The following is a 57,671-nucleotide window of genomic DNA, read 5'->3' on the forward strand; positions in this document are numbered from 1 at the left end:
AGATTTCCCATAGCATTAGCTAGTAAGATCCCTGAAAGATGATCAGGTTGATAGGTTCGAGGTGGAAGCATGGTGACATGTGGAGCTGACGAATACTAATCGATCGAGGACTTAACCAAAAGAAACAAGTGAAAGCGACTGTTCATGTGCGACAAGCACATAGGAGCTGTAGCTGGACAGCGTAAGAACGGTGATTACTCACTCTTCATCAATCTTTATCTAGTTTTGAGGGTAAAATTTAAAAAAACTCTTGAAAAATATATTAAAAGCTGTATAATAATACTTGTCTTTGAAAAAAGTCTGGTGGCAATAGCAAAGAGGTCACACCCGTTCCCATACCGAACACGGAAGTTAAGCTCTTTAGCGCCGATGGTAGTTGGGGGCTTCCCCCTGTGAGAGTAGGACGTCGCCAGGCATAATGTTCCGCAGTAGCTCAGTGGTAGAGCTATCGGCTGTTAACCGATCGGTCGCAGGTTCGAATCCTGCCTGCGGAGCCAATTGGAGAGCTGTCCGAGAGGTCGAAGGAGCACGATTGGAAATCGTGTAGACGGTTACCGCTGTCTCAAGGGTTCGAATCCCTTGCTCTCCGCCATCGAGTATTATGGCCCGTTGGTCAAGCGGTTAAGACACCGCCCTTTCACGGCGGTAACACGGGTTCGAATCCCGTACGGGTCACCATTATACGGAGGATTAGCTCAGCTGGGAGAGCATCTGCCTTACAAGCAGAGGGTCGGCGGTTCGATCCCGTCATCCTCCACCATTAATGTTTAACTTTCAAATATCGCTTAAAATATTTGAAAAATGAAATTACATAGTTATTAATTTTCACGCTATTATCGTCGCGGGGTGGAGCAGTCTGGTAGCTCGTCGGGCTCATAACCCGAAGGTCGCAGGTTCAAATCCTGCCCCCGCAATACATTGGTCCGGTAGTTCAGTTGGTTAGAATGCCTGCCTGTCACGCAGGAGGTCGCGGGTTCGAGTCCCGTCCGGACCGCCATAATATAATTAGATTCACAAAAGTCATGATTAAATGGCTCGGTAGCTCAGTTGGTAGAGCAATGGACTGAAAATCCATGTGTCGGCGGTTCGATTCCGTCCCGAGCCACCATTTAAAAATCATGCCGGTGTAGCTCAACTGGTAGAGCAACTGACTTGTAATCAGTAGGTTGGGGGTTCAAGTCCTCTTGCCGGCACCAGATCATTTGTGGAGGGGTAGCGAAGTGGCTAAACGCGGCGGACTGTAAATCCGCTCCCTCAGGGTTCGGCGGTTCGAATCCGTCCCCCTCCACCATTTATAGGGGCATAGTTTAACGGTAGAACGAAGGTCTCCAAAACCTTTGGTGTGGGTTCGATTCCTACTGCCCCTGCCAATTAAATAATGGCGGCTGTGGCGAAGTGGTTAACGCATCGGATTGTGGTTCCGACATTCGTGGGTTCGATTCCCATCAGCCGCCCCATTTTATTCACATAAGTAAATAGATGGCATATACTATTATTGGGCTATAGCCAAGCGGTAAGGCAACGGACTTTGACTCCGTCATGCGTTGGTTCGAATCCAGCTAGCCCAGCTTGCGGAAGTAGTTCAGTGGTAGAACACCACCTTGCCAAGGTGGGGGTCGCGGGTTCAAATCCCGTCTTCCGCTCCAATTTAAATGGCGGCATAGCCAAGTGGTAAGGCAGAGGTCTGCAAAACCTTTATCACCGGTTCAAATCCGGTTGCCGCCTCCATTTTGACTGTATGGCAAAATGAGCAGACAAATAAGATTTTAAATGTACTTTAGCATTAAAAATCGATATACATACTTATAACCAACAATACACATAGAATGTATTGTTTTTTTATGTTCGATTTGAGCAATTTAGTCATATCGACATAAAAAGTCCTCTTTCTTATCGATATGTAGTTTAGGTATTGTGGAGAAAACTTAAAGTAACAAGATAAATTACGTTTACATTTTAATTTACAGGTTAAATCACACAGTAAAAAGCACGCAAACAAGCTCAGAGTTTACTGCTCTGAGCTTAAGGTTAATTTCATTAAAATCTCCGATAATTGAATAGTATTGTTAATTATCTTTAATCATCGTTATGAACTCTGCAAAGTCAGTTGTGAACTTGTCCTTCTTTATGAATCCTAGTTTCTCGTATAAATTAATAGCTCTGTCGTTAAATGTTGCAACTGATAGTCTTATAGGGATCCCCGGGGAGTTTTCTTTTATGTGGTTCATTATATATGTACAAAATTCATACCCGTATCCTTTTCCTACATAATATGGGTCCATTCCAAGACCCATATCTACATACTTATCATTATATACACCATGTTTATGTCCAACCGGGATTTGAGCTGACTCCCCTATACATAAGTAACCAAAGATTTTATTATTTTTGTCAATGATAGCTTGATAAGAACCATCAAGCAGTTCATTTATTCCTTCTTCAGTTATATCATTATTATAAAAATCATATGGTTTTTCATATCTCCAACTTAGGATAGTTTTAGCTGAATTAATATCCATTTTCTTAATTGTTAAGTTCATAGTACCCCTCATTTCTACGGTTTATGTTGCACTAAAGCTATCAATACTGTTCTTTACAAAAAAGGTCAATTTCTTGTATTTAATTATTAACAACTACTTCTATAGTATGATATTTCCCTATCAAGAAATATAACTTGTTGAATCAATATTTTCTGTTTAAGAGATTATACGTAAGAAGATTATTCTAATAATACAGGAAACGTGCCATCAAGGCCTGTCAAATAAGTTGAAGAGGGAGGAGAAAAAGAACATTGTTGAGGCGTTCATATTGCTGTTAACAAGATTACTTGTTGGAATAGGGAAATACATACGAGGGGGAGGAAACTCTACTATGGTGAGTCGAAATGACACGAATATGATTCGTTTAAGTACAAAGTTCTGGTGGGAAGCTATTCCCGCACTTGTTGCCGTTAAAAGTGTTGTTTTCGTTAGCTGGAGGGGTAGCTTGAATATCAAATAACGAATTGTTAAATGCCTTGTTGAACCTAATTGTGTTATTTGTTGCAAATTCCATCACATTGATACCTGAAAGATTGTTATTACGTGTTAAGTTTGAGTCAATAACATTATCATCAGAAGAGATTAATATTCCAGTCTCACTGTTTCTGCATGACATGTTTTCAATAATCATATTATTGCTATTGACGTCAAGACCTCTTAAACCATTGAGGAATGTATTCCTAAAGGCAATACTGTTGTTTCCTAAAAAGCAGCCGGTTAAACCAGATTCCTTGAACAAGTTATGGATTAATATGTTATTTATACCGCCGTTAAAACCTCGATCATTATTTGTCATTTTACAATTCATAATACAATTGTTTCTGCTAGCTAATATACCGACATCTGCATTATTTGCTACCTTACAGTTTAATATGAGATTGTTTACTCCCAAAATAATAAGACCTCTCAATGTATTAAATCTCGATTCGATTTCTTTTACAACATTATTTTCATAAGTAAACTCAATTAGAACACCAGAATCCAAAAATCCCTGAACCGTAAATCCTTGTAATACTGTACGATTAGCCTTTACAACCACACCAATATTACCTTGGGCAGGTTGACCTGAAATAATCGTCCGACCTATCCCGCAACCAAAGATTTTTAAGTTTTCTACTGTAACCTCAAACCCATCAAACGTCCCCACCAATAGTTTAATACTATCGCCAGGGGCAGAGTCATCAATGGCAGCTTGTACGGTTGGAAAATCATCTGTAGGCACGATTCGTAATGTCACAATATTTACCTCCCCTTAAAATCACAGTTAGTAGATTATATGAATGAAACACAAGCACTGCTTGTACTATATGAATAAATGTGCTGTTGACTAATCGTTGATCTTTCTCTTTTGTATTACATTAGTGTCGGTGTGGTGAAAGAACCGCTTTGATTTGCGGTAACGCCTACCAATTGAATAGTGAATTTCTTCATTTTTAGTTCTATCACTACTTCGAATAGTTTCGATAGTGCTATTTGTTGGAACTAGGCAAATATAAATAGAATATTACTCTTTCATAAATACTCTTCTTATATTGCTGATTAGAATAAAACAGGGGTTATGTGTGTATAAAAAATTCGTGAAAGTGAGAGCGAAATGAGAGAAAAGCTATCGAAAATGATAAACCTATGAAAAGCCGATGATCCAAAGTATTTGTCTATGTCAATTTGTTTGGTTGGTGTGCGAAATGCAAACTCACCATTTAAAGGCACGTGTAAAGTTGTAAATTGTCAACCGAAACTATACTTTTTTTCTATAAGAACATCATGACGGAAATGTATACATCTAAACGAGGGGATGCGAATGAGTCAATTTAAAATGGTGAAAATGCATTGGGTATGGACGGAAGTCGCTGAAGAAAAGAAGCCTAATCGTTAAGCGGGTGAGCCTTTTTGGGAAATGTACCGTAAAACCGTACCGGCAACGTGGCTCGCAAAAGGATACGTAAAGGAGTTGGAAGAATGAGCGGATCTAACCACGCAATTAACTGTATTTTCGCCAAATCGTTGAAAACTCGCAGACTCAGCTGAGTGTAGCCGTAATTGCTCGAGTTATATCGCCATGTTCGGCGTTGAAAGGGACGTAATGATGGCGAAGATTTTACACTCGAATTGATGGCGCTATTTGATTACGGCGTTTTGAAGGAGTTTCCTACGGGTGAGACAGCGGCAAGTCAATTCGAGTTTTAAAAAGACCCAGCAAGATGCTAATTACAAAGGCCGCCTGGGTCACTGTTATCACACTCGTTCCCTTTGAAGTTGTTGTCGTCTGCATCTTGAATGTCGTCAAACGTATTACCGAACGCGATGTTAAAAAAAACACTATTTTCATTAGAACTAGCAGATAGGCTAATTCCAAGATCACTATTGTCGTTAAGCACATTTCTTTTAACGAGATTAGAATCTGAATCATTAGTAATGTTCATCCCAAACGCATTTTGATTCAAAATATTTTCTTTTATTATATTAAAGTCAGAATCAAATACGGTTATGCCAAAATCATCATTATCATTAGAGGTATTTCCTTTAATTAAGTTATGGTTTGCATTATTTAACGAAATACCAGAATCACCGGATCCTCCTACGGCTTGAACTCGAAAATTTTTCACTAGAACACCTGTAGTATCTAAAACTGTAATCGCGTTTGCTTCATCCCCCATTACAAACGGTTGTGTTTTCCCAATCCCAACGAGTTTAATGTTTTCTGTACTAATAGAAACGTTTTCCTCATAAGGGTTACCATCCTCTTTCGCTTTTACTAAAATAATATCACCAGGCTCAGCAATAGCAACTGCACCTGATATCGTGCCTTCTTCATCTGGCACAACGATTGTTTTTTCGTTAAAGATTACGATACCTATTACGGTGAGGATAGCTAAAAAGAAGAGCGTGGTGAAAACAATAGCAACCAGAAAAAAGCTGTTTCGTTGTGATGTCCTCATATTATCATCCCACTTTCGAATAAATGACACTTTTACACTGTATGAAGGAACCGAAAGTATTATGAAAGGAGGTAATAACATGAAAGACGGCGACACAGTTAACAATTCGCAACTAGGTTTAACGGGAAAATTAGTCGTTAGTGATGATAAAAAAGCGATTCACTCATTAGATACGGATGAAAATCGTTGGCACATACGTGCACATTCAGTTGCAGATCTAAGACAGGCAGGCTGGCGAAAAATATAATTAAATGCATATTTTTGATGAAAACATGCGAAAAACGGAAATGAATCGCTATATTTGCACGAATCTAAGCGAGAAGTATTATATTGGTAAAATACCCCTCGACACATTTCGGCTGTAATTGTGTAAAAATTTGAAATAATAGGGGGGGAAGGCGAATAAACATGCACGAACTACAAATCGATATTGAATCGGAATTACGTGAGTTCGATTGGTTACGACCGACATGGACAGACGGCAAGTTATTCACAGCAAGCTCGTTTCGTTATAATCGTACGCCGAGCTCTTTCATAACACTCGAGCTCTATGGCAATTATCCTGCTGGTGTATGGCACGACAGTAGTGTGTATGACGAGGAGTGGTCTAGTGGCAGTTGCTCGTCGGTGAGGTAAGCGAGCATGCCATTGACGTTCCAATTTGCAACGGGTTTAGCTTCGTAGTTGTTCGCCATTTACACGTCCACTCCTTCGTTTAATTATTCACTTAGACAAATACATTCGACATTCAATTTGACCGCTCTACGCCTTGTATAACAAGCCTCGGCGCCACTTGTAAGACACGTATGAAGTCCGGGTTATGGCGTGTTGTCTTTCGGTGACTAGGTTGGTTCATAGCGCGTTGAGGGTTCGTGTCTCTTCGAGCGTCTTTCTCCTGGCGCTCCCACTGATTTTGGTAGGTCACCGTCAAAAGAGTTGACAGTTGTTTAAGAGCTATTCTATCGTGGCGTAAGGGTGCGCGTATTGAATAAGGGACTAATGGAAAACACACCAACACGACGGTCAATATTTACGGTCATGAGCGGTTTCGCTGAGTTTGAGTGGGGCCTTATAGTGGAGCACACAGGAAGAGAAGGCGATTGCAAAACAACGCGACGATTTTCGTGAAGGAAAAAAGTATTCGAAGAAACAGATAAAACATGCGTTAGGGTTGCATGATGCACATTCGTATAAACAAGTGGAAGAAATGACTGGAATCAGCAAATCGACGTTAATTCGAGCGAAACGAAAGAAGTTGACGGAGTAAAGTTCTCGCCCCTCAAGCCACTCCGCCGCGCCCAGGCGGTCTGACGCCGACAACTAGCGCGCAATTTTTCGAACTCAGGGCGTAAATGTGCTATTGAGTTAAGGAGTGATTATAGTGGATAAAGACCAAGAATTCATAAAAATATTGGAAAAATGTAAAGAAACAATCAACAAATATGCCCCAGACCACCTAGATGAAAAACCACGATTTATAGCTATGACAAGAGACATTGATGACCTTTATATGTCGCTAAACTAGGAAAGGTATATACTCATTTTTTCTACATTCAAATTGTAAAAATGGTTGATCGAAACGATCCGGAAGAGTTGATTGATGATGTAATGAAAGTCAATAAATTTTATGTTAAACATTATAGAGAGCATAGGGGAATTGTAGTGGATAGAGATAAGGAATTTTTGAAGCTATTAACAAAGTGTAAAGAAACCCTACAAAAATATATGCCTGATCACCCTGATCAAAAGCGGAGATATGAGTTAATGATAAAGAGCATCAAGGGTCTATCGTATACTGCCAAGCAAGGAAAAGTTTATACGAAACTACGATTTGTTCAAGTTACCTATATGATTAATAGGAACGACCCTGAGGAATTAATTGATGCGGTAGTAAATTTAGATAAATTCTACGCTGATAATTATCGAAAAATATAACCGTCATATGGCGGTCTTTTTTTCCTTCGTCAAGCACACTTAAAATCCGAGCATAAAATTTTCACTTTGACCCCTGAGCGTATTGAATCGCTGCTTTATATGCTAACAGTGGGTCGGTGAATTCTGCTGCAACGGTACAGCCATCGCATGAACCTAACGGCTTGTATTTATCGCCTTGTTTTATTACGTCTGCAATCACTTTATATTTGTCGGGTACATAGAGAAATGATACTTTTTCGTTCACAGTACGACCTTCTAATGAACATGTTTTTTTCCGACGGTTAATTATTTCAATTATAATACATCGATAGATTTATTGGCTATTTTACTAGTCTAAAGATACGATGACTTACCTTCGGGAATTTTAGCGAGTTGAATGAAAAGTGAAAAGCTCCAGGTAGTAATCTGCTTTTTCGATACGGAAAACGGCACAAATAGTGCGCTGTTGATTTCGCTTATTTTACGGTCGGAAATTTTTTTTTACGAAAAGTATTGACGGGATATTGTTACGGTGATATATTATTTAGTGTTCGCACTATTCAGGTGCGTCACTATACAAATCGTACGCGGTGCATGAGCCTCCGAAGTACTGATATTATGCCGGTGTGGCGGAATTGGCAGACGCGCACGACTCAAAATCGTGTTCCTTCTGGAGTGTCGGTTCGACCCCGACCACCGGTACTTTAATAAAATTTGCGGGTGTAGTTTAGTGGTAAAACCTCAGCCTTCCAAGCTGATGATGTGAGTTCGATTCTCATCACCCGCTCCATAAAATTATAGAGTGTGTCTTCAAATGTCACGATACTATTAATTTTTTTCCTAACGTTTTTACTTGTTAATGCATGAATTTTATGTTACGATAGTTATATTCATGCGGGTGTAGTTTAGTGGTAAAACCTCAGCCTTCCAAGCTGATGATGAGGGTTCGATTCCCTTCACCCGCTCCATACATATTAATTTAACGTATTATTTTTCGCTCTTGCTGAAATGATGCGTTTTTTTGTATGGTCTTTTCCTGGTCGCGATATTATGCCTATTTTCATCAATCGTGATTGCTACAAACTTTATCTTAATTACAATTAATATAAATCTGGTCTTCGTTGTCGGATTTTTTATAGTCTATCTCCTTTGGTTAGAAAGGATAGATGAGAGGTAAGATTGGATCCTCGATGTTTTCATCTGAAATATTTGAGAGCCCAAAAAAAGATGCGAGCTATTCGCATCCTTCACATGATAGAAGATAAGAGTGGGAATTACCGCCATGGATATTTGTAAACATCTTCTCAAGAGAATGTGTAAGCTGTTTTCCTCTATCGTTGGAGATGGATGGAGGGAGGTAAACAATTTGAAGTGCATGTGTAGTATCCGTGTTGACTGCTGTTCGTTCTGAATCAACAAATGGACTACCGAAAGCACCTAGTTTATCTTTTGTAATGATCATGTTTTCTAATGAATTTTCACGGCGGTTTAGTCCTATAAAGGTATCATTCTTCGTACCGATTTCGATGGTTACAGAGTGATTAATCTTTTCCAAGTCATAAAGACCGATGGGTGTCTCATATTGCAGTGAAAAAAAATTGTTTAAATCCACAGCAGAATGTACAGTATTTAAATAATTTTGTTTGTAAATTCGTCTATACATTGCCTCTACAGACGGACGATAACGGCTTGGGTTGGTCCCAATTGTTTTAAACAGATTTCTCCACTCAGATATGCCTGACCTTTGTTCAAGTGGTTTCGTATCAACGTCAAAGTATATAGATTCTTGAAATAATTGTAAGCGTCCCTTTAGCATCATAGGTGACTCACTTACGGTTATGTTATGATACTCAATAATTCCGAACTTTAGAGGGGCTTTCATGCATAGGGTTTGATTTAAAGTAATTTCCAATGTTTCCACCTGCCATTTCTAATAAGGGTAGTTTATCATAGTGAAAGAAAAAATTTAAATGAATAGATTTGTTGTGGGTAATTCAAGAGTATTACATCTTAGTGAAAGGAGGTTGCATCGATGAATTATCAGCTTTTAAAAGAAGAGATTATTGAGTTTTGCAAACATAATGGGATCGATAAAATTGGCTTTACAACCGCCGATCCATTTACAGAAATGAAAAATCGTTTAATTCGCCAGGAAGAGTTGGGTTATCAATCTGGCTTTGAAGAAAAAGATATTGAAAAGAGAGTAAATCCATCCTTAATATTTGAAGAGCCTAAATCTATTATTAGCATTGCCTTAACTTACCCTTCTAAAATGAAAAATGCGCCTCAGAGTAAAAAAGGTGAGAGACGAGGAATCTTTTGCCGAGCGTCTTGGGGGAAGGACTATCATGATGTTTTAAAGGACAGATTAGCAAAGTTAGAAACGTTTATCTCTTCGAAGGTTCCTAATGCAAGGATGCGTTCAATGGTAGATACAGGTGAACTAGTTGATAGAGCGGTAGCAGAAAGAGCAGGAATCGGCTGGAGTGGGAAAAATTGCTCAATCATCACGCCGGAATTTGGTTCATACGTATATTTAGGTGACATGATAACGAATTTACCCTTTGAACCTGATGCGCCAATCGAAGACGGCTGTGGTACGTGTAATAAATGTGTCGATGTATGTCCTACAGGTGCTTTAATTCAAGGAGGTCAATTAGATTCAAAGCGCTGTATTGCATTTTTAACTCAGACAAAAGATTTTTTGCCTGAAGAGTATCGAAGTAAAATTGGTAATCGTCTGTACGGCTGTGACACTTGTCAAACAGTATGTCCAGTGAATAAAGGAAAGGACTTTCATTTTCATCCTGAAATGGAGCCGGACCCTGAAATAGCAAAACCATTATTAAAACCACTTCTGACGATTTCAAATAAGGAATTTAAAGAAAAATATGGGCCAGTATCGGGTTCTTGGAGAGGAAAGAAGCCAATACAACGGAACGCTATTTTAGCACTTGCTCATTTTAAGGATGAAACGGCAGTTGAAGATTTAATTGGTTTATTAAACAAAGATGTGAGACCTGTTATTAGGGGGACGGCTGCCTGGGCATTAGGGAAGATTGGTGGAGAGCAAGCATTTCTTGCATTAAAGCATTCGCTTGAGAAAGAAACGGATCAAGATGTGATAGTTGAAATTAAAAAAGGGTTGGATTTTTTTAATGAAGCATAGAAATTCTTAGGCGGTACTGTAGAAACGAAAAAATTCATACGAACAAAAATGTGTTATGATAATTTGAAGGTTTTATTTTATCCTATTTAAAGAGTGTCTGAAAAACATAAGAGGGGTTGAATAGGTTGGATTTAGTTGTCGTTCTTTCATTTATTGGTGTGGCGGTATTATTAACATTAATGCCAGGACCGGATATATTATTTGTTATTGCTCAAAGCATTTCACAAAATAAAAAAGCAGGTATTGCAACAGCTCTAGGACTATGTACAGGCTTGATTGTGCATATAAGCGCTGCTACCTTAGGTATTTCAGCGATTATTTATCAGTCCTCGCTTGCATTTGCAATCGTGAAGTATGCTGGTGCTGCCTATTTATTGTATTTAGCTTGGATGTCTTTCCGTGAAAAAGAAAGTGATCAAATGATGGGGAACCAAAAAGTATTGGCCTATCGATCTCTATACAAAAAGGGAATTTTAATGAATATCTTAAACCCAAAAGTGTCGCTATTTTTCTTAGCGTTGTTTCCTCAATTTGTAGACGAGTCGGTTGGGTCTGTATCACTTCAAATACTGTTATTAGGAATCGTCTTTTTAATTCAAGCTCTGGTGATTTTTACTATTGTAAGTATCTTTTCAGAAAAGGTAGGCAATGTATTAACAAATTCTTCTTTTATTTCAAAACGAATGAATGCAATAAAAGGCAGTCTCCTTGCTATCATTGCTTTACAAATTGCCTTTTCTGAGAAATAAGCATTCTAACAAACTAAAAAATAGGGTTAAATGTCCATTCACCGTTTGTTGGCGGGACATAATAAAGAGAGTACTATTTTGAAAATTTTTTCACTCAACTCTTTACCCTTCTCATTTTATGTTTATATTTATAGAGAATTTTAAAAAAGTTAAAAGACTTAGCCATTGCTAAGTCTTTTGTTTTTTTCTCTTCTGTTACTACATAAAATGTATGGAGGAGGCGAGAGCATGAGGGATATTGTCATAAAACAGATTGAATCGCGAATAGCGGAAATGGTAAAACCAAATGGAAATTTCCGTGAAGAACGTTTAGCTAGAAAACAACAATCACTTCGCCAAAGAAATGCTGAAATTTTAAAGGTTAAAGTGAACGGGAAGGTAGACAATATAACAAATAGAGGCCAGAATACCATTATTACTTATCACCTTCACTTTCAAAACTTAATAAAACAAAAGCAGTTTATATATTTAGAAGAGGAAGTGGAAAGACGATACAGTGTTTTAGACCATAATGAGGTAGTGAAGGATGAAGAGGTCTATAAAGAAGGTCACCAAGGTGATGATGATACTAGGTTGATTGTAGAAGAAAATGATGATCAAAGAGTGACCTATCGATATGATCGCTTAAAGGCTGTTCAATATGCAGAACTTTGGTGGGATGATTATAATCCAGCCTATAAAAAGTTCGAGGTGGACTGTACGAATTTTATTTCACAATGCCTTCACGCTGGGGGAGCTCCAATGAGAGGGCATGGCAACCGAAGTAAGGGGTGGTGGATGGGAGGGAATAATTGGAGCTACAGCTGGAGCGTAGCAAATTCACTTCGCTGGTATCTCCCTTCCTCAACAGTTGGCTTACGTGCAAAAGAAGTAAATGAACCAGAAGAATTGCAGCTTGGTGATGTTATTTGTTATGACTTTGAAGGAGATGGAAGAACCAATCATAATACAATTGTGACGGCGAAGGATGTGTACGGTTCCCCGCTCGTCAATGCGCATACGTACAATAGTCGTATGCGATTTTGGAATTATGAAGACTCTACTGCATATACACCGAACATACAATATAAGTTTTTTTCGATTGTAGACGATGAATAGACCATGTTTGTGAGAAAGCTACTGAAAAAACAGTAGCTTTTTTTGTTTTTTGAAATGAATTTTACATAGCTCGAAATGATTCTTGAGTACTTGTTGTACGATCATGAAATTATGAAAGAATTAATAGTACTTGTTGCTAGAAAGGTAAGAGTACGTTTTGACTTCCTCAGTATAAATATCTTTTTAGCTTGACTTATGACTGACACATAAACATTTTATAGTAAACGTGTAAGGAAAATAGCAAGAAAAAATTTAAGGAGGAATAAACATGATTAAAAAAGTAGGTTTATTTGCTTTAGCAGGAGCTATTACATTTGGTGGAGTAAGCGCAGGAAGTGCCTATGCGAATTTTGATGGTGAGAAAGAGGGTTTTAAACAATTTCTAAACGAAGAACGTTTTGCTGAGAAATGGAGCCAACTCTCAGATGAAGAAAAAGAAACAAAGGTAAAAGCTAAAGCTGAGGAGCTAGGGATTGAAGTGGAAGGGAAATCCATCGAAGAGTTAAAGGAGCTTCTAAATGAACAGCGTCAACAAAGGCTCTTTGATCGTGCTGAAAAAGCTGGTATTGATACAGAAGGAAAAACGGTTGATGAAGTAAAGGCTTTATTAAAAGAACAAGCCCCTAAGCATAAAGGGAAGAAAATGAATAAAGAAGACTTTATAGCAAAGTGGAATGAATTCTCAGATGAAGAAAAAGAAGCGAAAATAAAAGAGCGTGCAGAAGAGTTAGGAATAGACGTTGAAGGAAAGTCTACAGAAGAAATTAGAGAGTTAGTCACAGCGGAGCGTCAGCAAAGATTATTTGACCGTGCTGAAAAAGAAGGCGTTGATACAGAAGGAAAAACAGTAGAAGAAGTTAAGGAATTACTTAAAGAAGCAATTAAAAGTAGCAAAGAAAGCTAAAGATTCTAACATGTGAAGGGGCATACCACCTATAAATTGGGTGGGTGCCTTTTTTATTGGCTTTTTTTATAGTGGAATAGTAGAGATGAAAAAAATGTTCTCTCTAGATGTAAGGAATTTTTTGTTTATTAAGAGTTCTTGAAAAAAAGCGTTGAATGGAATATAATGGCTTAATATTTAGATTTAATAGGGGGAGCGAAGATGAAACAAGACGAGGCAGTAAAAAGCATTTCACAAAGTTTAATAGACGACCCTATGGTTCAAGCCATTTTTTTAAAGGGGTCGATGGGAAGAGGAGAAAATGATGAATACTCCGATGTTGACCTCTATTGTTTAGTAGATGAAAACGATGAAAAGGAGTTTCTCGCTAACCGGTTAAGACATTTAGAAGCATACAGGAATATATTATTTTCTGATGATATTTTTATTATTGCACCACAAATAATTGTGGTATATGATAACCTACTCCATGTTGATTTTTTTACTGTTACACCAAAAAGCTTTAAGGAAAAAGATTTTTTTCAAGTAATATATGATCCGAAAGGTTTGCTAACTCCATTTCAACTCACTCAAAATTTATTATTGTCGCCAAATGAATTTGATGTTCATGTGACTGATGTAGCATGGTTTTTATTTCAATACAATAAGGCTTATAAGCGGGGAAATGCTTTATGGGCGGTGGATATGCTTCATCAAGTTATGACCCACTTGTCAAAAGTATTATTACATCGATATAAACCTGAAAGAGCTCAATTGGGATTGAAAGCTCTTGAGTCACTGTTACCTAGTACCCAACTTGATGAAGTAAGAAAAATCTTTACTTACATAACGCCCGATACACATGAACTATCCGTTCAATCGATAATATCATTATTACAAAAAGAAATAGAATGGATTGAATCCACTTTAGAAGAGGGCTCTCAAGCTGGCTCATTTATGAAAACGATGATGAACGAATTAGAGTGCATATCGTGAAGACTATATAATCAAAGCGCAATCGGACAGTAGATTATAAATGTTAAGGGTCTTTCCGTTTTAGTTAGGCAAACAATGAAGCTTTCTCCAACTGAAGCAACAAGATACGAGGGATAGAAGACAATTGGTATGAGATGTAAAAGACAGAGGACTAGTTTTTCTTACATACTTCCTCTGTCTCAATAGTTAGCTATCCAACTGCTTTTTTAAACTTTCATTTAAATACAATGCTTTTTTTAATGAAGATTCGTCCCGTAAAATATCCCCAGGTGCATTCCCCTCACCAATGATATAATCAACAAATTCCATATTGACAAAGTCAAAAATATATTTGAATTGTTGAACTAATGGTAACCCCACTATTTTAGGGTTTCCACCACCCGTTATCACAAGATAGGCTTTCTTTTTACTCATTTCAGCTTTAAAGTTAAACCTTTCATCACGAAGATACTGCGACCAGCGGTCAAAAAAGAGCTTCATTTGCCCCGACATACCGTACCAATATAATGGGGTAGAAAACACGTACACATCATGACTGAACAAGGATTGAAGGATATCCTCAAAATCATCCTCAACAATTGGGAATCCTTCTGAAGAATGTCGTTTATCTTCGAACGGTACAATATGTTGATTTAACAAATGAATTTTAGTATAAGGTATATCCTTCAGCATATGCTCAGTAAGAATCTCCGAATTTCCATTTCTTCTGGAACTTCCAAATATGGTTAAAATATTCATAAAAGTACTCCTTCTCTTCTTATAAATTTGTAGCATGATTATTTCTAAAAAAAGATGAAAATATATAGAGAACAATTAAAGAGATATTTCGCCATCAACTTTCGTTTTCCTGCATTGATTGAACTATATAGGTATTAATTTGCAATAAGAGCAAGTTTTTTCTAAATAACTGCTCTGTATTGAACGTTTTTTCTAAAGGGGATTTTAATAGAATTATTTTCTAAAAATAATAAAATATGATAATATAACAATAATATTGAAGGGTGGGATTATAGATGAAAAAAATAGTTGTCAATCGTAATGTACATGTCTTATGGGTGAAAATGAACTAATTATCGAGCAAGTTGTTTTTGGAAAGGAATGCTCGGTGTATGTTCAAAATAGGAGGAGCATTCATGTTAAGTAAACAAGGATTTGATTTATGGGCAAATAACTACGACCAGACGGTCCAGTTAAGTGAAGAAAATAATTTATACCCATTTGCTGGTTATAAGGAAATACTAAATCAGGTTTATAATGAAGCAATGAAAATAAGAAAATCGACCGTGCTAGATATTGGTTTTGGTACAGGTGTTCTAACAACCAAACTATATGACCATGACCATCAAATAGATGGAATGGACTTTTCTGACCAAATGATTTCGATAGCGAAAATGAAAATGCCAATGGCTAACTTAATGAAGTGGGACATTACAACGGGGCTTCCTGAATCCGTGAAGGAGAAGAAGTATGATTCTATTATAAGCACCTATGCATTACATCATCTTTCAGATATCGATAAAGTGGCTTTATTAAAGGACCTTCTCCAATTACTTACGGATAACGGCAAAATATTGATTGGAGATATTGCTTTTCAGACACGTGAAGACCTTGAAGCATGTAAGAAAAAAAGTCTAAATTATTGGGATGAGGGTGAGTTCTATTTTGTTTTTGAAGAAATAAGTTCAGCTCTTAGCCCCATTTGTAACTGTGAATTTCACCAAGTCTCTCATTGCGGCGGTGTTTTACTTCTCACAACGTAAGGGAGTAGGCACCTTTCTGCTCGATTATTAGGTGGATCATTCACATTATTATTATTTTATGCAGCACTTCAACTTAATGATAAAAAGGATTGAACTATTTTTATTATTATGGTAAGGTATAAAAAATTTGAGGTGAAGAAAATGCTTCGGCTTATTATGAACGAAACCTTGTCTCAATTACATCATCATATTAATTAGTCTTGCTATTGAGTTTTTTTACAATCTCAAATAGGAAGACTATTTCTCATTAAACCGTATGGAATAAGTATTTTACACTTATATCTTGTACGGTTTTTTATTTTATCAAAAATGGAGGTAGAGGAAATGAAAAAGATGGATTACCAAAATGTAAAGGGGACCGAAGATTATTTACCCCAGCAAGAAGCTCTGAGAAGGAAGATTAAAAGAACGTTAGAGGATGTGTTTATTCGGTATGGCTGCCAGCCTTTAGAAACACCAATTCTAAATTATACCGAACTCCTTGCATCAAAATATAGTGGAGGAGCGGAGATATTACAAGAGATGTATACTCTTTCAGACCGAGGGGAGCGGGACTTAAGCTTACGATATGACCTTACGATTCCGTTTGCTAAAGTTGTAGCAATGAACCCTACAGTGAAAAAGCCATTCAAAAGATATGAAATTGGGAAAGTTTTTAGAGACGGTCCTATAAAAACGGGGAGATTACGTGAATTTACCCAGTGTGATGTAGATATTGTGGGGGTAGAATCACAAATTGCTGAAGCTGAATTGATGGTAATGGCAATAGATGCATTTAATGCGCTTAATTTAGAAATCACCATTCAATATAACAACAGAAACTTATTATCCGGTATGTTAAAGATGTTTAATGTACCTAACGATAAAATTAATGACGTGATTCTAGTACTAGATAAATTAGAGAAAATAGGGGTTACGGCAGTTGGGAAAGAATTGATTAAGAAGAACATACCCACTCAATCAATTGAGGCGATTCTACAGTTTATTCGAGAAGAGAATAATAGAACTATAAACTATTTTGACACCTATTCTATGGTCAATAAAGAAATTGAAAAAGGACTAGTGGAACTTAGGGAGTTAAGGTCCTACTTGAAGTATGTTGGCGTGGATAAAAAATGTGTATTTAATCCCTTTTTAGCAAGAGGGTTAGATATTTATACGGGATCCATTTATGAAATATTTCTTGAGAATCAATTGATCAAATCAAGCATAGGTAGTGGAGGAAGATACGATAACGCAATTGGCGGACTAATCGGAACTTCTCAATCGTTTTCTACGGTGGGAATATCCTTCGGGTTAGATGTTATCTACACGGCAATGGAACTAACAAGTGAGGTGTCTGTCGATCTGTATGATCTTGATTATTATATTATTCCAATAAAAACAATGAAACAGTCGATGTCTGTTGCTAGGTATTTGAGGTTGAAGGGGTACAAAGTAGAGCTTGACATGTCTAATAAAAAGCTGAGTAAGTTATTAGATAGAGCCAATAAGGAAAAGGTTCGTAACGTAGTGATGATTGGTGAGACTGAAGTGAAACAGAATTTATATAAAATTAAGGAAATGGATTCAGGGAAAGAACGTTATGAACCATTCATTTATGCTACATAAAAGTACTAAAATGAACTTATAACGAAAGCGGTTTAGATTATATTGATTATTAGGTAAAACGAATATATAATCAGAAGCGACGCAGGAAAATTTTATAGAAACACTAGAATAATCTGCGTTTTTAAGATGGAGCCACGTAGTCTCTGTTAGAGGATGAAAAGAGAAAAGAATAGTTCAGAAGGTATTGATGAAGGAGGAAAGAAAATGGGGAAAATAGCAAATAAGTGGGCATTAGTTACAGGCTCAAGTAGAGGGATTGGTCAACAAATCGCAATTGGACTAGCTCAAGAAGGATGCAATGTCATTATTCATGCAAGAAAAAAAGAAAACACGGAAAAAACAGTTAATTTAATAAAAGAATATGGAGTGAAGTTTGACGTAGTAGAAGGGGATCTATCCAAAACCGATGAGCTTCACAAGATGGTTGAAGTGGTAAAGGAAAAGCATGGTGGAGTAGATATTCTATATAACAATGCAGCAATCATGAGTGAATGGAAAGAATTTTGGGATATTACTGTGGAGGATTTCAATGTTATCTTCCAAAATAACCTGTATAGTGTACTATTACTCTCTCAAGCATTTGCACCTAAAATGAAGGAAAATGGCTATGGAAGAATAATTAATATAACTTCTGGAATTAAAGATACTCCACAATTATCTCCGTACGGTGTGTCAAAAGCAGCAGTAGATAAGCTAACTCAGGATTTAGCAGTGGAGCTAAAAGGAACGGGTGTTTTGGCTAATTGCCTAGACCCAGGCTGGTTAAAAACAGATTTAGGTGGACCAAATGCGGATTATGAGGTAGAAACCGTTCTACCAGGTGCAATTAAGTTAGCTTTATTTGACAATGATGGCCCAACTGGTGGTTGGTTTGGTGCACAAGACTATCGTTCATAATGGTAATAATGGAACAACGGTAAGGTTCTAAAACGTTTATTCAAAAGCCCAAGTCCTTTGGTAGAAAAGGATTTGGGTTTTTCTATTAAAAGAGAAAAATGCCCACTTGATATGAATCAGAAAATATATTTTTTAGAATACTATATTAAAAAACTAAATAAGAAAGAAAATAACATATTATCAGTACTGTCTAGTAATTTCATTGAGGTAATTTATTGCGCACGATTTTTCTATGCACCCCTTTAATAGCATGAAATAGTCGTTCCTTTAACCGATATACTATTGTTATAAAGTAGTGTGGTATACAAGAATTGTTAGAAGGAGTTTTAAATATTTGTAAATAAAACAATTGTTAATTTTCTAAAAAATTGATATATTAAATGTGTCAAATTAAATAGGTGTAGAAATAGGTGCGGATAAATCTATTTATCTGCTTAAAAGGGAAGTCCGGTTAGAAACCGGCGCTGTCCCGCAACTGTATTAGGGAGCGATTCGTCATGGCCACTGTTTCCGTTAGGGAATGGGAAGGTTCGAAAAGCGATGATCTTAAGCCAGGAGACCTGCCTGTTTTAGCAAACATCAATACCTACGAGGATAGGGGGTGTTAAGTGCGGAAGTAAAGGCGTGTTTTTTTTGAGTTACTCATAAACATGTTATTTATTAATCGTTCGTAACTTAACAACTTCTTAGGAAGTTGTTTTTTTATTGAGAAATTTTCATGAGAAGATTTGTTTGGAGGAGACATCTTTGTTTGGTTCAGTAGATTATTTTATCAATTCTTTCAAAGCATGCATTATGATTAATTATCAATTAGAGAAACCTTGCTCCATTTCAACAAAATATTCGCTATTAAAAGCTGAAATTATGGAGAGAGCTGGGAATCACGAGGAACAGCTTATTTATTTACGAAATGTTGAAAGGGCTTACAAAATAATCAATCGTGAATTATTTGAATGGGAGGAAGAAAAGGATGGAAGTTGAAAAGAAGTTTTTTCCTGGTCTAGAAGGTGTTGTTGCCACAGAAACAAATATTTCATTTCTTGATACCGTTCAAGGGGAAATTGTTATAAAAGGATACGATTTAATTAAATTATCACAAAAAAAAGAGTACCTAGATCTCGTTTATCTATTGCTTGAGGGAAAACTCCCCACTGAAGTGGAGAAAGAAACCGTCGTAGAGAAATTAAAGGCTGAATATGAACTACCGGATAAAGTGTTCGATGTATTTAAGCTCCTTCCAAAAGAGACTCACCCGATGGATGCTTTAAGAACAGGGATTTCAGCTCTGGCTGGTTATGATGATCAAATTGACAATCGCGCTCATTTAATCAATAAAGAGCGTGCCTATAAACTTTTAGGGAAAGTACCTACTATCGTAGCGAACAGCTATCGAATGTTGGACGGTCAAGAGCCTATTCTTCCACTTCAAGAGTTATCATACAGTGCAAACTTCTTCTATATGCTTACAGGCAAGAAACCGTCTGAACTAGAAGCAGAAATATTTGATCGTTCACTCGTTTTATATAGTGAGCATGAAATGCCAAATTCTACTTTTACTGCTAGAGTGATTGCGTCTACCCAGTCTGATTTATATGGTGCGTTAACGGGAGCTGTTGCCTCGCTAAAAGGCAATTTGCATGGCGGTGCAAATGAAGCGGTTATGCACATGCTTCTTGAAGCGGGAACAGTCAAAGCTTTTGAAGAAATGTTGGAAATGAAATTATTTAAAAAAGAAAAAATTATGGGCTTTGGTCACAGAGTGTACATGAAAAAAATGGATCCAAGAGCGCTCATGATGAAAGATGCGTTAAAGCAATTATGTGAGTTAAAGGGTGATGACCTTCTCCTTCGCATGTGTGAAGCTGGTGAGAAAATAATGGAGAGAGAGAAGGGACTATATCCGAATTTAGATTATTATGCAGCACCTGTTTACTGGATGCTCGGCATTAACATTCCGTTATATACACCAATCTTTTTCAGTGCCAGAACAGTTGGCATTTGTGCTCATGTGATGGAGCAGCATGAGAATAATCGCTTATTCAGGCCACGTGTTCACTATACAGGTGAGCGACATGTACTTAGTAATTAATCAATAACTGAAGAATACAAGACAAACTTGAAAGGAACGATACACGTGATTAATACGAATGAAGAAAAAAAGGTAGACGTTTTATTAGAGGAAATTGCAGATTATGTGCTGCATAAAGACATTATAAGCTCAGAGGCTTTTGAAACGGCACGTTATGTGTTGTTAGACACTTTAGGGTGTGGAATCCTTGCTTTACAATATCCAGAATGTACGAAATTACTTGGTCCTGTCGTTCCGGGAACTACGGTTCCAAACGGAAGTCGAGTGCCAGGAACTTCTTATGTTCTTGATCCGGTTCAAGGGGCCTTTAATATTGGTTGTATGATACGATGGCTAGATTATAATGACACATGGCTTGCTGAAGAGTGGGGGCATCCTTCTGATAATCTTGGGGGTATTTTGGCCGTTGCAGATTATATTAGCCGTGTTCGCATTGCAGAGGGAGAGAAGCCTTTAACTGTTCGAGATATACTGGAAATGATGATTAAAGCCCATGAGATTCAAGGGGTTTTGGCATTAGAGAATAGTTTAAATCGTGTTGGACTGGACCATGTATTGTTTGTCAAAGTGGCAACGACAGCAGTTGTTACCTATATGCTTGGCGGAACAAGAGATGAGGTAATCAACGCTTTATCAAATGCTTGGCTAGATAATTCTAGTTTACGAACGTACAGACATGCTCCGAATACGGGATCTCGTAAGTCTTGGGCAGCAGGGGATGCAACTAGTAGAGGGGTGTACTTAGCAATCAAGGCTCTTAAAGGGGAAATGGGCTATCCGCAAGCTCTTTCTGCACCAGGTTGGGGCTTTCAAGATGTTTTATTCAATCAAAAGGAATTAAAGCTTGGTCGTCAACTGGATTCCTATGTGATGGAGCATGTGTTATTTAAAGTATCATTTCCTGCTGAATTCCATGCACAAACAGCAGCTGAATGTGCGGTTAAGCTACACCCTCAAGTGATAGATCGATTAGATGAGATTGATAAGGTTACGATTACTACTCATGAATCTGCCATTCGCATCATTGATAAAAAAGGTCCATTGCACAATCCAGCGGATCGAGATCATTGTTTACAATATATTACGGCTATTGGCCTTATTAAAGGAGATATTAAAGCTGAATTTTATGAAAATGAGACGGCTTCTGATGAAAGAATTGATTCATTACGCGAAAAAATGGAAGTGGTTGAAAATAAACAATACAGTTTTGATTATTTAGATCCGAACAAGCGCTCAATCGCCAACCAAGTTCAAGTTCACTTTAAAGATGGAACAGCTACGGAAAGGATTGAATGTGAATACCCATTAGGGCACCGCTTCCGTCGAGAAGAAGCCATTCCAAAAATAATGAATAAGTTTTCAAATAACTTGAAAACCCATTTCCCAAGTAAGCATCAGAAGAAGATTGAAGAGGTTTGTTATAACCAAGATAAGCTAGAAAAAATGAACGTCAACCAATTTGTTGAATTGTTTTTATTGTGAGGAGGGGTCAAAATGGCTTGGTTAGTTGATCAACCAATGAATCAAAAACAGCTAGCGGATCAATTTCGAGTGCTAATGTTATCCCCGGATATATTGCAAATTCCAGGTGCTCATGATGCCATGGCTGCATTAGTTGCCAAAGAAGCAGGATTCACTTCGCTTTATTTATCAGGAGCAGCTTATACAGCAAGCAGAGGGCTGCCTGATTTGGGAATCGTCACGTCAACAGAAATGGCAGAGCGAGCAAAGGATTTGATCCGAGCAACTAATTTACCGTTATTGGTAGATATTGATACGGGATTTGGAGGCGTTTTGAATACTGCTAGAACAGCGAGAGAAATGTTAGAAGCAAATGTAGCGGCAGTGCAAATTGAAGATCAACAGCTACCGAAGAAATGTGGGCATTTAAACGGGAAACAGTTGGTCTCCACGGAAGAAATGATTCAAAAAATTAAGGTAATCAAAGAAGTAGCTCCTTCTCTAATTGTCATAGCACGTACGGATGCACGATCGGTTGAAGGATTGGAGGCATCTATTGAAAGAGCTCGTGCCTACATAGAAGCAGGAGCAGATGCTATTTTCCCTGAAGCACTTCAGTCATCAAAAGAGTTTCGTCTATTCTCAGAAAAGTTAACAGTGCCAATGCTTGCAAATATGACTGAATTTGGAAAAACGCCATATTATACAGCAGAAGAGTTTGCGAATATGGGGATTCAAATGGTGATTTATCCCGTCACGTCTCTTCGAGTAGCAGCGAAAGCATACGAGCAAGTGTTTCAGTTGATAAAGAACGAAGGGTCGCAACAAGATGCCCTTTTAACGATGCAAACACGGAAAGAACTGTATGAAACCATTTCATATTATAAATTTGAAGACTTAGACCGTGAGATGGCCAAAACGAAATTACCGAATGAAGAACTAAAGAAATAATTATTTCATCACTATGAATAGCACATTAAGAAGGCGATTATACGTATCATTGACAAAATAAAAAGCGTGATATGGTATGAATGATCGCCTTCTTTTGTTGAAAAATAGAATGCACGCTGCATCGTTTGAGCCTCTTTTAGACATCTAGCTATTGGAAAATGAAGGCGCTATGAGTGTGATTCTCTCTTCAAATAACCATTTATATAATAGATTAAAAATGAAAATTAAATAGACAAGAAACGGGATTAATAGATAGTAGATAACCTGCTGGGAGGATCGATATGGGTAAAATAGAAAACAGGTGGAAACGTTCTTACTTGTTTCAACAAGATGAAGTAAGTATACCCTTTACACCAGAAGATTTTGTTAATGAAGAGGAGCTTATTGCTAAAACGACAGAACTTTTTATTAAGCAGGATGTTACACCTCATATTTCGGCGATTGAAAAACATCATTATGATGTGACACGTACGCTGTTCTCGAAAGCAGGAGAACTTGGATTATTAGGTGTTGAAGTACCAGAGAAGTATGGGGGGCTAGCTTTAAATAAACGGATAGCTGGACTGATTGCTGAGAAAATGGGTTTCGGTGGTTCTTTCAGTGTTTCCTATAATATTCACGCTGGTGTGGGTACATTGCCGTATGTGTACTTTGGAAATGAGGAACAAAAACAAAAATATTTGCCTAAACTTGTTTCTGGTGACTGGATTGGAGCTTATGCTTTAACCGAATCAAGTGCGGGTTCTGATGCACTTCATCCGAAGACAAGCGCGGTGTTGAATGAGAATGGAACAGCTTGGTTTTTAAGTGGAGAAAAGCAATGGATTACCAATGCTCAGATTGCAGATGTGTATGTCGTTTTTGCTCAAACAAATGAAGGAATGACAGCCTTTATTGTAGAGAGGTCTTATGATGGCGTTTCAATCGGTCCTGAAGAGGAGAAAATGGGCATTAAAGGATCATCAACTGCGACACTTATTTTAGAAGATGTATTAGTACCGAAAGAAAACGTACTTGGCGAGCTTGGGAAAGGGCATCATGTTGCCTTAAATATATTAAATATGGCTCGTTTGAAACTAGCATTTTCTAATATAGGTACTTCTAAACAAGCACTTCAGCTTGCTGTAGAGTATGGAAAAGAGCGAAAGCAATTTAATAAATCTATTGTGAATTTTACGCTAATACAAGAAAAGATTGCTAACATGGCAGTATCAATCTATGGAGCAGAAAGTGCCGCTTATCGAACAGCAGGTGAGTTAGATAACGTGGTGATTCAGGGAAATGAGAGTGATCTGATCACAAAGCTCTCCTCATTTGCGTTAGAGTGTGCTGTTAATAAAGTCAATAGCTCTGAAACGTTAAGTGAAATCGTTGATGAAGCGGTTCAAATCCATGGTGGGTACGGTTATATGCAAGACTATGAAATCGAACGCTTATATAGGGATGCGAGGATTAGTCGAATATTTGAAGGAACAAATGAAATTAATCGCTTAACAATATCCAAACAATTAGTAAAGGAATGTTCCGAAGAAAAGCTTTCAAGTATGAGCATGTCACTTGATAACAAAGAAGAAAGGAATCATCAGTACATTTTGTTAGCGAAGGAGTTACTGAAAAGATCCTTACTCTCCTTGGCAAATGTAGAACTGACAAAGGAGCAAGAATATTCACGTTTGTTAGCTGATATGGTGAAAGATATATATATTATCGAGTCTGCTTTATCGCGGACAGAAAAAACAAGGAAGAAAAATGGTCAAGTAAATGACCAAATGAAGCGGTGGATAACGGATGTCTTATGTGAGGAAAGGTATCGACAAGTAGAAGAGGCGGCTATAACCATCATGTCGGGTGCTGAATCAGATGAAGACAAACGAAAAAGACAGATAAATGAGATTCGTAGATTACCTGTCCCTCTATACCAAAACTTGTTTCTAAAGAAAAGATATATTGCGAAAGAGATCATTCATAACCCTCGATACTTTAAATGAATGGAGAGAATGGAAATGAATAAAATTGGTTTTGTCGGTTTAGGAAATATGGGCCTTCCTATGTCTGAAAATTTGCTCAATTCTGGTTATACAGTGTATGGTGTCGATGTACAAAGTGAGGCAGAAGCTGCTTTTGAACAATTCGGAGGAATCATTGGCATTTCTCTTCCAAATTTGTCTAAACTCTGTGAAGTGATCATAACAAGCTTACCTTCTTCAAAAGCGGTTGAAACTGTTTATTTAGGAGAAGAGGGACTAATTGAAAACAGTCGCCCAGGCTTATTAATTATAGACACTAGTACAGTAGCACCAGAAGTCAATCAAAAAGTTGAATCAGCGGCAAAACGAAAAGGAATTGAATTTTTGGCAGCCCCTGTCAGTGGAGGAGTAGTAGGGGCAGTGAATCGAACCTTAACCTTTATGGTAGGTGGTCCAAAAAAGGCATATGATCGCTCCATACCGCTTTTACAATCGTTAGGGGAAAATATTTTTCATGTAAGTGAGAAAATTGAAAGTGGAACGACTACGAAGTTGATAAACAATCTACTCATCGGATTTTATACAGCGGGGGTTAGTGAAGCACTTAATTTAGCCGAAAAAAGCGACCTTAATCTTGAAAAGCTGTTTGAAATGTTAAGTGTAAGTTACGGACAAAGTCGTATTTACGAACGAAATTACAAAAGCTTCATAGCTAATGAACACTATGAGCCTGGTTTTTCTCTAAAGCTATTAAGAAAAGATTTAGGATTTGCCTTGGATTTAGCGGAGAAACAGCAATTGAAATTGCCAATGAGCAAAATTTTATTTGAGATGTACGAAGAAGCTGAGCAAAAGGGCTTTGGTGAAAAGGATATGTCAGTGCTTTACAAGAAAATAAGTCAGCAGCAGGCGACTATTTTATAAGAAGAGGAGATGGATGAGTATGATTTCCACTGACCAAAAAATGAAAAACCATATTAATGGAGAATGGGTAGACGCGATTAGCACAGAAATTGAAGCAGTTCCAAATCCGGCAACGGGGCAAATTATTGCTTATGTCCCTTTGTCTGAAAAAGAAGATGTTGACAAAGCTGTACAAGCAGCTGAAAGAGCTTATCAGGAGTGGGCGCAACGACCTGTCCCACAACGCTCTAGACTATTATATAAATATTTACAGCTATTACAACAAGAAAAAGAGCAGTTAGCTCAAATTATTACGATGGAAAATGGAAAAACGTTAAAAGATGCTCGTGGAGAAGTGCAGCGCGGAATAGAGGTGGTGGAGCTAGCTACAACAACTCCTAACTTAATGATGGGAGAAGCGCTCCCAAATATTGCAGAAGGAATTGATGGTTCCATTTGGAGATACCCATTAGGAGTGGTAGCCGGTATTACACCATTCAACTTTCCGATGATGGTTCCTTTATGGATGTTCCCGCTTGCCATTGCATGCGGAAATACTTTCGTTCTAAAAGCATCAGAGCGGACCCCTATTTTAGCGGGAAAGCTTGTTGAACTTTTTTATCAGTCTGGCTTTCCAAAAGGAGTTTTGAATTTAGTACACGGTGGTAAGGAAGTTGTCAATCGTATAGTAGAACATCCTGAGATTAAAGCAATTTCATTTGTTGGGTCAGAACCTGTTGCCAAGTACGTTTATCAAACTGGTACTGCTCACGGAAAGCGTGTTCAGGCTCTTGCAGGTGCAAAAAACCATGCCATCGTTATGCCTGATTGTGAATTAAAGAAAACGGTTCAAGGGGTAATTGGTGCAGCATTCGGTAGCAGTGGCGAGCGTTGTATGGCTTGTTCAGTGGTAGCCGTTGTAGAGGAAGTTGCCGATGAATTGATGGAGATGCTTGTGTCGGAAACACAAAAATTAAAAATCGGCGATGGACGATATGAGGATAATTTTGTCGGCCCTTTAATTCGTGATACCCATAAGAGTCGTGTATTAGAATACATCGCAAGTGGTGTAACAGAAGGTGCTTCATTAGTAGTCGATGGACGTAATGTTGAAGAAAATAAAGACGGCTTTTACGTAGGAGCTACCATTTTCGATCATGTCAACTCGGAAATGAAAATATGGCAAGATGAGATATTTGCTCCCGTATTAAGTGTCGTTCGAGTAAAAAGCCTTGAAGAGGGTATCGAGCTAACAAATCAATCTAGGTTTGCGAATGGCGCTGTTATTTATACATCTAATGGGAAACACGCTCAAGCGTTTCGAGAAAAAATAGATGCTGGAATGATTGGAGTAAATGTAAATGTACCTGCTCCAATGGCATTCTTTTCCTTTGCGGGAAACAAAGCTTCTTTCTTTGGAGACCTTGGAACAAATGGAAAAGATGGTGTGCAATTTTATACTCGAAAAAAAGTCGTGACGGAACGTTGGTTTTAGTGCTAGGTGATAAACAGAGGATTGAATACGAAAAAGAGGGGGCTTGAGAATGGATTACACGTATGCAAAGGTTAAGACGATAGATTTTATTACCACAATTACGATAGATAATCCGCCAGCTAATACATTGTCAACTGAATGTATTCATGAACTACGTTCAATTTTTGAAGAGCTGTCTCATGATGATGGAACAAATGCCATCATTCTTACGGGAAGTGGACGTTTCTTTGTGGCTGGAGCGGATATTAAAGAGTTTGTACAAGCTTTTGAGAACAAGGAGATGGCCCTTCAAATGGCGAAAGCCGGACAGGCGCTTTGCAATGAAATTGAAGCAATGATGAAACCTGTAATTGCGGCTATAAATGGTCCTGCACTTGGAGGCGGATTAGAATTAGCGATGGGGTGTCATTATCGTATAGCTTCAAACGATGCTTTGCTTGGGCTACCAGAACTAAAGTTAGGGTTACTTCCTACATTTGGTGGAACACAGAGGTTAAGTAGGTTAACCAATACAGCAACTGCTATGGATATGATCCTTTCTAGTAAGCAAATATCGGCAGATGAAGCTGTTCAACTGGGACTTATTCAGCTCGTCGCATGTAAGGAAGAATTGTTGAAAACGGCACAGATGGTGGCACAAGCATTTGTTCAAGGGAAAAGCATGACAAGTGTTTCAAGAGCAGTTGAATGTATTATGTTAAGTAATCATGAAACGTTAGAGGTAGGTCTTGAAATGGAAAGAGCTCGGTTTGCTGAATTATTCTTAACAAATGATGCAAAAGAAGGCGTCAATGCATTTATTGAAAAGCGAAAACCTACATTTAATCATTCGTGAAAGGGGGTGTAAGTATGACAAATGAAGTGCTTTTTTCCGTTCGTTCAAATGGTGTAGCGACAATTACGTTGAATCGCCCTAAAGTACTTAATTCACTTTCTTATGAAATGTTGTCTCTGTTGCGTACAAAATTAGAAGAATGGGAAAGTGATGATGCCATTCAAGTCATTGTGATGAGAGGGGCAGGTACGAAAGGTTTTTGTGCGGGCGGTGATATTAAAGCTCTCTATAAGGCTCAATCTAGTCAATCGGCTTTAGAGAAGGCTGAGAGATTTTTTGAAGAAGAATATCAAGTGGATCAGGCAATCTACTCGTATTCGAAACCAATTGTTGCCCTCCTTGATGGAATTGTCATGGGTGGCGGAGTGGGATTGACTTATGGTTCTAGCTATCGCATTGTTACGGAAAGAACAAAATGGGCGATGCCTGAAATGAATATTGGGTTCTTTCCTGATGTAGGAGGAGCTTACTTTTTAAATCGTGCACCAGGACATATTGGTCGATATTTAGCCTTAACAGCATCTGTCATTCAAGCACCTGATGTTTTATATATTAATGGGGCAGACTCCTATATGCTCAGTGCACACTTAGAGGCATTTATAGCAAAAATTGAAGCGACAGACTGGCAAAGTAAAAGTGTAGAACATCGGTTACAGGAACTTGTTGAGGAGTATTCTTGTACACCTTCTGAAAAAGCTGTCCTTTCTCCAATCCAAAGCGAGATTGATTCTCATTTTTCATTTAACACAATGGAGGAGATTATTGAATCGCTAGCACATGATTCAAGCGAATTTGCTTCTAAAACAAAGAGGTTACTATTGTCTAAATCACCAGCATCACTAAAAATAACGTTAAAGCAGTTGACGAATGGTGTTGATAAAACGGTCGAAGAATGCTTTGCAACAGACCTTGTATTGGCAAAAAAATTTTTGAAGCACAATGACTTTTATGAAGGAATACGGTCTATTCTGATTGATAAAGATCAAGCTCCTCAATATGTTTATCAACAACTTTCTGATGTCCCGGATGAAATGGTTCAACAGTTCTTTCATTTAAAGAGGAGCCAGGATATTAGTAAATAAGAAAAATCGCTCAATTTTCAAAAATTGAGCGATTTTTTTTAGTGTTTATTAGCAGATATTGTGTTAAGTGTGATCAAAAACATCTCATGAACTTAATATTATTGCTAACAAAAAGAATCCATTTAAAAAAAGATTGATTAAACGGATTCTTCGCATAAAGATTAAATGTGAGTTTTTGTAAAAAAAATTTAGTCATTTTCTACTTTTGTTATTCGACAATCGCGCCTGAACGAAGACTTGAATTTGAGATAACTAGTAAAAATCCTTTCAATTAAAGCAACTAATAGTTGATGAAGTTGAACTCATTAGTCATGGACCTGTACCACAAGAAACTTCATACTTTTCACTTTCTCTTTCTTTTGTATAACAAATAGTTGCCGTATCTCCAGTAAGACTATCGTAGTCAATCCAATATACATTATACCGCTGTCCGTAGTCTTTATCTTTATAATCACCCTTAGTTATTAAAGCAAAAAAACTTTGATATGGATGCCCTGCTTTTAAAATGGATTCTCTTAATGCAGACCTTGGCGAATCATTATCGTGTACCAAGGGTGCTAATATTGGAGGTAATATTATTATTGCTATTAATGCCAGCAATCCAACCTTAAAAAGTCTTTTTTTCTTTTTCAAATTTTCACACCTTTCTCCACAAACCTTATTCTTGAATATAAAAGAGTTAGGAAGGGTAATGATTTTCAACGCTTGCGCCTAATTGTCGAAGATTAATATTGGTGATAACTTCCATTTTTGATACGCTCGTTACTTCAAAAACTTTTTCACTGAATATCCAACTGAACCATAACTTCCTACACCAAAATCTTCATGAAGAGCTGGAACGCGGTTTATTCGTTCTCCTTCTTCATCTACATATTCTTTAACTTTTATGTCCCAAAAACCAAAGTCGATAGATCGTTCTTCCTCTAAAATAGGTTGTATATCTAATGTTTGGAAGTATCCTTTTAACCAACCCTGGTTATTCACTATCTGTGGTGGGATTAGAAGATTATTAGGGTTCAGTTCCATTGGTATTTTCATTTCTTTTGAGTGTTGGTTGTAAATGTAAATTAGGTTCATTCCTTTCACCATGAGACTTTTACTTGGAAGTTTTGTTCTTATTACTTTCCCATAGTAAAAAGTATTTTTAAAAGGCTGAATTGCAAATACTTCACCTTCTTTTCTTTGCTTTCTCGATGGTTGCATCTTTATTAACAAATCAAATGCCATTACACTCATTCCCTTAATTAAGTTATCTAATTATAACAAAGTTACACACTTCACCCAGGTAAATCTATAACATACTCATAAGAGTAAACTGAAAATTCATTACCACCAATGATATTAACATAAATATCCAATCACTTAAAAGGTGCTATTCAAAAATAGGGCACTTTTCAGAAAGGGCCCTATAATACTCCTGAATTGAGCCCTTATCTAGAATAAGAAAATCCTGCCAAAAACTAAGATAATAAAATTGTTCAACCCTAAAAATAAAGAGAGGTGAAATTGAGTATTCTCAAATTCACCTCTCTCATTTTTTGAAGTTAGTTATGTCCCAGCCTCTTTACTTTAATATTAATTATCCACATAACCAATAGTTAGGAGTTATTTGGATGCAATCTGGATGATCAATTGGAGTTCCTGCTGATACAGTAGAACCACCAAACCCTGCAAGTAACCCAAAAGAAACTACAGATGCTAATGCTATTTTATTGAATTTTTTCATATTATCACCACCTTTTTGCATATAATTACATTTCGACAAAAATCATGTAATTCCTCTAATTTTTTTGAAAATTTTCTGATTATTACCTCTGTGTATTATCTCGAATTCAAGTCTTCAAGATAATGGCCCATTTCTGAAATAAAAAAAATCCTGCTAACCTTTAAAAAGAATTTTTGATCGCCCTTTCTTACATATAATCAAACTTTGTTTTAACCCCCTATAACCTTTAAAGGTTATGGGGGACAGAGGAAAGATATAAATTGAATCATGCGAAGCCTAAATAAGCAGATACTAGTTATATCAACACCGTCTATAGGAAACGGATAGCATATTGGATAAAGTGAAGAAGTTTGCTTAGTAGCTACAATTCCTTGAAGTTGTTTTGAGAGGTACTTACCATGATACTAGACTGTACTTTGACACTTTGGTCGTTTACTTTTATTTCGATATATTCACCATTTTCGTACGACCCTGTTCATTAAAGTGAGTTAATTCTGATAATATATTTACCTCATATTTTGGGCAGTATGTTTGTATAAAACAAAGAGCTTTTGACTGTTGTGAGATTTCATTATTATTTTACTGTCTCAAAATAAAACAAAACAGCTCAAAAACACCATGTCATGAGGAGTTGAAAGATGGGTCAACATTATACAAGTAGCTGGATACAATAATTTCGAAATAACAACGTTACATCCAAAAATTGTAATGTAACGAAACATTGGATAAAAGTGGGCTCATGGGGACGGTATTTCAGATTTCGTAAAAGACAAAGACAGTGATTTTGATCAGAAAGAAGGGGTAATTATATCAGAAGTGAAAGGAACATGAACATTCCCATTCCTAATCTAGAATATAAATTGGGAAATATATTAAATTTTAATGATTTGACTCACCTCGACCTAATAATTTAGAAGGTGTTAAACAAGCAATATATCCTAAGGTTTACTTAGAAGTAGGGATAATCCACCTATACTAGAGTGTTGAGATGGTAGTAATGAAAGAGATTTTTGAGACAGTTAAAAGAGGTGTTATATTTTCTTCTGGAAGGACGAAAAATTTAAAGAATGGTATCAGAACAAAGTAAGAGAGGCTAAGTCATGTATAATACTGTCGGAGTAGTGTTAAGCGGTGGTGCTTCAAGGCGATTTGGAAGTTTTAAAGCAAAAGCTACATATAAAGGAGAGTATTTTTTTCGAATAGCTGAGAATGCATTAACACCCCATGTTGATAAAGTAGTGGTCATTAGTCATCCTGAACTAACAAGTTGGATTAAGGAAAATAGTAATGCATTAGTAGTTGAGGATCTTCACCAGTATAAGGGGTTAGGTCCACTTGCTGGGATTTTTACTGCAATGCAAACGTTAGAAAGCTATTGGTATTTTGTTTTATCTTGTGATGTTCCTTACATAACAAGTGATATAATAAGTAAAATTTCTCAGGGTAAATCGGTCCTTTTTGATGGCATTGTTCCTTACATTGAAGGAAGATTACAGCCACTTGTTGCAATGTATTCGAACAATGTTAGACCCTTAATAAAGAGTCAATTAGATCAAGTGAATTTTAGAATGTGTGATACGATTAATCAACTAAATATTAAGCAGGTTTCTGAAAAGACATTAGGAGTTGATCCAGTGTGCTTTAAAAATATTAATTCATTTGTTGACTATAAATTATTAGATTAAGGTAATCTTGTGATGAAAATCCTTAGGTGCTGAAAGAGTACCTAAAAGAAGACAATAAAACGATTTTTAAATGCAGAAATGAATACAACTGGCTAAAAAGGTATACAAAGGAAACCAAGAGTATAAAGGGATGGGCAATTTTAAAAAAAGTCATATATATTCAAGTCTATCCATACCATACCTTTGAAATAAAAGGTGGACTAATACAGATAAAGAAACAATCAATTGAAGCAAGGCATTTTTATGGTCGACCTTTACGAGATATTCCGTATCTCTGTTATAGATTAATGTACTCTAAGGTGTAGGTATTGTATGCCTGCTGAAATCATTGGACCTGATTTCATATCTTTAAATGAAAACCAGCTATTAACGTTCGATGAAATAGAGAAAATAATAATTTTTGTTCTAAATGGTGAGGTGGAAATTAATTGATTTAACAGAAATATTAATGTAACCAAAGAAGAGAGGAAATCCTCTCTTTTTTGTTTGTGTTTGTTAGTATGCGTTTGTTGTTAGGTTGTCCATAATGTTAATTAGATAAGGAGTTGGATAGGAATGTTAACAACAAAGATAGTGGTTCCAACAAACGAATCATTTTCCGGTTACTCATCACCATATATAAGAAATAAAGATAAGAGTGAATATTTTATCTATTTGGCAAAGGCAGACAAGAAATTGGCTACGATTCAAGCTCATGAGGATGTAGTTCTTTTACAATATTCTCCGGATCTTGAATTACAGGAATTCATTATAATTCACGATGTCATTGTGGATATACAAAAAAAACTAAAGGCAGAAGTGGATGATACAAAAAGTTTTATGGGATACACAGAAGCAGGTGAATCTGCCTTTATGATTCGAAATTGGAATGAATGGATAGTCTATATTAAGCAGTCTATGGAAAACTGTCAATAAAGGAGGAGTCAATACAATGTTATCAGGAAAGGTTATTTCAGTTAACTCTGGAAAAGGTGGCGTTGGAAAATCTACGGTTTCAGCAAATCTCGCAGTATCTCTAAGTGAAATGGGAAAAGCGGTAGCGCTGATAGACTTTGATATATATGGAAGTAGTATTCCAAGTATGATGAATATTAGTAATGGACCAAAATCAATTAATAATAAGATTATACCTGTTGAATCACATGGAATTAAAATTATGTCAATGGGATTTATTGTAAAAAATAATGATCCTGTAGTATGGAGAGGGCCCATGTTAGGGAAGGTGATTAATCAATTTATCAACGAAGTCATTTGGGGAGACCTTGATTATGTCATTATAGATATGCCGCCAGGAACGGGGGATGTAGCGATGGATGTGAATAGAATGGTACCAAATTCACATCAAATCCTTGTTACCACCCCACACCCAACCTCTTCACACGTAGCAGAACGAGCAGGAAAAATGGCTTTTCAAAATAAACATCAGTTCTTAGGGATTGTAGAGAATATGTCATTTTTTCAGCCACCAGACTACGATACAAAATACTATATATTTGGGAAAGGCGGATCGGAACAATTGGCTTCTAAATTAGGAACCGAATTAATTGCAAGATTGCCAATAATTGCACCAAATGAAACCGATTTTGAACCTTCTATCTACAAAAAAGGGAACCTACTATATGATAAATATAAGGATTTAGCAACAAAAGTAGATGATTCTATCGCATAAATAAAGAGCCACAGTTCACGCGCTGTGGTTCTTATTTTGTAGCTATTTCTTTTGAATGACATGTTCTCTTAGTTTTCCTAAGGAGCGTCTGGCCATTTCGCGGTCCTCTGAAGAATCCATAGCATTCAAAAAATGCTCAATCATTGCCTCAAAGTGTTCATCCGTAATATCAAGATGAGCATGGGCTCTCTCAATATTTTTGCTTGAATATGTTTCATTATGAAAAACGTGGGAATAAAATGTGTCAGGGTGATGGCTATATCGTTCCTCATCAGCATTTTGGAATATTTCTTGTAATGAGGGATCCTTTTTTATATTTTGAAAGAATTGTTCCTTTAATTCAAGATGACGATTATTATGCATAATAAAGACTCCTTCCTTTTATTGATCAAGCACTTTATCGGCTTTTTTGAAAAATAAAAAGGTGATTATCGTTAAGGCAAACATAAAGCCTAACGACCAAACGTAGTAAGTTAAGTTATGGTAATACCCTGCTAAAAATTCTTCAACCATGAATTGAGTAAGAATAATTTGAACCGTTATTAGGCTCATAAATATCCACCAAGCCATTTTCATTTCATATAACCTCCTAATGTTGAGCTTGTTCTATACCAATTGCATAGATTTCCTTGTTCTTGAAAGCAAGCTTAATGGATGGTAATCCTCTAGGCGGTGGTCCAGATATCACTGAGCCATCTTCTACGTTGAAAAAGCCATTGTGACAAGGACAGACAAGCTCATGTGATTCTTTTTCCCAATATACAGGGCACATTAAATGGGTACATTTAATGTTATAGGCGCGATACTCATTATCCGCAATTTTGATTAGAAGTGCTGGGTCATTTTCTTCTGGATAAGAAAATGACACACTATCTCCAACTTGTAAGTCCTCTTCATTTGCGATAAACAGTTTAAGTTCATCACTTTCTTCTTCCCTTATTTTTGCAAGTGACAAAAGAGGAGTGGAACTTATGAAAAGTACGCCCATTAGAGAAAGGGTAGAGGCAATAAATCCTCTCCTATTTAAATCGATTTCTCTTTCTCGTTTATAATTGAAAGCTAACTTACGCAAGTACTCTTCTATTTTGTTCATAATGACACTCCTTCATTATCCCAATATCCAAAACGGTGCTCTTTCGTATCAGGCTTTCCAACAACTGTCTTCGTTTCAATAACCGTCCCCCCGAAATCCCATTTAAATTGAACCGGTTTTGATGGAAAGTTTTTAAGCTCTTCCTCATCCAAGTATTGAATAGTATCTGTTGGACAAACACTAGCACACATCGTAGGTCTCCCTTCTTTAGTGCGGTCATAGCACATGTCACATTTATACATGAATTTCTTTTCGTCATCGACTCTTGGGATACCAAATGGACAAGCATATGTACAATTTTTGCAACCGATACACTTTTCAAGAGATGCAGATAAAACAAACCCATCTTCTGTTACAGAAATGGCTTGTACAGGACATGACTCTGCGCATGCAGGGGTTTCACAGTGCATACAAGGGGTAGGGGAAGTGGCAACAGTCTCACCAGGGTTTAGCTCATCTACGAACATTCTTGATAAGTGGTCATGTCCACTACATTCCTCGCACCCAATAACACAAGCGCGGCAGCCAATACACCGTTCATAGTCTATATAGAGTACTTTACTACCCATGTCTCTCACCTACAGATTCAATTTTTTCAAGTTTTGCGGCACAAACCTTGAATTCAGGAATTTTTGATTTTGGTTCCAGGGCAGGATTTGTTAAATGATTAATTGCAAGCTGTTTTCCCCAGTGATAAGGAACAAAAATCATATCTTCTCTAATAATCTTAGTTATCTTAGCTACGACTTTAATACTTCCTCTTGGACTTGAAATCTGTACCATTTCACCATTTGATATGTTATATTTCATTGCTAAACTAGGGTGCATTTCTACATAAGGGTCAGGACAGAAATTTCGAAGTGCCTCAATTCTTCTTGTTTGATTACCACTTAAATAATGATAGACTACACGACCCGTCGAAAGTATAAGAGGGTATTCTTTACTAACCTTTTCATTTGGTCCCTTATGTTCAAAAGCTAAAATTCGAGCCTTTCCATCTGGAAAGTTAAATTTCTTGTCTTCAAAAAGGCGAGGCATTCCTTCATCTTCCTCCGTAGGACATGGCCAGAACACACCTTGCATTTTATCGAGTTTTTCGTAGGTAATTCCGTAATAATCGGCAATTCCCCCTTTGCTAGCTAGACGAAGTTCATTAAATATTTCTTCTGGGGAATTATAGGTAAAGTATTTTTCTCTTCCTAGTTTTTTAGCAAGTTCACAAATAATCTCCCAATCGGATTTTACTTGACCCGGCCTTCTATCAATTCCTTTTAGTCTTACCACTCTGCCTTCAATATTTGTGGTAGTACCGTTATCTTCAATCCAAACGGTAGAAGGCAATATCACATCGGCAAGCTCTGCTGATTCAGACATAAACATGTCAATGGCAACGAAAAATTCAAGACTTTTTAAATACTTTGAAACATCCCCGACAGAAGGTGAGGAGACAATAGGGTTACTGCATACTAGTAACAATCCTTTAATTTCTTTCCCCAGTTGTTGTAGAATCTCGAATGCACTCATTCCAGGTCCAGGTATTTCTTTCTCTTCTACACCCCAAACACTTGCAATATATTCACGTGCATTAGGGTCGGTAATTTTTCGAAAGCCAGGAAGTTGATCTGTCTTTTGACCGTGTTCCCGCCCACCTTGTCCATTTCCTTGACCTGTAAAGGTAGCAAAACCAGATCCTTTTCTACCAATTTTTCCTGAAACGAGGGAAAGGTTTACGTAAGTTGAAACGGCATCTGTTCCTGTAGCATGTTGCTCAACTCCACGTGCAAACATAACCATTCCTCCTTTTGCTTTTCCATAAAGTCTGGCGGCGGTTATAATTTTTTCAGGAGCTACCCCTGTGATTTCTGCTACCCTTTGAGGGGTATAAGATTTCACCGTTTCTTTTAGTTCTTGATATCCGGTTGTATGCTGCTCGATAAAGGTTTTATCCACTAATCCCTCCTCTATCATGACATGTAAAAGTCCGTTCCCCATTGCCACATCCGTACCAGGTCTCAGATCTAAATGAACATCTGCAACTAATGCAGTTTTGGTTTGTCTAGGATCAATGATAATTAATTTAGCGCCCCGGTCTCTAGCCCCCCAAATATATGGCATGGAAAGTGGGTGACATTCTGCTGTATTGGATCCTGCGATGACAAGTACATCAGCTTCTTTTATATCTGACCACGGATTGGTAGAACCTCGATCAATTCCAACACTTTGATTAAAAGCAACAGAAGCGGAAGACATGCAGTAACGACCATTGTAATCAATATTTTTTGTACCTAGTCCAATCCGGGCAAATTTCCCCATTAAATAGCATTTTTCATTGGTCATTGATGAGCCGCTATATAATCCAACAGCATTTTTTCCATGTTTATTTTGGATATCTAGAAATTTAGATGTTATTAAATCTAATGCTTCCTCCCATGTTGCCTGCTGTAGACTTCCGTTTTTCCTAATTAGTGGATGTAGGATTCGTTCACGATGTTCTGATTGTCTATAGGCAGCTACCCCTTTTGGGCAAAGTCTTCCACCATTCATAGGGAAGTCGTAACGTGGTTCGACTCCTAAAACGGATTTGTCCTCTGTTTTGACTCGAATATTCATCCCGCATTGCATTCCACAAAAACAACAGTGTGTTGATATGAGCTCTTCACCATCGCGTTTAATAGGTTCATAATTTCTTTGCGAGTAATTTTCATTCTGAATATGTCCCATTAAGAATCTCCTTTCTGCTGAACTAACCCGTTTCTCTGATTCGGTTCTAATACAAGGTTACTTTGCCCTAAGTGAATTTTCGCTCCGTACCCTCCAAGACGATGGCTTACTCTTCTGCATTCTGAACACATATCTGAAAAATGAAGCCATGATTGATCGATAGGAAGAGGAAGGTTTCGCTTTTTCAAAGAGAGCTGCACATCTTTAATTTGAGTATTGGTTGCATACTCTCTTCCACATCTAGCGCATGGTTTTTGTTCCTCAAGTGCATGGTACATCGGTACAATAACGGCTAAAAATCTTAGCGGTAAATGCCAGAACTTACTAAATGGAAAGTAAAGAAGAAAGATAATCACAGTGACCTGATGAATTATTGAGATTCCCATATAAAAGAAACCTTCCATCCACATTGCCGAAACCGTTAGTAAGGATCCTGTAATAGAAATAGCAATTAAGAGAACAAGTGGGAAAAAGTCATATTCTTTTGATTGTTCAACAATTTTCTTTTGATCCGTAACCCTCCGGTACATGGCCATCACGCAGCCAATAATGACAAGAATGCCAGTCCAGTTAAGCCCGTGATAAATGATAAAAGCAAAAATTCCATCAACCTTCATATGAAATAAGGGGATCCCAAACATAACGGCTGCGTATGTTTTTTGATCTACTAGCTCAAAGTGTAACCAGTTCAACACTAAAGCAAAGGTAATGGCAAAGGAGAAGAGAACTCCCCAAGAGATGAAGAAATGCTGAAGCCATCTGTAAACCGAACGTTTTCGAATAAACTTTTGTTCACCGATGTTAGAGTAAAGTGTTTGGAAAATAAATTTCAATCCTTTTAAACTAAGCATCATTTTAATTCCTTGTTTCCAAAGTCTTCTAGTAGGAGGACGAAGTGTCCAGGAGGTGATTCTAATCGTTAGTAGGATGAAACAAATAGTGGTTGCCCATAAATATCCATATAACGCCATATCAAAATATCCAAACTGTTCGGATCCAATATACACAGAAAAAAAGGTAAGTACTAAAACAATAAAAGCATTTCTTGCTGACTTTTTTGTGAATAAAAATGATTCCTCGTATGGAGAAAAATCCATCACTATTGCCCCTTTTCAATAAATTCCTCGTTATTATTCCAATATTTTCTTGAACTATACTTTAACAAAAGAGATTCTTTTCTATTAATTTCTGTATACGAAAATGATTGAAAAGAATAATAAAAAGGAAAAAAGAATACCAGGGGGTTAATTCATGTCAAGGATCACACAATGGGATCCCGAAAATAAAGTGTACTGGGAACAAGAAGGAAAACGTCATGCAAGAAGAAATCTATGGATTTCAATTTTTGCTTTAATGCTTGCCTTTATCGTATGGCAAATCTGGTCTGTAACAGCTGTAAGATTAAATGATGTGGGCTTTTCATTTTCTGAAAATGAGTTATTTACTTTAGCGGCACTACCTGGACTAGTGGGTGCAACATTTCGTATATTCTTTACATTTATGCCCGGAATCGTAGGAGGAAGAAATTGGACAGTTATTAGTACAGGGTTACTCTTATTTCCAGCCATCGGAATCGGGTTTGCTGTACAAAACCCAGAAACTTCTTTTATGACCATGTCTATTCTTGCAGCTCTTTGTGGAATTGGTGGAGGAAATTTTTCAAGTTCTATGGCGAATATATCTCCTTTTTATCCGAAAGCAGAAAAAGGGACCGCAAATGGATTAAATGCTGGTATTGGGAACTTAGGTGTAAGCATTGTCCAGTTTGTTACGCCTATCATTATTTTTACACCTTGGCTCGGAATGCTAACAGGTGGAGCGCAAATTTTACAAGATGGATCGGAAATTTTCTTGCAAAACGCAGCATTTATTTGGGTTGTGCCAATTACTATTCTTACCATATTAGCCTTTTTTGGAATGGATAATTTGCCTGGAATGAAACAATCGTTTAAGGAGCAAGCCGCCATTTTTAAAGAAAAGCATATGTGGATTATGGCTTGGTTGTATACGATGTGCTTTGGGTCGTTTATTGGTTATGCAGCAGCATTTCCTCTTTTGATCCGACAAGAGTTTCCAGATTCAGGCGGAGCGGGTTTAGCATTTTTAGGCCCGTTAGTAGGGGCAGCTATACGACCGATGGGTGGTTGGATTTCAGATAAGATAGGAAGCGGAGCAAAGGTTACCTTTTACGATACAATCCTCTTGTTAGCAGCAACGTTAAGCGTCATATACTTTCTTAACAATCAACAGTTTACCGGATTTCTTATCTCATTCATCGTTCTATTCTTGGCAACAGGGATTGCAAATGGTTCTACTTTCAGAATGGTTCCCTTTATTTTTGTTGATGACAAAGCAAAGCTTTCTGCACCAGTGTTAGGGTTTATCGCTGCTATTGGGGCGTATGGGGCCTTTTTAATTCCAAAGATTTTTGGATGGTCTATTAATTCAACGGGGTCAGCAAACCTAGCTCTTTATTTATTCCTTGCTTACTATGTTATAAGCCTTTTAGTATGCTGGTACTTTTATTCTAGAAAAAACGCAGAGGTAAAATGTTAAATATAATGGTTAAGGGGACTTAAAATGAAAAGATTAACAGAGTGGGATCCTTCCGATAAAAAATTTTGGGAACATAAAGGAAAAAGAATTGCAACGAGAAACCTTTGGATATCTACTATTGCACTTCACCTAGCATTTTGTATATGGCAAATGTGGTCTGTTATGACGATTAATCTCCCTAAGGTTGGATTTACATATACGACAGATCAAATGTTTACGTTAACCGCTATTCCAGCATTAGTTGGTGCTGTTCTTCGGATGTTTTACTCAATCGCTATTACCTATCTTGGTGGTCGAACCTGGACAGTAATTAGTACGATTATTTTAATCATACCTGCTATTGGAATTGGAATTGCAATCCAAAATACAAATACGCCATTTATAACAATGGCAATACTTTCAGCTCTTTGTGGGGTGGGAGGAGCTAATTTTGCTTCGTCTATGGCTAATATCGGGCCGTATTTTCCAAAGGAAAAGCAAGGAACAGCTCTTGGTATTAATGGGGGGATAGGTAATCTCGGTGTCAGTATGGTTCAGCTCGTAGCTCCAATTGCTATAGGAATCCCTTTATTTGGAACATTATTAGGTGGACCGCAACTTTTAGTTTTAGAATCAGGTAACCAAAATATATGGTTACAAAATGGCGCTTTAATCTGGGTTCTTCCTTTAATACTCATTTCAATTGTTGCCTTTTTTGGAATGAATAATTTACCTTCACCAAAGGTTTCTTTAGTAGAGCAAGCGCAAGTATTCAAAGGTAAACATATGTACTTAATTACTATTCTATATATTATGTCTTTTGGTTCTTTTATCGGGTACTCTGCTGCTTTTCCTTTACTAATAAACAAGGAGTTTCCTGAGGTGAATGCTTTACAACTTGCATTTTTAGGTCCGCTATTAGGTGCAAGCTTTCGTACCGTCGGTGGTTATTTGGCTGATAAAATGGGAGGGGCTATCGTCACATTTGCCTCAGTCATTACAATGATGATTGCAACAGCTGGTGTGGTTTATTTTGTAGGTGAATCAAAGAGTTTCGTTGGCTTTTTTATAATGTTTATGATCCTTTTTTTAGCCGGGGGAATTGCAAATGGCTCAATATTTCGTATGATTCCAATCATATTTGGACCGAAAGAAACCCCTGCAGCTATTGGGTTTAGTGCAGCCATAGGTGCTTTTGGTGGTTTCTTTATACCAAAGCTATTTGGATGGTCGTTTCAATATTCAGGAGGGCCACAACCTGCCCTTTATGTGTTTATCTCCTATTACTTTTTATGTTCAATTATTTTATGGATTTATTATGCAAGGCCAAATGCAGAAATGAAATGCTAAAAGATATTAGCTTAAGGGGTATCTCCTTGTTAGTTGTATCAGTATAGTTAACAAGGATATGCCGAAATACTAGTGAGGCTTTTTCTAGGTAAACTCCAAGCGACGGTTGTTTCTTTTTCTGCCTTCGGTTTTCCACCCACGTACAGAAAATGGAGAGAAATACAATTTTGCCTTCAAAAATTCAATAGTTGGTTCTACATCGATTTCCATTTTCAATTGTTGCCTTCTTTTGTACTTGTACAATGAACAGTCTTCACACTCTTAGATTTTGAACTTCTGTTCTTAGCCTGTACGGTCATTGCGAACAGAATAATAAAGAAATTGATGATTAGAGCAAATATAGGTATCTGTTTCTTTATCATACTCACAATTGTCAGAATTAAATGTGTTTTGTCGGTATATTTTCTTTTGTTAAGTATCCCTGTATATAAACGATCTAAATATAATTATCGTAGTGCTATTAGTACACTAACTTAAAGGCTGTGTAGCAAGGTGCTTATTTTCGTTGTATAGGCACTTATTCTAGATAGTACTGCATATACTACATATTAAAGAAAAAGATAAATAAAGCTATTTAACATCCAAACTATAAGTTTTATATTTAGAATTTATAGATTTTAGAATCTTTTAGTTGACTTTTTATAAGTCAATCTATATTATTTTGCATTAGGGAAACATTTTGAGAATACATCAATTTTTGTTGTCTCACATGATCCATAATCAAAGATTATTTTTTACTCAAAAAGTTGGACGAAGGAAAAATAAATGCTCTTCGCTAATTCTTTTAAGATATACCAAAACAAAAATGATTTGTACTATAAAGCTTTTACAGGGGTTCCACTTTAAAGGAGGATAAATTATGAAGAATACAGCTATCTCCGTTAACGATCTACATGTTTCTTATTACGGAAATGAAGCAGTGAAAGGGGTCAGCTTATCCATTAAGTCTGGTGATCTTGTGGGAATTATAGGGCCCAACGGCGCAGGAAAGTCAACGTTTTTAAAAGCAATGTTGAACCTTATTCCAAGAGATAAAGGCGATGTAGAAGTGCTCGGTAAAAGCATAAAAGAAGTACGAAAAAAGATTGCCTACGTCCCACAGCGTAATGATATTGATTGGGATTTTCCCATTCGTGTCCTTGATGCCGTGCTTCTAGGTACATTTCCTAACCTAAAGCTTTTCAAACGACCGACGAAAAAAGATAAGGAATGGGCAATGAAATGTTTAGAACGAGTCGGTATGGAAGACTTTAGTAAACGCCAAATCGGTGAACTATCAGGGGGTCAGCAGCAGCGTGTATTTTTAGCACGAGCCCTCGCTCAAAAAGCGGAATTATTTTTCCTTGATGAACCATTTGTAGGGGTTGATGTATCCAGTGAGGAAACAATTGTCAAAATATTAAAGGAACTGACCGACCATGGGAAAACAGTCATCGTCGTTCACCATGATCTCAGTAAAGCCAACGACTATTTCAACCAACTCATCCTACTAAACAAAGAATTAATAAGCTTTGGTGAGGTTAGCGAGGTTTTTCAATCTGATATCATCGAAAGAGCTTACAAAGGACAATTTGCTTTTATGAAAGAGATAGGGGTGTAATGAATGGCTTTTATTGAAGCAGTTATGCAATATGAATTTTTACAAAAAGCATTATTAACGTCCATTATGGTTGGAATAATCTGTGGAGTCATCGGATGTTTTATTATTTTAAGAGGAATGGCTTTAATGGGAGATGCAATTTCCCATGCTGTATTACCGGGAGTAGCAATTTCATATATGCTCGGAATCAACTTCTTCTTCGGGGCCGTACTTAGCGGAGTTGCTACAGCTATCGCAATCGGATTTGTCAGTCAGAACAGCCGAATTAAACATGATACATCAATTGGAATTATGTTCACAGCAGCCTTTGCAGCGGGAATTATCGTTATTACGATGCTGAAAAGTAGTACCGACTTGTACCATATTTTGTTTGGTAACGTTCTTGCAGTTCGAACATCTGATATGTGGATTACACTCGGAATCGGCATTGTCGTTTTATCCCTAGTGTACCTCTTTTATAAAGAATTATTGGTTACATCTTTTGATGAAACGATGGGAGCTGCCTACGGATTACCTGTTCGCTTGATTCACTATTTTCTTATGACTCTCCTAACAATGGTGACGGTCGCTTCTTTACAAACAGTAGGGATTGTACTTGTTGTAGCGATGTTAATCACTCCAGCAGCTGCGGCATACCTTTTAACAGATCGTTTATCAATCATGATTTTCCTTGCGGCGGGAATAGGAGTCATTTCCTCCGTTGTAGGACTCTATTTCAGCTTTACTTATAACCTAGCTTCCGGAGCAACGATTGTCATTTCTGCAACGGTAATTTTCATTTTTATCTTCCTATTTTCACCAAAACACGGGTTAATATGGAAGCAATTAAAAATGATGAAGAAAAGAGCTTCACTTACTTAATTATTCATTCTATAAATATATTGAATTTGGAGGAAAATTAAATGGTTAAGAATCGGTTTTTTCTTATCGTCGCTACATTTATATCCCTTATGTTGTTATCTGCTTGTGGAAATCAGGAAACAAATGGAGGTACAGAGGAAGATTCAAATAAGCTTCAAGTCGTTACCACCTACTCGATTGTTTATGACATCGTTAAAAATGTGGGCGGAGATTTAGTTCAGATACACAGTTTAGCGCCAATTGGATCAAATCCTCATGAGTATGATCCACTGCCTCAAGATGTGAAAAAAACGACGGATGCCGACGCGGTTTTCTACAATGGCCTGAATTTAGAAGCAGGAAATTCTTGGTTTGATAACCTGATGGAAACGGCAGGAAAAGACGGTAAAGATGCACCTGTTTTCCTAATGAGCGAAGACGTTGAAGTCATGTATTTAACGACGGAAGGAAACGAAGGAGAAGAAGACCCTCATGCATGGTTAGATATTAGAAATGGGATTAAATATGCTGAAAATGCAAGAGATGGATTGATTGAAGTCGACCCTGAAAATGAAGAGGTCTATGAAAAAAACACGGAGGAATATATTGCTAAACTTCAAGAATTACATGATAATGCCATTCAGCAATTAGGTGAAATTCCTGAAGAAGAGCGTGTTCTTGTCACAAGTGAAGGAGCATTCAAGTACTTTAGTGAAGCTTATGGTTTTCAGGCTGAATACATTTGGGAGATTAACCAGGAAAACCAAGGTACACCGAATCAAATTACGAGAATTGTAGATATTATAAACGAAAAAGAAATTACAGGTTTATTCCTAGAAACGAGCATTGATGCCCGTAGTATGGAAGCAGTATCAGCAGAAACCGATGTTCCGATTATGGGAAAAGTTTTTACAGACTCACTAGCTAAACCAGGTGAAGATGGTGATACGTACCTTTCGATGATGGAATGGAATATTAAGACCATCATGGACGGTTTAAAGAAATAATTATAAAAGACTACCCACTCTGAGTGTACAGAGTGGGTAGTCTTTTTCATTATCTTTGTATTTTAATCAACCCTACGTTTTCGATAAATAATTACGGTTGTAACGATCGATATAACGACCCACGCGAGTAGTATAAGGATGTTTTCGATGATTCCACTAAATCCTTTTCCATTGTTTAAGTCAACCCATATAGTGTTTAATGCTTCATTGGGTAAATAATTTATAATCATTAAAGCAGTTTCATTTTCCACCAGTGACTTAAAGCTTATTCCAAATATCAATAATACAGGCACTCCAATAATACTCGTGTCCATTACTGTCCTTGAAATCAAACCAATAATAGTTCCAATTGCAAGATAAAAAGCCAAACCCAATAGCACACTTACTGAAAATAACGGCGGTGATGGTACATTGTAGCCAGATAAAAAAACTGATGCAATAATAACAATGGATGCCAAAATAGCAGATAATGCGCATTTTCCTAAGAAAATTTCAGTTGTACTGGCAGGCGATAATATCAACCCTCTTAATGTATTTTTCTCTTTTTCTTCTGCCACCATTGCAGCTTGAATTAAAGAACCTACAAGGACAAGCGACAGAATGATTGGATAAGTATTATAAATGGCACTTTCTGCACCTATGCGACCTAACCATACTGCAAAAACTAAAGGGATTGCTAATGTAAAGAGAATGTAGTTATTTTTTTGTAGGTCTTTCCAATCCTTTATAAAGATGGAATTTACTCGTTTAATTGAAAAGTTCATCATAAATTCCTCCCTGTTATTTGAACAAAAACATCTCCAAGAGTCGGCTCATTTGAATGAATCGTCAAGATCTGCCCATCCTTCATATATTGGTAGATTTCCTTTGCTCCATCTTCATCTTTATTCACAACAATAGTACGATTTCCTTTTAATAAAAGTGAAATAGAGGTGTTTTCTTTTTGTAATTTTACATTTTGAGGTGTATCAAGTAACATGATTTCTCCATCATTTAAGAAAGCAACTCGATCACAAAGAACTTCGGCTTCTTGCATATCATGGGTTGTTAAAAAAATGGTTGTACCTTCTTGATTCAACCTTTTTAGGCCCTCATGAATATGCTTTGAGTTGACCGGATCTAAGGCAGAAGTTGGCTCGTCTAAAAAGAGTAGATCAGGTTTATGTAAAATCGCACGTGCCAATGTAATTCGCTGCTTCATTCCTTTTGATAGTTTTTGAACAGGTTTCTTCGTTTCTTCTGTTAGATTAACGGCTTCAAGAACCTCGTTAATTCTAGCCTTGTTTACATCATATAAATCGCAATATAATGCAAGGTTATCATATATGCTAAGCCGATCGTAAAGACCACTATTATCTGTTAAAATGCCGATTCTTTTCATATATGTATGGTCTTTTAGTTTATGTATGGGTTCTCCAAACACTTTGACTTCTCCAGCTGTTGGATAAAGCTGAGCTGTTAAAAGTTTAATTGTTGTAGTTTTACCGGAACCACTTGGTCCTAAGAAACCAAATGTTTCTCCTCTTTTCACTTCAAAGCTGACATTTTTTAAGGCAACATTATTATCAAATGATTTAACAAGTTCTTGAACTTCAATAACATTTTCCATTTTCGTTACTCCTTTTTTAGTTTTTACTTTCTTGATTCAATTTCTCATGAGTGGAACCCAGCAGTAAATTCGAGGTGAAACGAGTATTTCAAAAGTTGAATGGAGTATTTTTCACCTACTTATTAAATTGAGACAAATCCTACCTTCTTACTTTGAATATTCGATAAAAATTAATCGTATTCCTTTGTATCATATTAATTATTTTAATTTTCGCAATAAAAAATTTATTTAGGAATAGTTTTCCCCGTATCAAAATCCTTGAGGTAGCATGATGACCTCTTTCTAACCTCAAGGTTCATAGATTATAACTTTTGTAGCAGTATTCCTTACCCTTAATTCATGGTAAATGAGGAGCCGTCTACCCTATTTCTAGCTACCTGCTTTATCATAGATACCGTCGACCTTTCTACTGCCTTCTTCTTCGAATTTATATTCAAAGGGAGAACTTTAACTGAATTGATCGTTTGACTAGAGAATGATCATAGGGAAAGGCGCTTGTTTTGGTTCCTTTTTTTCTGTTGTAAATAGAGACTCTACTGTTTTTTAGATCAGATTAGGTTTGACCATTGTTCATTCGTCTAAAAAAAATCTTGCGCACTAACATATAAGTGATTTATTATATAAGTGGTTGATTATATAAAGGGACGTGAAGTCAATCTTCTATAGGGAAAACGCTGTTTAATTAGGTCACTCTCATTTAAGGTTGCGGTCATTGTTCACAAAGGATAGGGAAGAATTGAAGGAAAAAAGGAGTGGAGGTAGGTCATTTGATTAATGTGACAATAGAAATGAATGCTGCTGCTACAATTTTAAAGTTATTAGGTGATAAAACAAGATTAACAATGGTAAAGATGCTTGATACTAATGATTATTGTGTATGTGAGTTTGTTGAAATTTTTCAGACTAGCCAACCTGCCATTAGTCAACATATTCGAAAACTAAAGAATGCAGGTTTAGTGAAAGAGACGAGAAGAGGGCAGTGGATTATCTACTCTTTGAACAAAGATACGGAATATTATCCTCTCCTTCAAAGTGTGCTTCAGCAGCTTCCTAATCAGGATGATCGATTAAAAGCATTAGAAAGACAAGGTTTACGAATTTCATGTGAATAAATGGAGGATTTGGCATGACATCAGTTATTTTAGCATCTGTTATCTTTTTAATTACATTAACACTTGTCATTTGGCAACCGAAAGGGCTGTCAATTGGTTGGTCTGCATGTGGAGGGGCTCTATTAGCTCTGCTTGTGGGAGTTGTGGATTTTCAAGATGTATTAGATGTTACTTCTATTGTATGGAACGCAACGTTAGCGTTTATTGCTATTATTATTATTTCATTAATTTTAGACGAGATTGGTTTTTTTGAATGGTCTGCGTTGCATATGGCAAGAGCGGCAAAAGGAAACGGGGTTCAAATGTTTATATATGTCAGTATATTAGGTGCGATCGTAGCGGCCTTTTTTGCCAATGATGGTGCAGCCCTAATTCTGACACCTATCGTACTAGCGATGGTTCGAAATTTGAATTTTAGTGAGAAGATGGTCTTTCCGTTTATTATGGCGAGCGGTTTTATTGCAGATACCACTTCGCTTCCACTCGTTGTCAGTAATTTGGTAAATATCGTATCTGCAGACTATTTTGGAATCGGATTTGTCGAATTTGCATCGAGAATGATCATTCCAAACTTTTTCTCATTAGGTGCAAGTATATTGGTTTTATATTTATTTTTCCGGAAGAGCATCCCAAAGAACTATGATATCGCTCAACTGAAGCAGCCAATCGATGCTATACGAGATAAGAAAATGTTTTCATTATCATGGGTTATATTAGGCGTGCTATTAATAGGCTATTTTTTAAGCGAAATGCTAAGTATACCAGTTTCCATTATAGCCGGTGTTGCCGCCATTTTCTTCTTACTTATGGCTAAAAGAAGCGATGTAGTGAATACTAAAACAGTTGTAAAAGGAGCACCTTGGGCCATTGTTTTCTTTTCAATTGGCATGTACGTGGTCGTATACGGCTTGAGAAATGTTGGCTTAACCTCCGTATTAGCAGATGTGATTCAAGTAACAGCAGATCAGGGATTATTTGCGGCAACAGTAGGGATGGGCTTTATTGCGGCGATTTTATCTTCTATTATGAATAATATGCCGACTGTCATGATCGATGCCCTTGCGATTTCGGATACCAATACGAATGCAGTGGTAAGAGAAGCTCTAATTTATGCAAATGTGATTGGGTCTGATTTAGGTCCAAAAATTACACCGATTGGTTCTTTAGCAACATTATTATGGCTTCATGTGCTGTCTTTAAAAGGTGTAAAAATTTCATGGGGAACCTATTTTAAAACAGGAATTATCTTAACAATTCCTACATTGCTCATTACACTTGTAGGACTATATATTTGGTTATTAATCATTCATTAATAAATTCATATTGAAAATAAAGGAGAATTACGATGACGAAAAAAACAATATACTTTTTATGTACTGGGAATTCTTGTAGAAGCCAAATGGCAGAAGGGTTTGCGAAAAAATATTTAAGCGACGAATGGGTTGTGAAAAGTGCTGGACTCGAAGCACATGGCTTAAATCCAAATGCAGTTAAAGCCATGAACGAAATAGGGATTGATATTTCTACGCAAACATCGGATGTCATCGACAATGAAATCTTAAATAACGCCGATTTAATCGTTACCTTGTGCGGTCATGCAGCAGACAATTGTCCTGTAACACCACCCCATATTAAACGAGTTCATTGGGGATTTGACGATCCTGCGAAAGCAGAAGGAAGCGAAGAAGAGAAGTGGGCATTTTTTCAACGAGTTCGCGATGAAATAAGCGATAGAATCGAGCATTTTGCTAAAACAGGAGAATAATAAAAAACAGGTTAAGAGCACAACTCTTAACCTGTTTTTTATGATAAAGACCCATGTTAGTTAAAATGAAAAAATAGATTCAACCCATTCAGGGTGATCGATAAAAGGATTTCGATTTCCTTGGTAGTTTGTATAAATAACATCGTTTCGATTTCTTTCAAATGCATCTACTGGATCTGACTCATGCCACTCTAATAGTGTCGAAAGTTTACCCATAAATGGAACGGATCCGTTATTAACAAAATCGTTTAATTCAAGGTCAACTTCACCGGTGACATCTCCTTCATATCGAACGGCCATATAAAAGAGCATTCGCGCTACGTCGCCTTTCACTTCATCACGGGGTTCCCATGAATCACTATCGGAATAATTTCCATTAGCTTCAGAGTGAGGTGAACCACCATTATCAAAATCTTTATTTCCCCTTGAACTGTTAACGGTTACATCCGTTGGTCGGAGATGGTGTAAATCAGTTCCTGCTCCCATTGAAGTACCAAAATCACCATGAGATTTTGCCCAAACGTGTTCGCGATTCCAATCGTCTATGTCCCCGCCATTTTGATATTTATCTTGGGAACGACCGGTATAGAGAAGAATAACATTATTAGAATTATTAGGGTCTTCGTCAGTATGGCGAAGCGCATCCCAAACGTTAGAGTAGGAAAGCTCAACATGGTCATCAATAATATCATGTAAGGCTATTTTTAAAGAATTACCGGTTTTTCCAACCGCTGTAAGATAATAAGTAGAGTCAAAAGGAGAAGTAGTACTAGTACTTGTAGTAGAATCAAACTCAATTTCAGAAACACATTTAACGCCTGCATGAGAAAAGTAGTCAGTTAAACAACCTGTTAATTTTATTTTTTTCCCTAATATGTCTGGGTTAGATTTCAATCCGAATTCCGAGCGATAATTGGAAGGGATTTGTACATAAATCATGTTTGAAGTATTTTGTTCTTGTGAAGAATTAGCAATAGCAAGAGCATAATCATCTGGATAATTTGAAGTAATGACAGTCGTTGTAGAAATAGGTTTTCCTGTTATATACCCTTCTACTGAATAGGAAGAACCATCTTGAAGGTTCATTGCTTGGTTGACGTCAAGTGGAGAAGACCAGGAACCTGTTCCTTCAGCTGAAATAGGTGGAGATAAGCTAAACGAGCCAATACAAAGAATAAGGACTAATAAAACAATGGATGATTTGAAGCCTTTTAAATAAGTATTCACGTTTCCAACTCCCTATAAAAATATGATTTATTGCTATGTCATCTGTATCATAACAGAAAAATGTTGAAGAATGGCGAAAATATTGTAAATATACATTAAATTTTGATTTTACTTAAAATAAATCTCAATCCTTTAGTGAGATGAAGGGAAGTGGTATAAAAAAAGGAATCATGCAATAAGCATGATTCCTTTACAAGCAAGTACATATAGTTAATTAGAAGTTCCAAATTTATTAAAAGGGAAAAATCGCAATTTTACTTCTCCGACAACAGCTTCTGAGTCGATCGCACCTAAATCTCTGCTATCGAGACTATGGTTACGATTATCACCTAAAACGAAATATGAGTCCTCTGGGACTGTTGCACTAAAATCTTTTGTTAACATATGATTTTCCTGCTTTAGTGTATCCAAATAAGGCTCTTCGTACTTTACCCCGTTAATAAACAATGTGTCATTTTTCATTTCAATTTTATCACCAGGTAGACCAATAACGCGCTTTATGTAATCTGAATTAGCAACTGGAGAATTGAAAACAATAATATCGAAATAATCTATATTGCTAGTTTTAGATATAATAAGTCGATTATTATGCTGATAAGTTGGCATCATCGACTTTCCTTCTACTCTAACTGGGGAAAATAAAAATTCGCGACAAAGGAGTGCGATAACTAAAGCTAAAATGATGGATTTTATCCAGGACCTTATCTCTTTTTTTGTGTTTTTCTCCATTTATATAACCTCCAATAACATTAACATTTTGTTTTTAAAAGTAAGAATTTAGCAATAATATGTATGGTAAATATAATAACCTACTATTTCATTTGTTTCAAATGCTTCTTATCTCTTTTCTCTTTCAATGAATAAGCGCAATCAATCGTACGGTTCAATAGAATCGAAAATTTAAATCGAGTTTGAACATTTGTCCAAAGTAAAATCAATGGTATAATGTCATGTAGATTGTTTAGATGAGGTGACAAAACATGGGAGTTCATGTCGTATTATATCAACCAGAAATACCAGCAAATACAGGAAATATTGCTCGCACGTGTGCAGCAACGGATACTACCCTTCATTTGATTCGTCCTTTAGGATTTTCAACAGATGATAAAATGCTAAGACGCGCAGGGTTAGATTATTGGCAATATGTCAACATTGTGTATTACGATTCATTAGACGAGTTTTTTGAGAAAAATGAAGGCTCAGAATTTTTCTATCTAACAAAGTTTGGCCAAAAGCCTCACTCGGATTTTGATTATAGTAATAAAGAAAAGGATTACTTCTTTATGTTTGGCAAAGAAACGACAGGCTTGCCGAAGGATCTATTAGAAAGAAATAAAGACCGTAGTTTACGTATTCCAATGAATGACAATGTCCGTTCTTTAAACCTTTCTAATACAGCAGCAATATTAGTATACGAAGCGTTGAGACAACAAAATTACTTGCATTTACGCTAAATAGGAACGGAACGTGGAGATTCACGTTCCGTTCTTGCCTTTTATTTTATCAGTATCTTGCACTTATACATAAAGAAAACAAGCGTATTCATTACCTCTTTTGTGCGTCTCCTTCAGTAAATGAACAGAAAAAATGATTTCTTTCACCTCAATACGCTATCAATGGAATTTTGAAGCCTTTATAGTAGACGCTTATTTAGAAGTTGATAATAAGAGGGGGAAACGCGCCATATAACCGAAATTGGCAAATCTTAAATAAGTTTTCAAATTTTAGGGGGAGTACGAAAACCGAGAAAGGAAATGGTATGAATTCTTTTTTCGTCCGTTTTCATCTTATTTGCAACGCTCCCTACTAATGATTGATAACTTAAGAGGAAATCGATTTTGTATGACCTTGGTCAAATTAAGTAATCGTGAATTTTGAAGGACGTTTGAACATAGTGTGCTGTAGACTAGAATATATTATTTTTTAATAGAAGGGTTGTTTTCAAGTGCATACAAAAACAGCGATTGTTACGGGGGCATCAAGTGGATTTGGATATGTAATGGTTTTTGAGCTAGCAAAGGCTGGTTTTCATGTGGTGGCAACTATGAGGGACCTTAAAAAATCTAAACGTCTATTGGATGAGTTAAAGAGTAGCGGTTTACAAGACCGGGTAGAGATTGAATATGTAGATGTAACGAAACAAGAATCAATTCATCAGTTAGCTGAAAAGTGCTCAACTTATAACAGTGTAGATTTACTTGTCAATAATGCAGGCTTTGCAGTTAGTGGCTTCGCTGAGGAGGTAGAAATTGATCGTTACCGCCAGCAATTTGAAACGAATGTATTTGGTTTAATGGCGATGACGCAGGCTATTCTCCCTATTATGAGGAAGCAGGGAAGCGGTCGAATTATTAACATGAGTAGTATTTCTGGTTTGGTTGGATTTCCAGCTATATCCGCTTATGTATCTTCAAAGCATGCAGTTGAAGGGTACAGTGAGTCGTTACGTTTAGAATGTAAGCCATTCGGTATTGAGGTCGTTTTAATTGAACCCGGTTCATATGCAACGAATGTGTGGAAAGTAGGGAAGGCCAATACAGCAGGAGTGGGGAATAATGCTTCTCCTTATGCCAACCATTTAATAAAAATCGAAGAAAGGCTAGCAAGGGAAGAAAAAAAACTTGGGAATCCGTTAGATGTTGCAAGGTTAGTTGTGTCGATTGCAAACAAAAACAATCCAAAGCTTCGATATAGTATTGGTAAAGGTGTAAAACTGACTGTATTTATGAAGTATTTACTCCCATGGAATCTATGGGAGAAAATCATTTTACGATTATTATATAAGTAGAGTAGTAGAAAAGCGGTGATATATAGTTAATCGGGGATAAAGCTTCGAGATGTGGAATTGCTTATCATCATTAGAAATTGAATAGGATAATTCTTTGCTCAATTAAGAGGGGTTATTTGATTATAGAGGCTGAAACCTTTTGTGCATCTGTCTTTTTTAGGACCATCTTATCGCTATTAATTGGGAGGGCATTTTATGAACGAATTAAAAGAAAAAATTGCCATTATTACAGGAGTGAGCCGTCTTAAAGGGATTGGAGCAGCGATTTGCAATGAGTTAGCTGAAGCTGGATATCATGTATTTTTCACCTATTGGACTGAGTATGATAAAAAAATGCCTTGGAGTATTCAGCTAGATGAGCCAATAAAATTAAAAGAAGAATTAGAAAGAAAAGGTGTTAAAGTATCGTGTATGGAGTTAGATTTAACCCATATTGAAGCACCTGAACAGCTTTTAAATAGAGTTATTGACCAACTTGGTTATCCTGATATTTTAATTAATAACGCGGCTTACTCAACTAACAATGATTTTTCTAATTTAACTGCTGAAGAATTAGATAAACATTACATGGTAAATGTTCGTGCAACAACCTTATTAAGTAGTCAATTTGCTCAAAGGTTTGAAAAGCAATCTGGTGGAAGGATCGTCAATATAACTTCTGGTCAATTTCAAGGACCTATGCCTGGCGAATTAGCCTATGCAACAACAAAAGGGGCAGTTGATGCATTGACTATTACTCTATCAGCTGAACTTGCTCCTTTAGGAATTACAGTTAATGCAATAAACCCAGGTCCAACTGATACAGGATGGATGACAGAGTGCATCAAAGAAGAATTAAAACCTATGTTTCCATTTGGTAGAATAGGTGAACCAAAGGACGTTGCAAAATCCATAAAATTTCTAGTGAGTGATGAAGCAGATTGGATTACAGGTCAGATTATTCATTCAGAGGGTGGATTTAAAAGATAAAGCCAACTGCTCTATAGTCTTATGGTTAACGCTAAAAGACTTGAAGGTAGAATAAAATGGTTAAACGGAAAAGCAGCGATTTTGATTAACGTTTTGCTGAATCTAACTCATACTAATTTTTTCTAAATTAGTATGAGTTAGATGTTTTTCATTCATTTTGAAGCTTCTTTTAAAGAGTAATAGACTTTATTCATCAGGCCGCAATATTAAGAAATAAACTTTCCTCCATGGTAACAGTAGTAAACAGACGCCTGTAGTTTTTTTAATTTATCCAAAGAGTTTGTTGCATCATCCATATTTAAGCAAAACTGTGGATTTGCGACGATTAATGTATCCTGATGATTTACAGCAGCATCGCCGGTGATTACACAATTTATATTTGGAAAAAATAATGAAATATGTCCTGAAGTATGTCCAGGTGTAGATATAATTTGACATTGATTATCCATAATCATGTCGTGGTCCTTCACGGTTTTATTAACAGGTAAATGCTTTATATTCTTTAATTGTTTAATAAACTGTTTCCCAAATTCTCTTTCTGATTCAGGCATGGTTTGAATCAGCTGTTCTGCTTGAATGAGCCTTTCTGATTTAACCTTCCCACTTATAAACTTTGCTTCAACCTCACTACTGATAATGTTCACCGAAGGATAGTTCATTTTAAAATCAAATAATGAACCAATATGGTCATCATCATAATGGGTAATAATAATATTGTTTAAATTTTTTACATCATGTCCAAGACGAATAATCTCTTGTTCAATTAGTGGCAAAAATCCCGCATATCCCGTATCAACAAGAGTCAATTCCTTATCTTGAATAATGAGTGTTGGGTGGATATAATCGATTTTTCCATTAAATTCAACTGGTATTGTAAGTTCTTTAATTTCTAATTCCTTCACTTTATTTTCCCCCTTTTCCTGAATATTAGAGAAATCTTATCTTAATAATGCACTGACGTAAATGAAAAGAACATCTACATTTGTTCATAAAATACAACTTGTTACACACTATTTATTAAGACCCGCACTTGCTTATTTAAGTTAAGTCTACAACCTGTCCTATTTCATGATAATAGATCTTTAAAAGGGACTACTTATTCTATAATTCTTGTTGTTCTTTAAACAAGAAAAACTCCCTTATTAGCGCACCTATACATATAGAAGAAATTATAACTGAAAAAAGCATTACACTTCGAACGAAAAAGTATGGTGAAAATAATACTTGAAAGCTTCCTATGATACTATATATTCCGAATATAATACTCCGAAATATAAGTTGCGGGTTTGTCATTTTCCTTCTTTGCTTTTCCATTTCCATTTGTTTTCCCCTTCCTTTCTGTTCGATAACTCTTTTTGCTCTTCAATTCATGCTCTATGACCCCATAAATAAGTATAATTGCTGTTCCTATTGTATATTCGAATAAGATGTCGTAGTTTGTTTAAAAGGCTTTTGATCGTAATAAACAATAACGGGAAGGAAGAAGGCAATACCTGCTGCAACCACTTGAATTGGTCCACCGATTAAGTAAATTTGGTGAACACCTATTACATCAATTAGCCAGCCGCTAAGAGCCTGTGCAAGTGGCGTTATACCTTGCGCAACGACTAAAATTACGCTATACACTCTCCCTATTAAATGCTGGGGGATGATGCTCTGTGATATACTTTGCTCTAAAATGCCGAGGGTTGCTCCTGCTCCACCTATTAGCCCAATTAGGAGAGCTACTTGCCAATGGTTTTGAGTATATCCGATGAATAGAATAAACATTCCTTGAGCAAATAGTACGGCCATCATGAGTCGAGGGTGCGGTTTCTTTATTACGATAACAACTGCTAGCAGAACAGACATGATCATTCCACCAATTCCTAGACTAGCAGACATATGCCCTAACCCTTCTGCACCAACCTTATATTCTTTAGCTAAGAATGGTAAACCAACTGTAATTGTGCTCATTGCAGCATTACCAAACAACGCAGTGATAATAATGACAAGCAATAATCGGTTACTTAACACAAACTTCGCTCCTACTAGTAGCTCAGTCATAATATTCTTTTGCTTTTCTTGCTTAACCAAAGATTTCTTTGGTTTAAGTCTTAAGAAGAATAATGTTAGAGCAGATAGTAAGAAGAATAACCCCGTTACACCAAAGCCAAAAGTAAAGCTTATTAGCCCAATTATTCCCGCACCTAGTAGAGGTCCCAAAATAGCGGAAGCTTGCCACGTGGCTGTGAGGACACTATTTGACTGGGTATAGTGATGTTCATCCACTATTCTTTGCCTCATTGCCGTAATGGATGGCCAGTAAAAGGCGTCGACAATCCCAAAAGCTACCCCTAAACTAAAGAGAATAGGTACATGTAGGTTGTTAATAATGGATAAAAACACAAAAATAAATAATATCACTGCTCTTAATAAATCAGACCAAAACATCACAGCTCTCGGGGAAACTCGATCGACAACAATTCCGCCGATTATCATGAATATTACCCTTGGGACACCAACAAATAATAGAAAAGTACCCATTGTTACTCCAGAACCAGTTTTCTGCACAATAAACCATGATGTGATTAAGATAAATATGGCATCCCCTAAAGCAGAAAATAGGTACCCAAGCCAATATAGGACAAAGTTCT

At 36.8% G+C, this 57,671-nt stretch carries 55 protein-coding genes, 17 tRNA genes, 2 rRNA genes, 2 pseudogenes and 1 riboswitch (1 of these 77 running past the window's edge); of the genes and pseudogenes, 55 read left to right on the plus strand and 21 right to left on the minus strand.

Features of this window, described 5'->3' with window-relative positions; translation table 11 throughout:
- From WAK64_RS04155 to WAK64_RS04230, 16 genes are all read left to right on the plus strand, one after another.
- Positions 1-119, plus strand: a 23S ribosomal RNA gene (locus tag WAK64_RS04155); the annotation flags it as partial.
- 180 nt (positions 120-299) lie between these two features.
- Positions 300-415 (plus strand): 5S ribosomal RNA (rrf, locus tag WAK64_RS04160).
- 7 nt (positions 416-422) lie between these two features.
- Positions 423-497: transfer RNA gene (locus WAK64_RS04165), tRNA-Asn, on the plus strand.
- A 3-nt stretch (positions 498-500) separates the two neighbouring features.
- Positions 501-592: transfer RNA gene (locus WAK64_RS04170), tRNA-Ser, on the plus strand.
- A gap of 11 nt (positions 593-603) precedes the next feature.
- Positions 604-678, plus strand: a tRNA-Glu gene (locus WAK64_RS04175).
- Between the two features lie 6 nt (positions 679-684).
- Positions 685-760: transfer RNA gene (locus WAK64_RS04180), tRNA-Val, on the plus strand.
- 80 nt (positions 761-840) lie between these two features.
- Positions 841-914, plus strand: a tRNA-Met gene (locus tag WAK64_RS04185).
- A gap of 6 nt (positions 915-920) precedes the next feature.
- Positions 921-997 (plus strand) — tRNA-Asp (locus WAK64_RS04190).
- Between the two features lie 35 nt (positions 998-1,032).
- Positions 1,033-1,108: transfer RNA gene (locus WAK64_RS04195), tRNA-Phe, on the plus strand.
- 12 nt (positions 1,109-1,120) lie between these two features.
- Positions 1,121-1,196 (plus strand) — tRNA-Thr (locus WAK64_RS04200).
- Between the two features lie 10 nt (positions 1,197-1,206).
- A tRNA-Tyr gene (locus WAK64_RS04205) sits at positions 1,207-1,291 on the plus strand.
- Positions 1,292-1,296: 5 nt separating this feature from the next.
- Positions 1,297-1,370: transfer RNA gene (locus WAK64_RS04210), tRNA-Trp, on the plus strand.
- 11 nt (positions 1,371-1,381) lie between these two features.
- Positions 1,382-1,457 (plus strand) — tRNA-His (locus WAK64_RS04215).
- Between the two features lie 39 nt (positions 1,458-1,496).
- Positions 1,497-1,568: transfer RNA gene (locus tag WAK64_RS04220), tRNA-Gln, on the plus strand.
- Positions 1,569-1,571: 3 nt separating this feature from the next.
- Positions 1,572-1,646 (plus strand) — tRNA-Gly (locus WAK64_RS04225).
- Between the two features lie 8 nt (positions 1,647-1,654).
- Positions 1,655-1,728 (plus strand) — tRNA-Cys (locus WAK64_RS04230).
- 338 nt (positions 1,729-2,066) lie between these two features.
- Here the strand turns inward: WAK64_RS04230 and WAK64_RS04235 are convergent.
- From WAK64_RS04235 to WAK64_RS04245, 3 genes are all read right to left on the minus strand, one after another.
- Entirely contained in the window at positions 2,067-2,540 is a 474-nt protein-coding gene (locus WAK64_RS04235; RefSeq protein ID WP_336585705.1) for a GNAT family N-acetyltransferase, read from the minus strand.
- Between the two features lie 364 nt (positions 2,541-2,904).
- Positions 2,905-3,777 carry a right-handed parallel beta-helix repeat-containing protein gene (locus WAK64_RS04240; protein ID WP_336585706.1) on the minus strand — a complete coding sequence of 291 codons (873 nt, stop codon included), beginning with the start codon at positions 3,775-3,777 and terminating at the stop codon, positions 2,905-2,907.
- 967 nt (positions 3,778-4,744) lie between these two features.
- Positions 4,745-5,479, minus strand: a complete 735-nt coding sequence (locus WAK64_RS04245; protein WP_336585707.1) for a right-handed parallel beta-helix repeat-containing protein — start codon at positions 5,477-5,479, stop codon at positions 4,745-4,747.
- A 79-nt stretch (positions 5,480-5,558) separates the two neighbouring features.
- Here WAK64_RS04245 and WAK64_RS04250 point away from each other — a divergent pair, with 79 nt between their 5' ends.
- The 4 genes and pseudogenes from WAK64_RS04250 (at position 5,559) to WAK64_RS04265 (ending at position 7,414) form a co-directional block, all read left to right on the plus strand.
- The gene (locus WAK64_RS04250) at positions 5,559-5,726 is read left to right on the plus strand and encodes a hypothetical protein (RefSeq protein WP_336585708.1); all 168 of its coding nucleotides are present in this window, start codon (positions 5,559-5,561) and stop codon (positions 5,724-5,726) included.
- A 704-nt stretch (positions 5,727-6,430) separates the two neighbouring features.
- Positions 6,431-6,746: pseudogene (locus tag WAK64_RS04255) on the plus strand (recombinase family protein); the annotation flags it as partial.
- A gap of 114 nt (positions 6,747-6,860) precedes the next feature.
- A complete protein-coding gene (locus WAK64_RS04260) occupies positions 6,861-7,004 on the plus strand; it encodes a hypothetical protein (protein WP_336585709.1) in 144 nt (47 codons plus the stop codon).
- Positions 7,005-7,141: 137 nt separating this feature from the next.
- The gene (locus tag WAK64_RS04265; protein ID WP_336585710.1) at positions 7,142-7,414 is read left to right on the plus strand and encodes a hypothetical protein; all 273 of its coding nucleotides are present in this window, start codon (positions 7,142-7,144) and stop codon (positions 7,412-7,414) included.
- Positions 7,415-7,475: 61 nt separating this feature from the next.
- Here the strand turns inward: WAK64_RS04265 and WAK64_RS04270 are convergent, their stop codons facing one another.
- Complete coding sequence (locus WAK64_RS04270; protein WP_336585711.1) at positions 7,476-7,658, minus strand: hypothetical protein; 183 nt, start codon at positions 7,656-7,658, stop codon at positions 7,476-7,478.
- A gap of 355 nt (positions 7,659-8,013) precedes the next feature.
- Here WAK64_RS04270 and WAK64_RS04275 point away from each other — a divergent pair.
- The 3 genes from WAK64_RS04275 (at position 8,014) to WAK64_RS04285 (ending at position 8,361) form a co-directional block, all read left to right on the plus strand.
- A tRNA-Leu gene (locus WAK64_RS04275) sits at positions 8,014-8,095 on the plus strand.
- A gap of 14 nt (positions 8,096-8,109) precedes the next feature.
- A tRNA-Gly gene (locus tag WAK64_RS04280) sits at positions 8,110-8,183 on the plus strand.
- Positions 8,184-8,287: 104 nt separating this feature from the next.
- Positions 8,288-8,361 (plus strand) — tRNA-Gly (locus tag WAK64_RS04285).
- Between the two features lie 266 nt (positions 8,362-8,627).
- Here the strand turns inward: WAK64_RS04285 and WAK64_RS04290 are convergent.
- On the minus strand, positions 8,628-9,314 hold the full coding sequence (locus WAK64_RS04290; protein ID WP_419465888.1) for a B3/B4 domain-containing protein: 687 nt from the start codon (positions 9,312-9,314) through the stop codon (positions 8,628-8,630).
- A 111-nt stretch (positions 9,315-9,425) separates the two neighbouring features.
- Between WAK64_RS04290 and queG the strand changes: the two genes are divergently transcribed.
- From queG to WAK64_RS04315, 5 genes are all read left to right on the plus strand, one after another.
- On the plus strand, positions 9,426-10,562 hold the full coding sequence (gene queG / locus WAK64_RS04295) for a tRNA epoxyqueuosine(34) reductase QueG (protein WP_336585713.1): 1,137 nt from the start codon (positions 9,426-9,428) through the stop codon (positions 10,560-10,562).
- A 125-nt stretch (positions 10,563-10,687) separates the two neighbouring features.
- Positions 10,688-11,311, plus strand: coding sequence for a LysE family translocator (locus WAK64_RS04300; protein WP_336585714.1), 624 nt, complete (start codon positions 10,688-10,690; stop codon positions 11,309-11,311).
- Between the two features lie 228 nt (positions 11,312-11,539).
- Positions 11,540-12,409, plus strand: a complete 870-nt coding sequence (locus WAK64_RS04305; RefSeq protein WP_336585715.1) for an amidase domain-containing protein — start codon at positions 11,540-11,542, stop codon at positions 12,407-12,409.
- A gap of 268 nt (positions 12,410-12,677) precedes the next feature.
- A complete protein-coding gene (locus tag WAK64_RS04310) occupies positions 12,678-13,313 on the plus strand; it encodes a hypothetical protein (RefSeq protein WP_336585716.1) in 636 nt (211 codons plus the stop codon).
- 201 nt (positions 13,314-13,514) lie between these two features.
- Positions 13,515-14,288 (plus strand): nucleotidyltransferase domain-containing protein, encoded by a 774-nt coding sequence (locus WAK64_RS04315; RefSeq protein WP_336585717.1) that lies wholly within the window; start codon positions 13,515-13,517, stop codon positions 14,286-14,288.
- A gap of 186 nt (positions 14,289-14,474) precedes the next feature.
- On the opposite strand, the gene WAK64_RS04320 is transcribed toward WAK64_RS04315, so the two are convergent.
- Entirely contained in the window at positions 14,475-15,026 is a 552-nt protein-coding gene (locus WAK64_RS04320) for a flavodoxin family protein (RefSeq protein WP_336585718.1), read from the minus strand.
- A 395-nt stretch (positions 15,027-15,421) separates the two neighbouring features.
- On the opposite strand from WAK64_RS04320, the gene WAK64_RS04325 reads away from it, so the two are divergent.
- The 12 genes from WAK64_RS04325 to WAK64_RS04380 all read left to right on the plus strand — a co-directional run bounded on the left by WAK64_RS04325 (position 15,422) and on the right by WAK64_RS04380 (position 29,339).
- The gene (locus WAK64_RS04325) at positions 15,422-16,048 is read left to right on the plus strand and encodes a class I SAM-dependent methyltransferase (protein WP_336585719.1); all 627 of its coding nucleotides are present in this window, start codon (positions 15,422-15,424) and stop codon (positions 16,046-16,048) included.
- A gap of 324 nt (positions 16,049-16,372) precedes the next feature.
- Entirely contained in the window at positions 16,373-17,659 is a 1,287-nt protein-coding gene (locus tag WAK64_RS04330; RefSeq protein WP_336585720.1) for a histidine--tRNA ligase, read from the plus strand.
- Positions 17,660-17,863: 204 nt separating this feature from the next.
- Positions 17,864-18,556 carry an SDR family NAD(P)-dependent oxidoreductase gene (locus WAK64_RS04335; protein WP_336585721.1) on the plus strand — a complete coding sequence of 231 codons (693 nt, stop codon included), beginning with the start codon at positions 17,864-17,866 and terminating at the stop codon, positions 18,554-18,556.
- Positions 18,557-18,947: 391 nt separating this feature from the next.
- Positions 18,948-19,138: riboswitch (cobalamin riboswitch) on the plus strand.
- Between the two features lie 165 nt (positions 19,139-19,303).
- Positions 19,304-19,537: a hypothetical protein gene (locus tag WAK64_RS04340; protein WP_336585722.1), complete on the plus strand. Its 234-nt coding sequence runs from the start codon at positions 19,304-19,306 to the stop codon at positions 19,535-19,537.
- Entirely contained in the window at positions 19,527-20,645 is a 1,119-nt protein-coding gene (gene mmgD, locus WAK64_RS04345; protein WP_336585723.1) for a citrate synthase, read from the plus strand. Before WAK64_RS04340 ends, mmgD begins: the two co-directional genes overlap by 11 nt.
- A 45-nt stretch (positions 20,646-20,690) precedes the next feature.
- Positions 20,691-22,127: a bifunctional 2-methylcitrate dehydratase/aconitate hydratase gene (locus WAK64_RS04350; RefSeq protein ID WP_336585724.1), complete on the plus strand. Its 1,437-nt coding sequence runs from the start codon at positions 20,691-20,693 to the stop codon at positions 22,125-22,127.
- Positions 22,128-22,139: 12 nt separating this feature from the next.
- Positions 22,140-23,057, plus strand: a complete 918-nt coding sequence (gene prpB / locus WAK64_RS04355) for a methylisocitrate lyase (protein WP_336585725.1) — start codon at positions 22,140-22,142, stop codon at positions 23,055-23,057.
- 281 nt (positions 23,058-23,338) lie between these two features.
- Complete coding sequence (locus tag WAK64_RS04360; RefSeq protein WP_419465889.1) at positions 23,339-25,045, plus strand: acyl-CoA dehydrogenase family protein; 1,707 nt, start codon at positions 23,339-23,341, stop codon at positions 25,043-25,045.
- A 15-nt stretch (positions 25,046-25,060) separates the two neighbouring features.
- On the plus strand, positions 25,061-25,948 hold the full coding sequence (locus WAK64_RS04365; RefSeq protein ID WP_336585726.1) for an NAD(P)-dependent oxidoreductase: 888 nt from the start codon (positions 25,061-25,063) through the stop codon (positions 25,946-25,948).
- A 19-nt stretch (positions 25,949-25,967) separates the two neighbouring features.
- Positions 25,968-27,422 (plus strand): CoA-acylating methylmalonate-semialdehyde dehydrogenase, encoded by a 1,455-nt coding sequence (locus WAK64_RS04370; protein WP_336586007.1) that lies wholly within the window; start codon positions 25,968-25,970, stop codon positions 27,420-27,422.
- Between the two features lie 49 nt (positions 27,423-27,471).
- Complete coding sequence (locus tag WAK64_RS04375) at positions 27,472-28,257, plus strand: enoyl-CoA hydratase-related protein (RefSeq protein ID WP_336585727.1); 786 nt, start codon at positions 27,472-27,474, stop codon at positions 28,255-28,257.
- 14 nt (positions 28,258-28,271) lie between these two features.
- Entirely contained in the window at positions 28,272-29,339 is a 1,068-nt protein-coding gene (locus WAK64_RS04380) for an enoyl-CoA hydratase/isomerase family protein (RefSeq protein WP_336585728.1), read from the plus strand.
- A 309-nt stretch (positions 29,340-29,648) separates the two neighbouring features.
- Here the strand turns inward: WAK64_RS04380 and WAK64_RS04385 are convergent, their stop codons facing one another.
- From WAK64_RS04385 to WAK64_RS04395, 3 genes are all read right to left on the minus strand, one after another.
- Positions 29,649-29,972 carry a hypothetical protein gene (locus WAK64_RS04385; RefSeq protein ID WP_336585729.1) on the minus strand — a complete coding sequence of 108 codons (324 nt, stop codon included), beginning with the start codon at positions 29,970-29,972 and terminating at the stop codon, positions 29,649-29,651.
- A gap of 129 nt (positions 29,973-30,101) precedes the next feature.
- On the minus strand, positions 30,102-30,566 hold the full coding sequence (locus WAK64_RS04390) for an immunity 26/phosphotriesterase HocA family protein (RefSeq protein ID WP_336585730.1): 465 nt from the start codon (positions 30,564-30,566) through the stop codon (positions 30,102-30,104).
- A 352-nt stretch (positions 30,567-30,918) separates the two neighbouring features.
- Positions 30,919-31,065 carry a hypothetical protein gene (locus tag WAK64_RS04395; RefSeq protein ID WP_336585731.1) on the minus strand — a complete coding sequence of 49 codons (147 nt, stop codon included), beginning with the start codon at positions 31,063-31,065 and terminating at the stop codon, positions 30,919-30,921.
- Between the two features lie 1,100 nt (positions 31,066-32,165).
- On the opposite strand from WAK64_RS04395, the gene WAK64_RS04400 reads away from it, so the two are divergent.
- From WAK64_RS04400 to WAK64_RS04415, 4 genes and pseudogenes are all read left to right on the plus strand, one after another.
- A complete protein-coding gene (locus WAK64_RS04400; RefSeq protein ID WP_336585732.1) occupies positions 32,166-32,750 on the plus strand; it encodes a molybdenum cofactor guanylyltransferase in 585 nt (194 codons plus the stop codon).
- A 224-nt stretch (positions 32,751-32,974) separates the two neighbouring features.
- Positions 32,975-33,143, plus strand: a pseudogene (locus tag WAK64_RS04405) (GTP 3',8-cyclase MoaA); the annotation flags it as partial.
- A gap of 162 nt (positions 33,144-33,305) precedes the next feature.
- Entirely contained in the window at positions 33,306-33,665 is a 360-nt protein-coding gene (locus WAK64_RS04410) for a hypothetical protein (RefSeq protein WP_336585733.1), read from the plus strand.
- Positions 33,666-33,681: 16 nt separating this feature from the next.
- A complete protein-coding gene (locus tag WAK64_RS04415; protein WP_336585734.1) occupies positions 33,682-34,419 on the plus strand; it encodes an Mrp/NBP35 family ATP-binding protein in 738 nt (245 codons plus the stop codon).
- 42 nt (positions 34,420-34,461) lie between these two features.
- On the opposite strand, the gene WAK64_RS04420 is transcribed toward WAK64_RS04415, so the two are convergent.
- The 6 genes from WAK64_RS04420 to WAK64_RS04445 are packed head-to-tail and all read right to left on the minus strand — an operon-like array spanning position 34,462 to position 39,330.
- Positions 34,462-34,782 (minus strand): globin domain-containing protein, encoded by a 321-nt coding sequence (locus WAK64_RS04420; protein WP_336585735.1) that lies wholly within the window; start codon positions 34,780-34,782, stop codon positions 34,462-34,464.
- Positions 34,783-34,800: 18 nt separating this feature from the next.
- Complete coding sequence (locus tag WAK64_RS04425) at positions 34,801-34,995, minus strand: hypothetical protein (protein ID WP_336585736.1); 195 nt, start codon at positions 34,993-34,995, stop codon at positions 34,801-34,803.
- 13 nt (positions 34,996-35,008) lie between these two features.
- On the minus strand, positions 35,009-35,512 hold the full coding sequence (locus WAK64_RS04430) for a QcrA and Rieske domain-containing protein (RefSeq protein WP_336585737.1): 504 nt from the start codon (positions 35,510-35,512) through the stop codon (positions 35,009-35,011).
- Positions 35,509-36,081, minus strand: coding sequence for a 4Fe-4S dicluster domain-containing protein (locus WAK64_RS04435; RefSeq protein WP_336585738.1), 573 nt, complete (start codon positions 36,079-36,081; stop codon positions 35,509-35,511). Before WAK64_RS04435 ends, WAK64_RS04430 begins: the two co-directional genes overlap by 4 nt.
- On the minus strand, positions 36,074-38,233 hold the full coding sequence (fdhF, locus tag WAK64_RS04440; RefSeq protein ID WP_336585739.1) for a formate dehydrogenase subunit alpha: 2,160 nt from the start codon (positions 38,231-38,233) through the stop codon (positions 36,074-36,076). Before fdhF ends, WAK64_RS04435 begins: the two co-directional genes overlap by 8 nt.
- On the minus strand, positions 38,233-39,330 hold the full coding sequence (locus WAK64_RS04445; protein WP_336585740.1) for an MFS transporter: 1,098 nt from the start codon (positions 39,328-39,330) through the stop codon (positions 38,233-38,235). The genes fdhF and WAK64_RS04445 overlap by 1 nt, the downstream gene beginning before the upstream one ends.
- Before the next feature lie 154 nt (positions 39,331-39,484).
- Between WAK64_RS04445 and WAK64_RS04450 the strand changes: the two genes are divergently transcribed.
- From WAK64_RS04450 to WAK64_RS04470, 5 genes are all read left to right on the plus strand, one after another.
- Positions 39,485-40,789 carry an MFS transporter gene (locus WAK64_RS04450; protein ID WP_336585741.1) on the plus strand — a complete coding sequence of 435 codons (1,305 nt, stop codon included), beginning with the start codon at positions 39,485-39,487 and terminating at the stop codon, positions 40,787-40,789.
- Positions 40,790-40,813: 24 nt separating this feature from the next.
- Positions 40,814-42,118 (plus strand): MFS transporter, encoded by a 1,305-nt coding sequence (locus WAK64_RS04455; protein ID WP_336585742.1) that lies wholly within the window; start codon positions 40,814-40,816, stop codon positions 42,116-42,118.
- Between the two features lie 859 nt (positions 42,119-42,977).
- Positions 42,978-43,718 carry a metal ABC transporter ATP-binding protein gene (locus tag WAK64_RS04460; protein WP_336585743.1) on the plus strand — a complete coding sequence of 247 codons (741 nt, stop codon included), beginning with the start codon at positions 42,978-42,980 and terminating at the stop codon, positions 43,716-43,718.
- A 3-nt stretch (positions 43,719-43,721) separates the two neighbouring features.
- The gene (locus WAK64_RS04465; protein ID WP_336585744.1) at positions 43,722-44,579 is read left to right on the plus strand and encodes a metal ABC transporter permease; all 858 of its coding nucleotides are present in this window, start codon (positions 43,722-43,724) and stop codon (positions 44,577-44,579) included.
- Between the two features lie 41 nt (positions 44,580-44,620).
- Positions 44,621-45,565 (plus strand): metal ABC transporter solute-binding protein, Zn/Mn family, encoded by a 945-nt coding sequence (locus tag WAK64_RS04470; RefSeq protein ID WP_336585745.1) that lies wholly within the window; start codon positions 44,621-44,623, stop codon positions 45,563-45,565.
- Between the two features lie 62 nt (positions 45,566-45,627).
- Here the strand turns inward: WAK64_RS04470 and WAK64_RS04475 are convergent, their stop codons facing one another.
- Entirely contained in the window at positions 45,628-46,332 is a 705-nt protein-coding gene (locus WAK64_RS04475) for an ABC transporter permease (RefSeq protein WP_336585746.1), read from the minus strand.
- On the minus strand, positions 46,329-47,174 hold the full coding sequence (locus tag WAK64_RS04480; protein WP_336585747.1) for an ABC transporter ATP-binding protein: 846 nt from the start codon (positions 47,172-47,174) through the stop codon (positions 46,329-46,331). Before WAK64_RS04480 ends, WAK64_RS04475 begins: the two co-directional genes overlap by 4 nt.
- A gap of 788 nt (positions 47,175-47,962) precedes the next feature.
- Between WAK64_RS04480 and WAK64_RS04485 the strand changes: the two genes are divergently transcribed.
- From WAK64_RS04485 to arsC, 3 genes are read left to right on the plus strand one after another with little or no spacing between them, the layout of a single operon-like run.
- On the plus strand, positions 47,963-48,286 hold the full coding sequence (locus WAK64_RS04485; protein ID WP_419465895.1) for an ArsR/SmtB family transcription factor: 324 nt from the start codon (positions 47,963-47,965) through the stop codon (positions 48,284-48,286).
- A 14-nt stretch (positions 48,287-48,300) separates the two neighbouring features.
- Positions 48,301-49,599, plus strand: coding sequence for an arsenic transporter (locus tag WAK64_RS04490; protein WP_336585749.1), 1,299 nt, complete (start codon positions 48,301-48,303; stop codon positions 49,597-49,599).
- 32 nt (positions 49,600-49,631) lie between these two features.
- Entirely contained in the window at positions 49,632-50,051 is a 420-nt protein-coding gene (gene arsC, locus WAK64_RS04495; protein ID WP_336585750.1) for an arsenate reductase (thioredoxin), read from the plus strand.
- A 60-nt stretch (positions 50,052-50,111) separates the two neighbouring features.
- Here the strand turns inward: arsC and WAK64_RS04500 are convergent, their stop codons facing one another.
- Both WAK64_RS04500 and lepB read right to left on the minus strand, forming a co-directional pair.
- Entirely contained in the window at positions 50,112-51,278 is a 1,167-nt protein-coding gene (locus WAK64_RS04500; RefSeq protein WP_419465890.1) for an endonuclease, read from the minus strand.
- Positions 51,279-51,488: 210 nt separating this feature from the next.
- On the minus strand, positions 51,489-52,007 hold the full coding sequence (lepB, locus tag WAK64_RS04505; protein WP_336585751.1) for a signal peptidase I: 519 nt from the start codon (positions 52,005-52,007) through the stop codon (positions 51,489-51,491).
- Positions 52,008-52,258: 251 nt separating this feature from the next.
- On the opposite strand from lepB, the gene trmL reads away from it, so the two are divergent.
- The 3 genes from trmL (at position 52,259) to WAK64_RS04520 (ending at position 55,035) form a co-directional block, all read left to right on the plus strand.
- Positions 52,259-52,732, plus strand: a complete 474-nt coding sequence (gene trmL, locus WAK64_RS04510) for a tRNA (uridine(34)/cytosine(34)/5-carboxymethylaminomethyluridine(34)-2'-O)-methyltransferase TrmL (RefSeq protein WP_336585752.1) — start codon at positions 52,259-52,261, stop codon at positions 52,730-52,732.
- Positions 52,733-53,223: 491 nt separating this feature from the next.
- Complete coding sequence (locus tag WAK64_RS04515; protein WP_336585753.1) at positions 53,224-54,066, plus strand: SDR family oxidoreductase; 843 nt, start codon at positions 53,224-53,226, stop codon at positions 54,064-54,066.
- 195 nt (positions 54,067-54,261) lie between these two features.
- On the plus strand, positions 54,262-55,035 hold the full coding sequence (locus tag WAK64_RS04520) for an SDR family oxidoreductase (RefSeq protein ID WP_336585754.1): 774 nt from the start codon (positions 54,262-54,264) through the stop codon (positions 55,033-55,035).
- A gap of 206 nt (positions 55,036-55,241) precedes the next feature.
- On the opposite strand, the gene WAK64_RS04525 is transcribed toward WAK64_RS04520, so the two are convergent.
- Both WAK64_RS04525 and WAK64_RS04530 read right to left on the minus strand, forming a co-directional pair.
- Positions 55,242-55,937: an MBL fold metallo-hydrolase gene (locus WAK64_RS04525; RefSeq protein ID WP_336585755.1), complete on the minus strand. Its 696-nt coding sequence runs from the start codon at positions 55,935-55,937 to the stop codon at positions 55,242-55,244.
- Between the two features lie 505 nt (positions 55,938-56,442).
- Positions 56,443-57,671, minus strand: the 3' portion of a protein-coding gene (locus WAK64_RS04530; protein ID WP_336585756.1) for an MFS transporter. Its footprint extends 28 nt past the window's final position; 1,229 of the gene's 1,257 nt are visible here — the last part of the coding sequence; its start codon lies off the right edge, out of view; the stop codon is at positions 56,443-56,445.

This window comes from Bacillus spongiae (assembly GCF_037120725.1).
GTDB classification, from domain to species: domain Bacteria; phylum Bacillota; class Bacilli; order Bacillales; family Bacillaceae_K; genus Bacillus_CI; species Bacillus_CI spongiae.

Excerpts from the sequence above, each read along its gene's own strand:
- WAK64_RS04245 (WP_336585707.1), bottom strand. The coding sequence starts at position 5,479 with ATGAGGACATCACAACGAAACAGCTTTTTTCTGGTTGCTATTGTTTTC.
- WAK64_RS04330 (WP_336585720.1), top strand. The coding sequence starts at position 16,373 with ATGAAAAAGATGGATTACCAAAATGTAAAGGGGACCGAAGATTATTTA.
- WAK64_RS04485 (WP_419465895.1), top strand. The coding sequence starts at position 47,963 with ATGAATGCTGCTGCTACAATTTTAAAGTTATTAGGTGATAAAACAAGA.
- WAK64_RS04520 (WP_336585754.1), top strand. The coding sequence starts at position 54,262 with ATGAACGAATTAAAAGAAAAAATTGCCATTATTACAGGAGTGAGCCGT.
- WAK64_RS04475 (WP_336585746.1), bottom strand. The coding sequence starts at position 46,332 with ATGATGAACTTTTCAATTAAACGAGTAAATTCCATCTTTATAAAGGAT.
- WAK64_RS04375 (WP_336585727.1), top strand. The coding sequence starts at position 27,472 with ATGGATTACACGTATGCAAAGGTTAAGACGATAGATTTTATTACCACA.
- WAK64_RS04460 (WP_336585743.1), top strand. The coding sequence starts at position 42,978 with ATGAAGAATACAGCTATCTCCGTTAACGATCTACATGTTTCTTATTAC.
- WAK64_RS04370 (WP_336586007.1), top strand. The coding sequence starts at position 25,968 with ATGATTTCCACTGACCAAAAAATGAAAAACCATATTAATGGAGAATGG.
- prpB (WP_336585725.1), top strand. The coding sequence starts at position 22,140 with ATGGCTTGGTTAGTTGATCAACCAATGAATCAAAAACAGCTAGCGGAT.
- WAK64_RS04360 (WP_419465889.1), top strand. The coding sequence starts at position 23,339 with ATGGGTAAAATAGAAAACAGGTGGAAACGTTCTTACTTGTTTCAACAA.
- WAK64_RS04305 (WP_336585715.1), top strand. The coding sequence starts at position 11,540 with ATGAGGGATATTGTCATAAAACAGATTGAATCGCGAATAGCGGAAATG.
- WAK64_RS04365 (WP_336585726.1), top strand. The coding sequence starts at position 25,061 with ATGAATAAAATTGGTTTTGTCGGTTTAGGAAATATGGGCCTTCCTATG.
- queG (WP_336585713.1), top strand. The coding sequence starts at position 9,426 with ATGAATTATCAGCTTTTAAAAGAAGAGATTATTGAGTTTTGCAAACAT.
- WAK64_RS04455 (WP_336585742.1), top strand. The coding sequence starts at position 40,814 with ATGAAAAGATTAACAGAGTGGGATCCTTCCGATAAAAAATTTTGGGAA.
- WAK64_RS04315 (WP_336585717.1), top strand. The coding sequence starts at position 13,515 with ATGAAACAAGACGAGGCAGTAAAAAGCATTTCACAAAGTTTAATAGAC.
- mmgD (WP_336585723.1), top strand. The coding sequence starts at position 19,527 with ATGGAAGTTGAAAAGAAGTTTTTTCCTGGTCTAGAAGGTGTTGTTGCC.
- WAK64_RS04400 (WP_336585732.1), top strand. The coding sequence starts at position 32,166 with ATGTATAATACTGTCGGAGTAGTGTTAAGCGGTGGTGCTTCAAGGCGA.
- WAK64_RS04415 (WP_336585734.1), top strand. The coding sequence starts at position 33,682 with ATGTTATCAGGAAAGGTTATTTCAGTTAACTCTGGAAAAGGTGGCGTT.
- WAK64_RS04445 (WP_336585740.1), bottom strand. The coding sequence starts at position 39,330 with ATGGATTTTTCTCCATACGAGGAATCATTTTTATTCACAAAAAAGTCA.
- WAK64_RS04395 (WP_336585731.1), bottom strand. The coding sequence starts at position 31,065 with ATGAAAAAATTCAATAAAATAGCATTAGCATCTGTAGTTTCTTTTGGG.
- WAK64_RS04420 (WP_336585735.1), bottom strand. The coding sequence starts at position 34,782 with ATGCATAATAATCGTCATCTTGAATTAAAGGAACAATTCTTTCAAAAT.
- WAK64_RS04470 (WP_336585745.1), top strand. The coding sequence starts at position 44,621 with ATGGTTAAGAATCGGTTTTTTCTTATCGTCGCTACATTTATATCCCTT.
- WAK64_RS04325 (WP_336585719.1), top strand. The coding sequence starts at position 15,422 with ATGTTAAGTAAACAAGGATTTGATTTATGGGCAAATAACTACGACCAG.
- arsC (WP_336585750.1), top strand. The coding sequence starts at position 49,632 with ATGACGAAAAAAACAATATACTTTTTATGTACTGGGAATTCTTGTAGA.
- WAK64_RS04430 (WP_336585737.1), bottom strand. The coding sequence starts at position 35,512 with ATGAACAAAATAGAAGAGTACTTGCGTAAGTTAGCTTTCAATTATAAA.
- WAK64_RS04335 (WP_336585721.1), top strand. The coding sequence starts at position 17,864 with ATGGGGAAAATAGCAAATAAGTGGGCATTAGTTACAGGCTCAAGTAGA.
- WAK64_RS04390 (WP_336585730.1), bottom strand. The coding sequence starts at position 30,566 with ATGGCATTTGATTTGTTAATAAAGATGCAACCATCGAGAAAGCAAAGA.
- WAK64_RS04380 (WP_336585728.1), top strand. The coding sequence starts at position 28,272 with ATGACAAATGAAGTGCTTTTTTCCGTTCGTTCAAATGGTGTAGCGACA.
- WAK64_RS04465 (WP_336585744.1), top strand. The coding sequence starts at position 43,722 with ATGGCTTTTATTGAAGCAGTTATGCAATATGAATTTTTACAAAAAGCA.
- WAK64_RS04480 (WP_336585747.1), bottom strand. The coding sequence starts at position 47,174 with ATGGAAAATGTTATTGAAGTTCAAGAACTTGTTAAATCATTTGATAAT.
- lepB (WP_336585751.1), bottom strand. The coding sequence starts at position 52,007 with ATGGAGAAAAACACAAAAAAAGAGATAAGGTCCTGGATAAAATCCATC.
- WAK64_RS04425 (WP_336585736.1), bottom strand. The coding sequence starts at position 34,995 with ATGAAAATGGCTTGGTGGATATTTATGAGCCTAATAACGGTTCAAATT.
- WAK64_RS04410 (WP_336585733.1), top strand. The coding sequence starts at position 33,306 with ATGTTAACAACAAAGATAGTGGTTCCAACAAACGAATCATTTTCCGGT.
- WAK64_RS04310 (WP_336585716.1), top strand. The coding sequence starts at position 12,678 with ATGATTAAAAAAGTAGGTTTATTTGCTTTAGCAGGAGCTATTACATTT.
- WAK64_RS04320 (WP_336585718.1), bottom strand. The coding sequence starts at position 15,026 with ATGAATATTTTAACCATATTTGGAAGTTCCAGAAGAAATGGAAATTCG.
- fdhF (WP_336585739.1), bottom strand. The coding sequence starts at position 38,233 with ATGGGACATATTCAGAATGAAAATTACTCGCAAAGAAATTATGAACCT.
- WAK64_RS04490 (WP_336585749.1), top strand. The coding sequence starts at position 48,301 with ATGACATCAGTTATTTTAGCATCTGTTATCTTTTTAATTACATTAACA.
- WAK64_RS04235 (WP_336585705.1), bottom strand. The coding sequence starts at position 2,540 with ATGAACTTAACAATTAAGAAAATGGATATTAATTCAGCTAAAACTATC.
- WAK64_RS04450 (WP_336585741.1), top strand. The coding sequence starts at position 39,485 with ATGTCAAGGATCACACAATGGGATCCCGAAAATAAAGTGTACTGGGAA.
- WAK64_RS04250 (WP_336585708.1), top strand. The coding sequence starts at position 5,559 with ATGAAAGACGGCGACACAGTTAACAATTCGCAACTAGGTTTAACGGGA.
- WAK64_RS04435 (WP_336585738.1), bottom strand. The coding sequence starts at position 36,081 with ATGGGTAGTAAAGTACTCTATATAGACTATGAACGGTGTATTGGCTGC.
- trmL (WP_336585752.1), top strand. The coding sequence starts at position 52,259 with ATGGGAGTTCATGTCGTATTATATCAACCAGAAATACCAGCAAATACA.